The following is a 57,671-nucleotide window of genomic DNA, read 5'->3' on the forward strand; positions in this document are numbered from 1 at the left end:
ACAGCGAGTTGGCGACCGCCACCTCGCGCTGGAGCCGCGCCGTCTCCGCGTCCGCGCCCGGCAGCGCCTTGAGCTTGGCGTTGACGGCCCTGCGCTCGGCCCGCAGTCGCGTCAGCTTCTTGTCCATGGTGCGGACGCTCGGGTGCTTCCGGGTGAAGCGCTCCAGGAGCTCGGTGCGCTGCTGCTCGGCCTGGGAGATGGCGGCGTCGAGCGCCTCGCCCCGGTCCAGGATGGCCCCCGTCTCCTGGTCGGGGTCCACGGTCCCCTTCCCCGCGCGCTGTGCGCCCAGCGCCTGCTCCGCGCGCTCCAGCTCGGCGCGCAGGCCGGGCAACTGGCTGTCGAGGAACGTCAGGGCCGCTTCCGCCTCCTCGCTCCTGCGCGCGACGTTCTGCCGCAGGTAGTGTTTGACGATGGCCTGGAGCGTCACGCTGATTCGCTGCGGGTTCGGCCCCTCCATCGCCACGGTGAGCACGCCAGTCCCCGCCCCCTTCTCGGCCAGCCGCAGCGAGCGCTGGAGGGACTCCACCACCCGGAGGCGGGAGCGCCGAATCACCTGGAACCGCGTCCCCGGGCGGGCCCGGAGCTCGGAGACGAGCAGCTCCACCTTCCGGGGCGTGTCCGCCGGCGTCGTCGCGAGCGTGCCCACGCGCCCCTCGAGCATCGGGGCCGCGTTCGGGTCCAACAGCGTGTACGCACCGCCCTCACCCGCGACGAGCGTGAGCGGGATGTCTTCCAGCTCCGCCGACACCTCCATCTTGTCCACCCGGATGCGCTCGCCTCCCCAGGCGTACCGTCCCAGGCTCGACAACGGGGGCTCGGCGACACCCCGGCCGTCATGGCCTCGCGCGCGCATCGCGCCCAACAGCGGGAAGCGCATCGGCTCGACCGCCACGTCCAGCCGGAGCTCGTCCACCACCCGCCCCAGCAGCTCGCGTGAGCTGAAGACCTCGATTTCCGTGGCGACATGTCCGGAGATGTCTCCGAACAGGTCCTCCAGCCCGCCCTTGCCGGCATCCTTCTGTTCAATCTGCAGGACGGAGGTGGCTCGCCAGGTGGGCGTGGCGAGGGTGGCATAGGCGGCGCCCAGCAGCAGCGTGGCGACGAGCGTGACCAGAATCGACACGCGATGTTCGAGCAGGATGCCCAGGTGGGCCCCGAGGTCGAGCGCGTCGTCTTTCGAGGCACCAGGGCTGGAACGAGCGGGGGCCTTGCGGCCGCTGGAGGGGCCCATCATCTCGGCTCCAAGATGATGGCCCTGTCGCCGATTTGTACCGCCTCCCAGAGTAGACGAACTGTTGGCTCGATTTGACTGATGATGCGGTTCCACCGCGTCAAGTCGTGCGCCGAGACGAACACAACGTCGCGGGGTTGAAGCTGGAACTGGGTGGCGAGCAGGAGTGCGTCCGGTGAGCCGGCATCGAGTTTGAAGATGGAGGGCCGGTCGAAGTTGCCGCGGATGACGTAGACCTTGGAGGGATTGGACGTCAGGGGGTCGAAGCCCTCGCTGTCACCAATGGCCTCCGCGAGCGTCATCCGGCCCTTCACCATGACGCGCGACGAGGGCCTGCGCACCTCGCCGAGGACGAACACCTTGTTCCGACTCCGGTCGGGGACGTGGAGGATGTCGCCGTCCTGCAGGAGCCAGTTCTGGCTGATGTCCCCCTCCTCCTGGAGCGCCTGCAGGTCCAGGGTGAACGTCCTGCCGCCCCGGGTGAGCACGAGGCCGCGCAGGTCGGCCTCCGTGGTGAACCCCCGCACCTGGCTGATGGCGTCCTGCACGCGCAGGGGCACGTCGGTGATGGGGATGGTGCTGGGGGTGGCCACCTCCCCGGTCACCTGGACCTTCTGCCCCCGGAAGCCCGCCACGCGCACGTCGAGCTGGGGCCGCTCAATCACGGGGGACAGCCGCTGGGTGAGGAGCTCGCGAATCTCGGGCAGTGACAGGCCCGCGACCCGGACCACGCCGACGTGGGGGAAGAATATCGTTCCGTCCGCCGCCACCATGTGGCCGGCGGCCTCGGGGGAGCGGAACTCGCCCGCGGGGATGGTGAGCTCGGGGTGGTCATAGACGATGACGCTGAGCACGTCATAGGGGGCCACCCGGTAGGAGTAGTCCGAGGCCACCTTCGTCAACGGGTCCGGCATCCGCGGGGGCAGGGCCTTGCGGCGCGCCTCCAATTGCCTGCTCAACAGCGTTGCGTCGATGGGGACGATTTCGTAGGCGTCATCCGCGCCCGCGTCCGCCTTGCCGGCATACCGCTCCCGGAAGGCATCCTCGTCCATGTGCATGCCAGGCCCCCACGCGCATGCGCTCATGCACAGCATCCCGGCCACCAGGACGACGCGCCACATGGAAGTTCTCCGGGCTGCCGCGGGCCGCCCCAGGGCCCACGTGGTCACGCATCTTGCAAATGGTGCCGGCCGCGGCAATCCCGCGAGAGAGGCCAGTGTCTGGCAGGCAAAAGGGCGTCCGTCCCAGACGACACCCCACCTGCCCTCCAGGGCGAGGCGGGCGGCGCGGCGGCGACGTCCCAGGCTCCCGAAGGCGCCTGGCCCCCCCCGCGCCGCGGCTCACCTCACAGCGTCGCGCTCTCGCGCTTCACCAGGGCGTGGTAGGCCTGACGGCTCCGGTGGAGGAGCATGCGAGGCGTTCCAATCAGGGAGAGCGCCTTGCCGGTGCACGCCGCCAGGTAGCCTACCTGGTGGACGTAGTCGCGCAGGTCCTTGGCCGGCAGCAGCTGCGCGGCCTCGCTCTTGTTGTCGAAGTCGACGATGAGGTGCACGCGGTGGACCTGTGATGCGTTGCGCACGGAGTGCCGATAGCTCGTATCGAGAAACCAGATGTCTCCCTCCGCGAGGTGGCACTCGACTCCGTCGACCCTGAAGATGACCTCCTCGTTCGTGATGAGGGGGAAGTGGAACCGCAGCATGCCCGTGAGCACGGCGCCGTTGATGTCACGGTGCTCCTTGACCCATCCTCCGGGCCCGAGCCTGGCGAGCGCGACCCGCCGGATGTTCGTGCCCAGCGTCCTCGCGAGCGCCCAGAGCCGGCAGTCGGGGCCATAGCTCGGCAGCTTCGGCTTCCCGTTGTTCTCCAGGACGATGGCCGACCAGCTCTCCCCGTTTCCGCCCGCGACCCACTCCTTCCACTCCTTTTCGAGCGCCGCGACCTCGTCGAGATAATCCCGAGGGTCGAAAGCACCGGCCCGTACGCGGTACGCACCGCGATTCCTGCGAAGGGCGTTCATTGTCATTGACCTCCTGACCTCGCACGGCTCCTGCGCCGTCGTCCGGAGGATGGGCAGCGCTCCATTCCTTGTCGAGTCGCCGCGCCGCCGAGCATCTCTGCCTTCCAGACAACACCCTGGTTGAGCGCCGACGCGAGCTCCGAGAGCGGCGGCCCCATCTGTTGGCCCTGGCCACCTTCTCCCCGCCCTCTCGGGCGATGGGAAGGAAACAGGCGGGCCTTAGCTTGAGGTCAGACGAGGGTCTCTCAACGTCCATGTCTTCCCCATTGCTCAAGCGCACAGTTGACGACGTCGTTCCGGCCGGGGTGCTTGTCCAGCATCGCACCCGCGCGGTAGCGGCCCTTCAGAAGGTGCAGGCATGAACACGATTTCGGCAAGAAGGCTCGAGGCGTCGGACCTCCTCCTGCGGTACCAGTGGCTGAACGACCCCTCTGTCCACGGGCAGATGATGGTGTCCCCTCCGATAGGGCTCTCGGAGACGCAGCAGTGGTTCAACAGGACGCTCCTCAACGAGAGCCGCCGGGACTTCGCCTTCACCCTCGACGGAGCAGTCCCCGAGGAAGTCGTCGCCATGGGAGGCCTGACCGAAATCCACCCGAGGCATCGCCGCGCGGAGCTCTACATCTTCGTCCGGCCCGGACTGACGGGAAAGGGCATCGGCTCGCGGGCCATGGTCTGGATGTGTGAGTACGGGTTCTCCGAGCTCGACCTGCACCGCATCTACCTGTACACGACGGACCGCAACGACGCGGCACGCCGGTTCTACGCGCGCCTGGGCTTCCAGGACGAGGGCACGCTCCGAAGCCACGCGTTCCACCAGGGCCGGTTCATCGATAGGCACGTGCAGGGTGTGCTGCGCAGCGAGTGGCGCAAGCCGCGCGAAGAGCGCCAGGTCCCGGGCTGAGGAGCGCTCCCGATGCGATTCGACACACCTCGCGTCTCCCTTCCTCTGAGGCCCACGTCATGGGCAACGTCCTCCTGACCTGCGTCGGCCGCCGCAACTACCTCGTCCGCTTCTTCCAGGAGGCCCTGGACGGACAGGGACACGTGTACGCCGCGGATGCCTCGCAAGACGCGGCGGGCATGCAGGAGGCGGAGCGCGCCTTCCTGCTGCCTCCCATCTCGCATCCCCGGTACATCTCCCATCTGCACACCCTCTGCGCGCGCAACGAAGTCCGGCTGCTCATCTCACTGAACGACCTCGAGCTCGAGCTGCTCTCCCATCACCGCGGCGAGTTCGAGGCGCGGGGCGTGACGGTGGTGGTCTCGCCAACCGAGGTCATCCGCACCTGCTTCGACAAGCTGGAGACCGCGCACCGGCTCACCGAGCTGGGCGTGAAGACGCCGCGGACCTACACCTCGCTGGCAGCCGCGGAGGCGGCGCTCTTCTCCGGAGAGATGTCGTTCCCCGTGGTGGTGAAGCCCCGCTGGGGCAGTGGCTCCATCGGCACCTGCTTTCCCCGCGACATCGAGGAGCTCCGCCTCTCCTTCCCGCTCACACACCGGCTGGTGCGGCGCAGCATCCTGGCGGGGGCGAGCACGTCGGACCAGGAGAACGCCGTCCTCGTCCAGCAGCTCGTCTCCGGACCGGAGATAGGAATGGACATCGTCAACGACTTGCACGGCACGTTCGCCGCGGTCCTCCCGCGCCTCAAGCTGTCCATGCGGGCGGGAGAGACGGACAAGGCGGTGACTCACGAGGACGCGCGTCTCGTCGAGCTGGGCAGGACGCTCAGCCAGGGGCTCCGGCACGTCGGCGGGATGGACTGCGACATCATCGACGCGAGCGACGGCCTGTACGTGCTGGACCTCAACCCGCGCTTCGGGGGCGGCTACCCCTTCTCGCATGCCGCCGGCGCGAACCTCCCCGCCGCGCTGCTCGCATGGGCGCGCGGCCAGCAGCCCCGTCCGGAGTGGCTCCAGCAGCACCCCGGGGTGATGTCCGCCAAGTACGACACGGTGGCCGTCGCCCGCCACACGCCGGTGCCCGTCATCGCGATGGAGGAGTAGCTCAGTGCGGTCCGGCGTCCGCGGCCATGGGCGCCAGCATCCGCACCACCACCGAGCGGCAGCCCGTGCACACCACCCCTGCGCGCTCCCAGTGCACCTGCTCCTCCAGCTCGCGCGCGTCCTCGGGTCCTTCCGCCAGCCTGCGGACGAGCGCCTCGAGGTCCTCTTCCGGGCCGCTGACTCCCGAGGTGTCGAGGACGTCCTGCTCGCCCTCGAGGACGAGCTTGAAGCGGTAGTACACCTCGCGAGCGGCGATGGCCCGCCCGCATGCGGCACAGCGCTTGTCCCGTGGCCCCGTCATGCGCATGACGCCTCCGCGGGCCTCGCTCCGGCCTCGCGCGGTGGATGATGCCGCCAACGGGGCGTGGGGCGTTAGGGGCTACTGTTCGCCTTCGTCCTGAAGGGCCCCGGCGGCGACGGTGGGCCTGCGCAGCACGCGCACCATCCGCCCCACCGAGGGCACCCCGGCGTCATTCACGATGAAGAGCTGGTGGAAGCCCGGAGGTGCCCGGCTGTTGAAGGACGGCGCGGTGACGGTGAGGCTCCCGGTGCCCCGGGTGAACTTCAGGGTATTGAGCCGCTGGTTCATGTCGAACGTGTGCGTCACGGAGTTGAGCGCGATGAGCGTCACCTTGGTGATGCGCGCCGAGTCCGGCGTGGAGACGGTGAAGGTCGTCCCGGGCATCACCGTGTCCGGCGCCGAGGAAATCGACGGGCGCGCGCCCTTGAAGAGGTAGGGCGGCGAGAAGACCTCCGCGGTGTGGTTGTTGCGGCCGCCCGCGCTGAGCACGCGTCCGTCCGGCAACAGCACCGCGGTGGAGTGGTAGCCCCGGTAGAGGGTGTTGCTCGCGAGCCGCCTCCAGGTGTTGGCGGCGGGGTCATACAGCTCGGCGGGGAAGACGGGAGCGCTCGCGTTGTCGAAGCCGCTGCCCGAGCTGCCGCCCGTGACGAGCACCGTGCCGTCGGGGAGCAGCGTGGCGTTGTGCTGGCGCCGGCGGATGGACATGGAGGACACGTAGCGCCACGTGGGAGCGTCCAGGTTGAGGTCGATGACCTCGGCGGTGTTGGTGGGCGGGTCTCCGCCTCCGATGATGTACACCTTGGCGTCGACGTACACGGCGGGCCCGTAGCTGCGGGTGCCGTAGTTGCTGGAGGGCCCCGTGCTCCAGGTGCCCGTGCCCGCCGTGCTCAGCCAGCGGCTGCCCCGGGACGGCCCGGCGAAGAAGAGCCGGCCACTGGGGGCGAGGAACATCTTCGGGTAGAGCGGCAGCGTGAGCCGCGCCGTGGTCATGTTCTTCCAGGTCCGTGTGGCCGCGAGGTAGCGCTGGGGCAGCGTGTTGATGTCGCCGCTGCCGTTCATCTCGCCGGAGAGCACCAGCACGTCGCCGTTGGAGAGCGTGGTGTTGGTGGGGTACCAGCGCCCGGCGTTCATGTCCGGCAGGCGGGTCCACGAGGTGGTGAAGGCGTCATAGAGGCTCGCGTCGTTGAGCCCCACGTCGCTCACCACGTGGCCTCCGGTGAAGAGGAGCTTGCCGTCCGCGAGGTAGGAGTGGCCGGCGCAGAAGATGTTGTAGCCGGGGTGCGGCAGCGAGGTGACGGCGTTGGTGATGGGGTCCCAGCGGCGCGGCGGGAGGTTCCCCTCGTCGAACTCGCCGATGAACATCACCCGGCCGTCGGGTTGCAGGCTCGTGTGGGTGGCGGAGATGGGCCAGGTCATGACGCTGGACCACTGCCCCACGTCCGCCGGTGTCTGGGCCTGGACGGGGAGCGCCGTCAGCGTGACGCCGAGAAGCCAGACCGCGAGCCACCGTGGATGGGGGAAGACGGGTCTCCACGACATGGCGGCCTCCTTGCGGATGGGAGGGCAGAACCTAGATGGCCGGGCGGATGCACCAATGGGCCGCGAGTCCGTGGAAGCGTGGGCTGTGAGATGCGGACCGCCACTGGAGGGCAACTGACAGCGCACCGGTGCACGGGTAGGCGGAGGCTCCACTGTCCGAGCCGAGGAGACCTTCATGAGGCACTGGCGTCAGCTCTTGGTGGTGCTCGCGCTGCTGTCCGGCTGCTCGTCGCACCACGGCGGCAAGCCTCCGGTTCCTCCGCCTCCGGATGGGGATGGGCCGTGGACCCTGTGCGGGCGCACCGCGGCTGGGGCGGGGCCCGCGCCGGTCGAGACGGATACGGGGGGGCTGGAGATGGTGGGCACGGAGCGGACCCTCTTCTTCATCGCGGAGCCACGGGGGCTGTGGACGAGCGAGGGAACCCCAGCAACGGGAACCCACCGGGTGAAGGAGTTCCCACCCGGACCGGGTGGTCAGGGGCCATCGGAAGTGACGCGCGTGGGAGACCGCGTGTTCTTCGCCGCCGAGGACCCGGAGGCCGGGAGGGAGCTCTGGGTGAGCGACGGCACGGAGGGTGGCACGCGAAGGGTGAAGGACCTCTGGCCCGGACCGACGGGCTCCGAGCCCCAATCGCTGGCCGAGTACAACGGACAGCTCTACTTCGCCGCGAGCGACCCGGAGCACGGCCGCGAGCTGTGGCGCAGTGACGGGACACCTGAAGGGACGATGCTCGTCCAGGACCTCGACCCGGGCACCGAGGGCACCTCACCGGATGGACTGACACCCGGAGGCGATGGCGCGCTCTATTTCCTCGCGCACTTCCAGGGGATGCTCACGAAGCTGATGCGCAGTGAGGGAGGGGCCGCAGCCGTCGAGCTGGCGCAGGTTCCCGGTGAGGGCGGCATCCTGGAATCACTGACACCGGTGGGCAGACGTCTGTTCTTCGTCATGGGGCACCTGCACGACCCGATGAAGCACCTGATGGTGACGGAAGGAGGAGGCGCCCCCGTGCTCGTGAGCGAGCTCATGGAGGTGAGCGACCTGGAGGCGCTGGGAGAGAGCCTCTACTTCAGCGCCAACGCGGAAGGGGCGGAGCTGTGGCGCAGCGACGGCACGACGCCGGGGACGCAGCAGGTGAAGGGCGTCCACGTCCCGAGGAACCTCACCGCGATGGGAGCCCGCCTCTTCTTCACCGCGGATGATGGACCGCACGGGCGCGAGCTGTGGGTGAGTGACGGTACGGACGAGGGAACGCGCCTCTTCGCGGACCTCGTGCCGGGAGCCACCAGCGCATCTCCCGAGGAGCTGACGGCCATCCAGGGCAACCTGTTCTTCAGCGCGGAAGGTCCGGAGCGTGGCCGGGAGCCATGGGTGAGCAACGGCACGCCGGAGAGGACGGGCCCGCTCGACGAGCTGGCCCCTGGCGCGCAGGCCTCCGCGCCGAAAGGGTTCGTGCTCGCCGGCTGGGAGGTCTTCTTCACCGCCGCCAACGCCTCTGGCACCCGGAAGCTGTGGAACGTGCCGCTGCGGCCCCAGGGCAAGTGCGACGCAAGCTCGGGTTCGAGCGCGAGGTGAGTGCGGGGGCCTGAGTCGAACCGGAGCCCCCCAACGGCAGGCCCTTCCCGCCCACGTTCGCTTTGATCCGGGTCATCGCTGACCGAAGCGCGTGCGCGAACCTGTAGCACCGAGGCCTGGGACGCGAACCCGCAGGACCGTCCGTCACAGGCCGCCGCTCCCTCGGTGAACCCGTGCTACAGGTCCGTCGGGGCTGGCTTTTTTGCATGCCATTGCGCGATTCTCCGGGTGTAGCGCACGCGGTCCAGCAGGTCCTGAGGGGGACTTGTGGGCCACGGTGGTGACACCTCGGTACCGCGTCGCGCGAAGGCACTTCATCCATGGCACTGACTCCGGACCAGAAGCGCGCGCGGCTCGCTGAGCTGCTGCGCGAGAAGAACCGTCAATTTCAGCGCGCCCCGGCCTCCTTCGCGCAGGAGCGCATGTGGATTCAGGAGCGGCTCGCTCCGGGCAGTGCCACGCTCAACGTCTCCGTCTCCGTCCGGCTCTCCGGAGCGCTGGATGACGAAGCGCTGCGCCGCGCGCTCAACGAGTTGGTGCGCCGCCACGAGTCGCTGCGCACCACCTTCGTCGAGCAGGACGGACGTCCCTTCCAGCAGATTGCCTCGACGCTCGAGCTGCCCCTGCACGTCGTGGAGCTCCGCGAGGACGAAGTCTCCGAGCTTCTGCACGTCGAGGCGCGCCGCCCCTTCGATTTGGAAAAGGGCCCGCTGCTGCACGCCGTCCTCTTCCGCCTCGGCGCCAGCGAGCACGTGCTGCTCCTGAGCCTGCACCACATCGTCACCGATGGCTGGTCCATGGGCGTCATGGTGCGCGAGGTGGCCGAGCTCTACGCGGCCTTCACCGAGGACCGTCCCTCACCCCTGCCCTCGCTCCCGCTCCAGTACGCCCGCTTCGCCGAGTGGCAGCGCGAGTGGCTGCAAGGCGAGTCGCTGGAGACGCAGCTCGGATACTGGCGTCAGCGGTTGGACCCCAACGCCGTGCTCCAGCTCCCGGGTGACAGGCCACGCCCCGCCGCTTCGTCCGCGCGAGGCGCGCGTCACACCGTCTTCCTGCCGCGGGCCCTGGCGCAGTCGCTCAAGGAGCTCGGCGCGAGCGAGGGGCGCACGCTCTTCTCCGTGCTGCTCGCGAGCTTCAACGTCCTGCTCCACCGCTACTGCGGCACGGACGACGTCACCGTGGGCACGCCCATCGCCGGCCGCAACCGCGCGGACCTCGAAGGGCTCATCGGCCTGTTCGTCAACACCCTCGCGGTGCGCAGCGACTTGTCCGGCGACCCGACCTTCCGCGAGCTGGTGGGCCGCGTGCACGAGACGGCCCTGGGCGCCTTCGCCCACCAGGAGCTTCCCTTCGAGAAGCTGGTGGAGGTGCTTCAGCCCACCCGTCACCTCAATGTCCCGCCGCTGTTCCAGGTGATGTTCGTCCTGCAGAACGCGCCGCTGCCTCCCGTGCAGTTGCCCGGCCTGCTGATGCACGCGCAGCCGGTGGACTCCGGCGCGGCCCGCTTCGACCTGACGCTCATCGCCGCTGAGGACGACGCGCGAGGCCTGCGCCTCACCGCTGAGTACAGCACGGACCTCTTCGACGAGAGCACCGTGGCGCGGCTGCTGGGCCACCTGCACACGCTGCTGCAGGGCGCCGTCGCGCGTCCCGAGGCGCGCCTGTCCGAGCTGCCGCTCGTGGACGAGGCCGAGCGGCACCGACTGCTTCAGGAGTGGAACGGCGCCCGCGCTGATTACCCCGCGGACGCCAGCCTCCACACGCTCATCGAAGCGCAGGTGGAGCGCACGCCCGACGCGGTGGCGCTCAGCTTCGAAGGCCAGAGCCTCACGTACCGTCAGTTGGATGAGCGCGCCAACCAGCTCGCGCACCACCTGCGTGGGCTGGGCGTCGGCCCCGAGGTGCGCGTTGGCCTCTTCCTGGAGCGCTCGCTGGAGATGGTGGTGGCACTGCTGGCCACGCTGAAGGCCGGCGGGGCCTACGTGCCATTCGACCCGGCGTACCCGGCTCAGCGCCTCGCGTGGATGTTGGAGGACTCCGCCGCGCCGGTGCTGCTCACGCAGCAGAGACTGTTGCCCGAGCTGCCACCCCACTCTGCTCGCGTGCTGTGCCTGGACTCGGAGTGGCCGGAGGTGGCGCGCCAGCCGGTGTCCCGTCCCGTGCCGCTCGCGGGCCCGGACGCGCTGGCCTACGTCATCTTCACGTCCGGCTCCACGGGCCGGCCCAAGGGCGCGATGAATGCGCACCGGGGCGTCGTCAACCGGCTGTTGTGGATGCAGCAGGAGTACGGCCTGACGTCCGCGGACACGGTGTTGCAGAAGACGCCGTTCAGCTTCGACGTGTCCGTCTGGGAGTTCTTCTGGCCTCTCATGACGGGCGCGCGGTTGGTGGTCGCGAAGCCCGGTGGCCACCAGGACCCCGCGTACCTCGTGAAGCTCATCGCGGAGGAGCGCGTCACCACGCTGCACTTCGTGCCATCCATGCTCCAGGTGTTCCTGGAGGAGCCGGGGCTGGAGCGGTGCACTTCGCTCCAGCGCGTGGTGTGCAGCGGTGAGGCCCTGCCGCTGGAGCTGGCACAGCGCTGCCTGCAGCGGCTGCCCGGTGCCGGGCTGCACAACCTCTACGGCCCCACCGAGGCGGCCGTCGACGTCACGTATTACGCGTGCGTGCGCGAGGAGCCGCACCGCTCGGTGCCCATCGGCCGGCCCGTCGCCAACACGCAGATTCGCCTGCTGGACGCGCACCTGCGGCCGGTGCCCATCGGCGTGCCGGGCGAGCTGTTCATCGGCGGCGTGCAGGTGGGGCGCGGCTACCTGGGCCGGCCGGAGCTGACGGCGGAGCGCTTCATTCCGGATGCCTTCAGCGACACGCCGGGCGCGCGGCTGTACCGCACCGGCGACGTGGCGCGCTGGTTGGCGGACGGCACCGTGGAGTACCTGGGCCGTGCCGACTTCCAGGTGAAGGTGCGCGGCCTGCGCATCGAGCTGGGTGAAATCGAGTCCGCGCTGGAGCAGCAGTCCGCCGTTCAGCAGGCGGTGGTGATGGCGCGAGAGGACCGCGCCGGAGACAAGCGCCTCGTCGCGTACGTCGTCGGTGGCGCGGAAGTCACGGTGGAGGCGCTGCGCGACGCGCTCGCGGCCCGGCTGCCCGAGTACATGGTGCCGTCCGCCTTCGTCGTGCTGGAGGCGTTCCCGCTGACGCCCAGCGGCAAGGTGGACCGCAAGGCCCTGCCCGTCCCGGAAGCGGCCTCCACCACCGAGTATGTGGCGCCTCGCTCTCCCACCGAGGAGAAGCTCGCCGCTCTCTGGTCCGAGGTGCTGCGCCTGCCCCGCGTGGGCGCGAAGGACCACTTCTTCGAAGCGGGCGGCCACTCGCTGCTGGCCACCCAGCTCATCTCCCGCGTGCGCGGGGCCTTCGGCGTGGAGCTGCCGCTGCGCGCCGTGTTCGAGGCCCCCACGCTGGAGGCCTTCGCTCGCCGCATCGAGGCCGCCGCGCCCCAGGACTCCGCGTCCGCCGTGCCGGCCCTGGTGCCCGTGCCTCGCACGGCTCCGCCCCCGCTCTCCTTCGCGCAGCAGCGCCTGTGGCTCCTCGACCAACTGGAGCCCAACAGCCCCGCGTACAACATCCCCTCCGCCCTGCGTGTGACTGGAGCGCTGGACACCGAGGCCCTGCGCCGGAGCTTCGAGGCGCTGGTCCATCGCCACGAGTCGCTGCGCACCACCTTCCGCGAGGAGCCCACCGGCCCCGTCCAGGTCATCGCTCCTCCCGCCGCCGTCCCGCTGGACGTCATCGAGCTGAGCCACCTGCCCGAAGACGCTCGCGAGGCCGAGGCGCGCCGCCTGGCGACCGCCGAGGCGCTGCGTCCCTTCCACCTCTCCACGGGCCCCCTGCTTCGCGCCTCGCTGCTGCGCCTGGGCGCCGAGGCGCACGTGCTGCTGGTGACGATGCACCACATCGTCTCGGACGGCTGGTCCATGGGCGTGCTGGTGCGTGAGCTGGTCGCCTTCTACGGAGCCTTCTCCTCCGGGCGGCCCGCATCGCTGTCCCCGTTGCCGGTGCAGTACGCGGACCATGCCCTCTGGCAGCGCCAGTGGCTGCGGGGCGAGGTCCTGGAGCGGCAGCTCGGCTGGTGGCGCAAGCAGTTGGACGGGGCCCCCGCGGCCCTGGAGCTGCCCACGGACTTCCCCCGCCCGCCGATGCAGTCCTTCCGGGGCGACGCGGTTCCCGTCAACCTGCCGCGCTCGCTCTCCAGGGCCCTGCTGGTCCTGTGTCAGGCCGAGGGCGTTACCCCCTTCATGGCCCTGCTGGCCGGCTTCCAGGCCCTGCTCTCCCGCTACTCGGGCCAGGACGACGTGAGCGTCGGCAGCGCGATGGCGGGCCGCACCCGCGCGGAGACGGAGGGCCTCATCGGCTTCTTCGTCAACACGCTGGTGTACCGCACGCGCCTGCACGGAGACCCCACCTTCCGCGAGCTGCTGGCCCGCGTGCGCGACACCACGCTGGAGGCCCACGCCCACCAGGACCTGCCCTTCGAGAAGCTCGTCGAGGAGCTGAGGCCCGTGCGCGACACGGCGCGCTCCCCGCTGTTCCAGGTGAACTTCACCTTCCAGAACATGCCCACCGGCGCGCTGGAGGTGCCGGGGCTGCGCATCCAGACGCTGCCCATCGAGGGCGGCACGGGACGCTTCGACCTCACGCTGGTGCTGACCAACACGACGCAAGGGCTGTCCGGCACCCTGCAGTACGCCACCGACCTGTTCCGCGCGGAGACGGCCCGCCGCTTCGTCTCGCACCTGCAATTGCTGCTGGAGGGCGCACTGAGCAGGCCCCACCTGCGCCTGTCCGAGCTGCCGCTGCTGACCGACGCGGAGCGCCGCCAGGTGCTGGAGGAGTGGAACGCCACCGCCGCCGACTTCCCGAGCGAGTCGTGCCTGCACACCCTCTTCGAGGCCCAGGCCCGACTCACTCCGGACGCGCTGGCGCTCGTCTTCGAGAGCGAGCGTCTCACGTACCGGCAGCTCGATGAGCGCGCCAACCAGCTCGCGAACCACCTGCGTGGGCTGGGCGTCGGCCCCGAGGTGCTCGTGGGACTGTGCGTGGAGCGCTCGCCGGAGCTGGTGGTGGGCATGCTCGCCATCCTCAAAGCGGGCGGCGCCTTCCTCTGCCTGGACCCGGCTCACCCCACGGCCCGCATCACGCTGATGCTGGAGGACTCCGGCCTCCAGGTGTTGGTGACGCACGAGGCGCTGCTCGACCAGCTCCCCGCGTCCCTCGCCTGCGTGCCTTGCTGCCTCGATGCCGATGAAAGAGCCATTTCCCGGCAGCCCTCCACCGCGCCTGGCGTGGACGTGCTCGCCGCCCAGCTCGCCTACGTCATCTACACCTCGGGCAGCACCGGCCGGCCCAAGGGCACCCTCCTGAGCCACCGAGGCCTGTGCAACTCCGCGCTCGCAGCGGTCCGGGCCCACCGGCTCTCCGCGTCCAGCCGCGCCCTGCAGTTCGCCTCGCCGACGTTCGACGCCGCCATCCTCGAAATCTTCGCGCCCCTGCTCGCGGGTGCCACGCTCGTGATGGCGCCGAGAGAGCGGCTGCTGCCGGACGTGCCGCTGCGCACGCTGCTGAGCGAGGGGGAAGTCACCACGGCGACGCTGACGCCCTCGGTGCTGGCGCAGCTGTCGTCCGATGAGCTGCCCCTGCTGCGCACCGTCATCTCCGCGGGTGAAGCGCTGCCCGCCGAGGTGGCTCGGCGCTGGAGCCAGGGCCGCACCCTCCTCAACGCCTACGGCCCCACCGAGGCCACGGTGTGCGCCTCCATCACCCCGGAGTCCGTCTCTCCCGCCGAGCCCTCCATCGGCAAGCCCTGGCCCAACACGCGGCTGTACGTGCTGGACTCGAACCTGCGGCCGGTGCCCGTGGGCGTGCCGGGTGAGTTGTTCATCGGCGGCGTGGGACTGGCGCGTGGCTACCTGCGCCGTCCGGACCTCACCGCCGAGCGCTTCATTCCCCATCCGTTCAGCACCGAGCCCGGTGCGCGCATGTACCGCACCGGAGACCGCGTGCGCTGGCGGTCCGAGGGCGAAATCGAATACCTGGGGCGGACGGACTCGCAGGTGAAGCTGCGCGGGTTCCGCATCGAGCTGGGCGAGGTGGAAGCCGCGTTGGAGGCACACCCGTCCGTGCGCCAGGCCGTGGCCATGGTGCGTGAGGACGTGCCCGGACTGCGGCGGCTCGTGGCGTACGTGGTGCCGGTGGAAGAGGACGCGGTTGACACGGCCACGCTGCGCAGCTCGCTCCAGCAGCGGTTGCCCGAGTACATGGTGCCCTCCGCCATCGCCGTGCTGGAGGCATTGCCTCTCAGCTCGAGCGGCAAGGTGGACCGCAAGGCCCTGCCTTCGCCGGACGTGGCCACCGCGTCCGCCGAGGTCTACGTCGCCCCGCGCACTCCCACCGAGGAGCGGCTGGCCGCGCTCTGGGCTCAGGTGCTGCACGTGGAGCGAGTGGGCGCGGAGGACCACTTCTTCGAGGTGGGCGGCCACTCCCTGCTGGCCACGCAGCTCATCTCCCGCATTCGCGCCGCCTTTGGCGTGGAGTTGGCGCTGCAGGTCATCTTCGAAGCACCCACGCTCTCGGCGCTCGCCCGCAGGTTGGAGGAGGCACAGCCCGTGGGAGCGCCCCAGGCTCCTCCACTGCTGCCGGTGCCTCGGACGAACGCACTGCCGCTGTCCTTCGCGCAGCAGCGACTGTGGTTCCTGGACCAGCTCGACCCGGCCAGCTCCCTCTACAACATGCCCGCGGTGCTGAGGCTGCGGGGCACGCTGGACGCCGACGCGCTGGAGCGGAGCCTCACCGAGCTGATGCGCCGTCACGAGTCGCTTCGCACCATCTTCCGCGGCGAACCAGAAGGCCCGGTGCAGGTCATCCAGGAGGCCGTGCCGCTGCCGCTGTCCGTGGCGGACCTGTCCGGCCTCCCCGAGGAGCAGCGACAGGCCGAAGCCCGCCGGCGGGTGGGTGAAGAAGTGCTGCGCCCGTTCAGCCTGTCCGAGGGCCCGCTGGTGCGCGCCGCGCTGCTGAAGCTGGCCTCCGACGAGCACGTGCTGTCGCTCACCCTCCACCACTCCGTCTCGGATGGTTGGTCCATGGGCGTGCTGGTGCGTGAGCTGGCGGCGCTCTATCCCGCCCTTGCCGCGGGCCAGCCCTCGCCCCTGGCAGAGCCCTCGGTGCAGTACGCCGACTTCGCCGTCTGGCAGCGCGGGTGGCTGCGAGGGGACGTGCTGGAAGAGCAGTTGGGCTGGTGGCGCGAAGCATTGTCCGGAGCGCCGCGCTCGCTGGAGCTGCCCACCGACAAGACCCGTCCCGCGGTGCAGTCCTCGCGTGGCGCCCTGCTGCGCGTCGAGCTCTCCGCTCCCGCGTCCGAGGCGCTGGAGGCGCTGTGCCACCGCGAGGGCGTCACGCCCTTCATGGCACTGCTCGCCGTCTGGCAGGTCCTGCTGAGCCGCTATTCGGGTCAGGAGGACTTCGTCATCGGCTCGCCCATCGCCGGCCGCAACCGCACGGAGCTCGAGGGCCTCGTCGGCTTCTTCGTCAACACGCTGCCGCTTCGCGCGCGGCTCTCGTCACGGGAGTCCTTCTCCGCCCTGTTGGCGCGCGTGCGAGATACCACCCTGGGGGCCTTTGCCCACCAGGACGTGCCCTTCGAGCAGGTCATCGACGCGTTGCAGGTGGAGCGGGACCTGAGCCGTCCGCCCCTGGCGCAGGTGCTGTTCGCCCTGCAGAACGCGCCCATGCCGGCGCTGGAGCTGCCCGGTCTGTCCCTGGAGACCGTGGAGTTGGAGGGAACCACCGCGCGGTTCGAGCTGGAGCTCAACCTGTGGCGCCTGCCCCGGGGCTACTCCGGGCAGCTCAGCTACAACACGGACCTGTTCGAGGCGGGCACTGCGGCGCGCATGGCGGAGCACTTCCGCACGCTGGTGGAAGCGCTGCTCGCTCAGCCTGATGCGCCCATGGGGCTCATCCCCATGCTCACGGCGGAGGAGCGCCGGCAGGTGCTCGTGGAGTGGAATGCCACGGCCACCGAGTACCCGCGTGGCTCCACCCTGCCCGAAGTGTTCGCGCAGGTCGTGGCTCGCCATGGCGACAAGGTCGCTGTCGAGTTCGGCGAGGAGAAGCTCACCTACCGCCAGCTCGATGAGCGTGCCAACCAGCTCGCGTGGCACCTTCGCGCCCTGGGTGTGTCCACCGACTCGCGCGTGGCGCTGGCCGCCGAGCGTTCGCTGGAGCTGATTGTCTCGCTCGTCGCCATCCTCAAGGCCGGTGGCGCCTACGTCCCGCTGGACTCCTCGTACCCGCGTGAGCGCCTCGCCGCCATGGTGGAGGACGCGCGTCCCACAGTGCTCGTCACCACGCGCGAGCTCTTGGAGAAGCTCCCCGCCGAAGGCCTGTCCACCGTCGTCCTGGGAGAAGTGTCTCTAGAGGGGCAGCCCACGCATGCGCTGCCTCCGGCCGCGCTCCCGCAGAGCCTCGCGTACATCGACTTCACCTCCGGCTCCACGGGCCGGCCCAAGGGCGTCGGTACTCCGCAGTCCGCAGTGCTGCGCACCGTCTTCGGCAACGACTACGCGCACCTCGGGCCGGATGAGACGTTCCTCCTCATCGCGCCTGTCTCCTTCGACGCCTCCACCCTTGAACTCTGGGGCCCGTTGCTCCACGGCGCAAGGCTCGTCGTCTTCCCGCCCCACTCGCCTTCCGACTTGAAGGAACTGGAGTCGGTGTTGGTGAAGCACGGCGTGACGACGCTGCACCTCACCTCGGGTCTCTTCACCCAAATGGTGGAGAACAACCTCTCCGGGTTGAAGAGCGTGAAGCAACTGCTCACCGGTGGCGACGTGGTGAGCGCGCCGCATGTGCGCCGCGTGATTGAAGAGCTGCGTATCCCGGTGACGGCCTGCTACGGCCCGACGGAGACCACTCTCTTCGCCTCCACCCACCGCATGACGGCGGTGGAGCACGTCGGCACGTCCGTTCCCATCGGCAAGCCCATGGGCAACACGCAGGTGTACCTGCTGGACGCCTCCGGCCAGCCCGTGCCCTCCGGCGTCACCGGCGAGCTGTTCATCGGCGGTGACGGCGTGGCCCGCGGCTACGTCGGCCAGCCCGCCCTCACCGCCGAGCGCTTCGTCCCCGACTCCTTCTCCGGCGTCCCCGGCGCGCGGCTCTACCGCACCGGAGACCTGGCTCGCTGGCGCAAGGACGGCGTGCTGGAGTTCCTCGGCCGCGCCGATGCCCAGGTGAAGGTGCGCGGCTACCGCATCGAGCTCGCGGAAGTCGAAGCCGCGCTTCTCGCCTTCCCCGACGTCGCCCAGGCCGTGGCCCTGGTGCGCGAGGACGTCCCCGGTGACAAGCGCCTCGTCGGCTACGTCGCCGCGCCCGAGTCGCTCGACGTCTCCGCCCTGCGCTCCACCCTCAAGCAGCGGCTGCCCGAGTACATGGTGCCCTCCGCCCTCGTGCGCCTGGACGCCCTGCCTCTCACGGCCAACGCCAAGGTGGACCGCAAGGCCCTTCCCGCTCCGGAGTCCCTGGCTTCCTCCTCCGCCGACTCCTACGTCGCCCCGCGCACTCCCACCGAGGAGTTGCTCGCAGGCCTCTTCGCCCAGGTGCTGCGCCTGCCTCGCGTCGGCGTCCACGACAACTTCTTCGAGCTTGGCGGCCACTCCCTGCTCGCCACCCAGCTCATCTCCCGCGTGCGCTCCACCTTCGGTGCGGAGCTGCCGCTGCGCGCTCTCTTCGAAGCGCCCACCATCGAAGGACTCGCCGCCAGCCTCGCCTCCGCGTCCGCAAGTCAGGCGCCCACCATCCTCTCCGTGCCGCGCACCGGCGCGCTGCCTCTGTCCTTCGCTCAGCAGCGCCTGTGGTTCCTCGACCAGCTCGAGCCCAACAGCCCCGCCTACAACATCCCCTCCGCCCTCCGCGTGTCCGGAGCGCTGGACACCGAGGCCCTGCGAAAGAGCCTCGAAGCGCTGGTGCAGCGCCACGAGTCGCTGCGCACCACCTTCCGCGAGGAGCCCTCGGGCCCTGTCCAGGTCATCGCTCCGTCCGCGGCCCTGCCACTGGACGTCGTCGACCTGAGCCACCTGCCCGAAGACACGCGCCAGTCCGAAGCACTCCGGCTGGCCACCGCCGAGGCCCTTCGTCCCTTCGACCTCGCTTCCGGTCCGCTGCTGCGCGTCTCGCTGCTGCGCCTCGCCTCGCATGAGCACGTGCTGCTGCTGACCCTGCACCACATCGTCTCGGACGGCTGGTCCATGGGCGTGCTGGTGCGCGAGCTGGTCTCCTTCTACGAGGTCTTCTCCTCCGGCCGCTCGCCGGAGCTGGCTCCCCTTCCCGTTCAGTACGCGGACTTCGCTTCGTGGCAGCGCTCCTGGCTGCAGGGCGATGTCCTCCAGGCGCAGCTCGATTACTGGAAGCAGCAGCTCTCCGGTGCACCTGCGCTGCTGGAGCTGCCCACCGACAGGCCTCGCCCCGCCGTCCAGTCCCAGCGCGGCGCCCTGCTACCCGTTCACCTGCCATTGCCGGTGTCCGAAGCGCTCTCTGCCTTCTGCCAGCGCGAGGGCGTCACGCCCTTCATGGCCCTGCTCGCCGTCTGGCAGGTGCTCCTGGCGCGCTACTCCGGCCAGGACGACGTCACTGTCGGCTCTCCCATCGCCGGCCGCACCCGCGCGGAGACCGAAGGCCTCATCGGCTTCTTCATCAACACCCTCGTACTGCGCTCTCGCGTGGCTCCTGAAGCCACCTTCCGCCAGCTGCTCGCCCAGGTGCGCTCCACCACCCTGAGCGCCTACGAGCACCAGCACCTGCCCTTCGAGAAGCTCGTCGAGGAGCTGCAGCCCCAGCGCAGCCTCAGCCACTCGCCTCTCTTCCAGGTCATGCTCGTCCTGCAGAACGCGCCGGCCGCCGCGCTGACTGTCCCGGGCCTGTCCTTCCTGCCGCTGGAGCGTGAAGCCGAAGCCACCAAGTTCGACCTGACGCTCTCCCTGACCCAGACGTCCCAGGGCCTCACAGGTACCCTGGGCTACCGCACGGACCTGTTCGACGTCTCCACCGTCTCCCGCATGGTGGAGCACCTGCGTACCCTGCTGGAGGCCGCGCTCGCTTCCCCCGATGCACGCGTGGGCGAGCTGCCTCTGCTGCCCACCTCCGAACGCCAGCAGGTGCTCGCGCGGTGGAACGACACGCAGCGGGAACTGCCCTGGGAAGGAGCCCTCCACGAGCGCTTCGAGGCCCAGGCCACGAAGACGCCGGACGCCCTCGCGGTCCTCGACGACTCGGACTCGCTCTCCTTCAGCGTCCTCAATCGCCGCACGAATCAACTCGCCCACTGGCTGCGCTCGCGCGGCGTCGGGCCCGAGGTGCGCGTCGCGCTCTGCATGGAGCGTAGCGTGGACATGGTGGTGGCCGTGCTCGCCATCCTCAAGGCGGGTGGTGCCTACGTCCCCATGGACCCAGCCTACCCGCGTGAGCGCCTGGCCTTCATGCTCCAGGACTGCGGCGCTCGACTGGCTCTCACCCAGCGCCACCTCTCCGAGCGGATGGAGGGCTCCGGCGCTGAACCCGTCTATCTGGACGACGAGGCCGTGCGTGCGGAGCTCGTGCGCGAGTCCGACACCAACCCGTCTCGCGTCACCGAGCCCGAGCACCTCGCCTACGTCATCTACACGTCGGGCAGCACCGGCCGTCCCAAGGGCGTCATGGTGCAGCACGCCTCCGTGATGAACCTGCGCGCCGCGCTCGCCTCCGCTGTGTACGCCGGTGCGGAAGGTTCGCTGCGCGTCAGCCTCAACGCGCCGCTCGCCTTCGACGCCTCCGTGAAGCAGCTCATCCAGGTCGCGGACGGCCATGCGCTGTGCGTGGTGCCGCAGGCTGCCCGCGAAGACGTGGCGCTGCTCAAGGCGTGGGTGGAGAAGCACCAGCTCGACGTCCTCGACTGCTCGCCCTCGCACCTGCGACTGCTGCTCGAAGAAGGCCTGGCTGCGTCCCGGCCTCTGCGCGTGCTGGTGGGTGGCGAAGCCGTGGACGAAGCGTTGTGGGCGAAGCTCTCCGCTCACCCCTTCATCCAGTGCTTCAACGTCTACGGCCCCACCGAGTGCACCGTGGACACAACCGCTCGCGCCATTCGCGGTGTGACTCGTCCGACGCTGGGCGGACCGCTGGCCAACGTCCAGGTGTACGTCCTCGACGAGCACATGCAGCCGGTGCCCACCGGCGTCCCCGGTGAGCTCTTCATCGGCGGCGCGGGCGTGGCTCGCGGCTACCTCGGCAGGCCTGAGCTGTCCGCCGAGAAGTTCGTCCCGGACCTGTTCGGAACCACGCCGGGCGGCCGTCTCTACCGCACGGGCGACAAGGTGCGGTGGCTGGCCAACGGTGAGCTGGACTACCTCGGCCGCATCGACTTCCAGGTGAAGCTGCGCGGCTTCCGCATCGAGCTGGGCGAAATCGAGTCCGCGCTCGAAGACGTAGAGGGAATCCGCCGAGCCGTGGTGCTCGCGCGAGAGGACGTGCCCGGCAACCCGCGTCTGGTGGCGTACCTCGTCACCGGTGAAGGGCAGGAGGCGGACACCGCCGCGCTGCGCACCACGCTGCTGCGGAAGCTGCCCGAGTACATGGTGCCCTCGGCCTTCGTTCCGCTGGAGGCACTGCCGCTCAACACCCACGGCAAGGTGGACCGCAAGGCCCTGCCCGCTCCCGACACGGAGACCAGCGCCAGCGCGGCCTTCGTGGCCCCGCGGACGCCTACCGAGGAGACGCTGGCCGCCCTCTGGGCCGAAGTGCTGCGCCTTCCCAGGGTGAGCGTGCAGGAGGACTTCTTCGCGCTGGGTGGTCACTCCCTGCTGGCCACCCAGGTGGTCTCTCGTGTGCGAAGGGCCTTCTCGGTGGAGCTGCCCGTGCGCGCCCTTTTCGAGGCGCCCACCATCGCCGCCCTCGCCCAGCGCATCGACACCACCCAGCGAGACAACGCACCCCAGGCCCCGCCGCTGGTGCCGGTGCCTCGCACTGGCGCACTGCCGCTGTCCTTCGCGCAGCAGCGCCTGTGGTTCCTCGACCAGCTCCAGCCCGGCGGCACCGCCTACAACATGCCCGCCTCCGTCCGGATGGTGGGCACGTTGAATCGGGAAGCCCTCCAGCTCAGCCTGTCTGCGCTGGTGCAGCGGCACGAGTCGCTGCGCACTTCCTTCCGCGAGGAGTCCTCGGGCCCCGTCCAGCTCATCGCTCCGACCGCCACTGTGCCGCTGGGTGTGGTCGACCTGCGCCACCTGCCTGAAGACGCGCGCCAGGCCGAAGCACTCCGTCTGGCGACCGCCGAGGCTCTTCGTCCCTTCAATCTCGCTTCCGGTCCGCTGGTTCGCATGTCCCTGCTGGTGCTCGATGAGCGCGAGCACGTGCTGCTGCTGACCCTGCACCACATCGTCTCGGACGGCTGGTCCATGGGCGTGTTGGTGCGCGAGCTGGTCTCCTTCTACGAGGCCTTCTCCTCCGGCCGCGCGCCGGAGCTGGCTCCCCTGCCAGTCCAGTACGCGGACTTCGCTTCGTGGCAGCGCTCGTGGCTGCAGGGCGATGTCCTCCAGGCGCAGCTCGACTACTGGAAGCACCAGCTCTCCGGTGCACCTGCGCTGCTGGAGCTGCCCACCGACAGGCCTCGCCCCGCTGTCCAGTCCCAGCGCGGCGCCCTGCTACCCGTTCACCTGCCATTGCCGGTGTCCGAAGCACTCTCCGCCTTCTGCCAGCGCGAAGGCATCACGCCCTTCATGGCCCTGCTCGCCGTCTGGCAGGTGCTCCTGGCGCGCTACTCCGGCCAGGACGACGTCACTGTCGGCTCTCCCATCGCCGGCCGCACCCGCGCGGAGACCGAAGGCCTCATCGGCTTCTTCATCAACACCCTCGTGCTGCGCTCTCGCGTGGCTCCTGAAGCCACCTTCCGCCAGCTGCTCGCCCAGGTGCGCTCCACCACCCTGAGTGCCTACGAGCACCAGCACCTGCCCTTCGAGAAGCTCGTCGAGGAGCTGCAGCCCCAGCGCAGCCTCAGCCACTCGCCTCTCTTCCAGGTCATGCTCGTCCTGCAGAACGCGCCGGCCGCCGCGCTGACTGTCCCGGGCCTGTCCTTCCTGCCCCTGGAGAGCGAGGCCGAAGCCACCAAGTTCGACCTGACGCTCTCGCTGGCCCAGACGCCCCGTGGCCTGTCGGGCGCGCTCCGCTACCGCACCGACTTGTTCGACGCCTCCACCATCTCCCGCATGGTGGAGCACCTGCGCACCCTGCTGGAGGCCGCGCTCGCTTCCCCCGACACACGCGTGGGTGAGTTGCCCCTCCTGGCAGCTTCCGAGCGCACACAACTGCTCGAGTCCTTCAACACCGCGACGGAGCAAGTCCCGTCCGTCGTGCCCGTGCACACGCTCATCGAGGCGCAGGCTGCGCGCCGGCCGACGCAGCCCGCAGTGGCTTGCGAGGGAGAAGTCCTCACCTATGCGGAGCTGAATGCCCGGGCCAACCAGCTTGCGTGGCACCTGCGCTCGTTGGGCGTGGGCCCCGACACGTGCGTGGCCCTGTGCCTGGAGCGCTCCGTCGACACGGTGGTGGCGCTGCTCGGCGTCTGGAAGGCCGGCGCCGCGTACGTCCCGCTCGACCCGGCTCAGCCCGCGCTGCGCCTGCAAGCCCTGGTGGAAGAGGTCGCCGCTCCCGTCGTGGTGACGGTGTCCCGCTACGCCGCTTCCTTCGCCTCCGCTTGCGTGCGGATGGATGAGGACGCGGAGCTGCTCGCGCGCCAGCGCACGGATGCGCCGACGAGTGGCGTGTCCGTGGACAACGTGGCCTACGTCCTCTTCACCTCCGGCAGCACCGGCAGGCCCAAGGGCGTCGCCGTCTCTCACGGCCAGCTCGCCCACTACGTCCACGCTGCCACCCAGCGCCTGGGCCTTGCCGACTGCACCAGCTTCGCCCTCGTCTCCACCTTCGTCGCCGACCTCGGCAACACCGTCCTCTTCCCCGCCCTGTGCACTGGCGGCCTGCTGCACGTCCTCTCCCACGAGCGCGCCAGCAACCCCGCCGGCGTCGCCGAGTACTTCCAGCGCCACGCCGTCGACTGCGTGAAGCTCGTTCCCTCTCACCTGTCCGCGCTTCTCACCGCGGCCCAGCCCCGTCACGTCCTGCCTCGCAAGAAGCTGGTGCTCGGTGGTGAGTCCTCCACGTGGGCACTCATGGAGCAGGTGCGCGCGCTCGCGCCCGACTGCGAGGTCTTCAACCACTACGGCCCTACCGAGACGACGGTGGGCGTGCTCGCAGGCCGCGTCCAGTGGCCCACCGAGGGCTCCTCTCCGGCCACCGTCCCGCTGGGACGGCCCCTGGCCCAGTCGCGCCTCTACGTCCTCGACGAGCACCTGCAGCCCGCCCCCATTGGCGTGCCCGGGGAGCTGTACATCGGCGGCTCTCAGGTGACGCGTGGCTACCTCGGCCGTCCGGAGCTGACGGCGGAGAGGTACCTGCCGGACCTCTACAGCCCGACTCCGGGCGCACGCATGTACCGCAGCGGCGACAAGGTGCGCTGGCTGGCGGACGGGCGCGTGGAGTTCATCGGCCGCGCTGACTTCCAGGTGAAGGTGCGTGGCTTCCGCGTGGAGCCCGGTGAAATCGCCACCGTGCTGCGCGAGCACCCCGCCGTGCGCGAGGCCCTCGTCGTGGCTCGCGAGGATGTCCCCGGCGACAAGCGCCTCGTCGCCTACGTCGTCTCCTCCGAGCCAGTGCCCACCGAAGCCCTGCGCACCTTCCTCCAGGAGCGACTGCCGGCCTACATGGTGCCCTCGGCCTTCGTCGCACTGGAGGCCATGCCGCTGACGCCCAACGGCAAGGTGGACCGCAAGGCCCTGCCGATACCGGAGCTCACTTCCAGCACGGCCACCTACGTCGCCCCGCGCACGCCCACCGAGGAAATCCTCGCCTCCCTCTGGGCCGGCCTGCTGCGCGTCCAGCACGTCAGCGTCGACGACGACTTCTTCTCACTCGGTGGACACTCCCTGCTCGCCACCCAGTTGGTCTCGCGCGTCCGCTCCGCTCTCGGAGTCGAGCTGCCCCTGCGCGCTCTCTTCGAGGCACCCACCGTCGCCGCGCTCTCCTCCCGCATCGAGTCGGCCCGTCTGTCCGCTTCGGGGCCCCAGGCGCCCGCCATCCTCCCCGTCCCCCGCTCCGGGCCCCTGCCTCTGTCCTTCGCCCAGCAGCGCCTGTGGTTCATCGACCAGCTCCAGCCCGGCGGCTCCTCCTACAGCATGCCCCGCTTCGTGCGCATGGAGGGCCCTCTCGACGTCGCCGCCCTGCGCCGGGCCTTCGCGGAGTTGGTGCAGCGCCATGAAGCGCTGCGCACCACCTTCATCCAGCACGAGGGCCAGCCCCTCCAACTCATCGCCCCTCACGCTGAGCTTCCACTCGACGTCGTGGACCTCAGTGGCCTGGAGCCCCAGGCCGCCCAGGCGGAGCTGGAGCGGCAACTGCGCGAAGCCACGCTGAAGCCCTTCAACCTCTCCACCGGCCCGCTGGTGCGCGCCGGCCTCTGGAAGCTGGGCCCCACCGAGCACGTGCTCTCGCTCAACATGCACCACATCGTCTCGGACGGTTGGTCCATGGGCGTCCTGGTGCGTGAAGTCGCCGCGCTCTACAACGCCTTTGCTCACGGCAGGCCCTCGCCTCTCACCCCGCTGTCCCTCCAGTACGCCGACTACGCCGTCTGGCAGCGCGATTGGCTCCAGGGCGAAGTGCTCGACGCTCAGCTTGCGTATTGGAGCCGGCACCTCGCGGGAGTCGCCCCGCTACAACTGCCCATCGACAAGCCCCGCCCGGCCGTGCAGACCTTCCGAGGCGCCCAGGTCCCCGTCGAGCTGTCGCTCACCACTTCCGGCAAGCTCAAGGCCCTGTGTCAGCAAGAGGGCACCACGCCCTTCATGCTGCTGCTTGCAGCATTCCAGGTGCTGCTGTCGCGCTACTCCGGCCAGGAGGACATCGCCGTCGGCACGCCTATCGCCGGCCGTCAGCGCGGCGAGCTCGAAAACCTCATCGGCTTCTTCGTCAACTCGCTGGTGATGCGCGCACAGGTGGACTCGAGTCTCTCCTTCCGCGACCTGCTGCGGCAGGTGAGGGAGTCGGCGCTGGGAGCGTACGCGCACCAGGACGTGCCCTTCGAGCGGCTGGTGGAGGAGCTGCAGCCCACGCGCGACCTGAGCCGCAGCCCGCTGTTCCAGGTGTTCTTCGCCCTGCAGAACGTCCCCGCGGCCACGCTGCGGAATGAGGAACTGACGTTGAGCCCGATGGAGGTGGAAAACCCCTCCATCAAGTTCGAGCTGCAGCTGAGCCTGGCGGACTCGCCCGAGGGCTACCAGGGCGTGCTGGGCTACAACACGGACCTGTTCGAGGCGGGCACTGCGGCGCGCATGGCGGAGCACTTCCGCACGCTGGTGGAAGCGCTGCTCGCTCAGCCTGATGCGCCCATGGGGCTCATCCCCATGCTCACGGCGGAGGAGCGCCGGCAGGTGCTCGTGGAGTGGAATGCCACGGCCACCGAGTACCCGCGTGGCTCCACCCTGCCCGAAGTGTTCGCGCAGGTCGTGGCTCGCCATGGCGACAAGGTCGCTGTCGAGTTCGGCGAGGAGAAGCTCACCTACCGCCAGCTCGATGAGCGTGCCAACCAGCTCGCGTGGCACCTTCGCGCCCTGGGTGTGTCCACCGACTCGCGCGTGGCGCTGGCCGCCGAGCGTTCGCTGGAGCTGATTGTCTCGCTCGTCGCCATCCTCAAGGCCGGTGGCGCCTACGTCCCGCTGGACTCCTCGTACCCGCGTGAGCGCCTCGCCGCCATGGTGGAGGACGCGCGTCCCACAGTGCTCGTCACCACGCGCGAGCTCTTGGAGAAGCTCCCCGCCGAAGGCCTGTCCACCGTCGTCCTGGGAGAAGTGTCTCTAGAGGGGCAGCCCACGCATGCGCTGCCTCCGGCCGCGCTCCCGCAGAGCCTCGCGTACATCGACTTCACCTCCGGCTCCACGGGCCGGCCCAAGGGCGTCGGTACTCCGCAGTCCGCCGTGCTGCGCACCGTCTTCGGCAACGACTACGCGCACCTCGGGCCGGATGAGACGTTCCTCCTCATCGCGCCTGTCTCCTTCGACGCCTCCACCCTTGAACTCTGGGGCCCGTTGCTCCACGGCGCAAGGCTCGTCGTCTTCCCGCCCCACTCGCCTTCCGACTTGAAGGAACTGGAGTCCGTCCTCACGAAGCATGGCGTGACGACGCTGCACCTCACCGCCGGCCTCTTCACCCAGGTGGTGGACCACAACCTCTCGTCCCTGCTCGGGGTGAAGCAACTGCTCACCGGTGGCGACGTGGTGAGTGCTCCTCACGTGCGCCGTGTGATTGAAGAGCTGCGCATTCCCGTCACGGCCTGCTACGGCCCAACGGAGACCACCCTCTTCGCCTCCACCCACCGCATGACGGCGGTGGAGCACGTCGGCACGTCCGTTCCCATCGGCAAGCCCATGGGCAACACGCAGGTGTACCTGCTGGACGCCTCCGGCCAGCCCGTGCCCTCCGGCGTCACCGGCGAGCTGTTCATCGGCGGTGACGGCGTGGCCCGCGGCTACGTCGGCCAGCCCGCCCTCACCGCCGAGCGCTTCGTCCCCGACTCCTTCTCCGGCGTCCCCGGCGCGCGGCTCTACCGCACCGGAGACCTGGCTCGCTGGCGCAAGGACGGCGTGCTGGAGTTCCTCGGCCGCGCCGATGCCCAGGTGAAGGTGCGCGGCTACCGCATCGAGCTCGCGGAAGTCGAAGCCGCGCTTCTCGCCTTCCCCGACGTCGCCCAGGCCGTGGCCCTGGTGCGCGAGGACGTCCCCGGTGACAAGCGCCTCGTCGGCTACGTCGCCGCGCCCGAGTCGCTCGACGTCTCCGCCCTGCGCTCCACCCTCAAGCAGCGGCTGCCCGAGTACATGGTGCCCTCCGCCCTCGTGCGCCTGGACGCCCTGCCTCTCACGGCCAACGCCAAGGTGGACCGCAAGGCCCTTCCCGCTCCGGAGTCCCTGGCTTCCTCCTCCGCCGACTCCTACGTCGCCCCGCGCACCCCCACCGAGGAGTTGCTCGCCGGTCTCTTCGCCCAGGTGCTTCGCCTGCCCCGCGTCGGCGTCCACGACAACTTCTTCGAGCTCGGCGGCCACTCCCTGCTGGCCACCCAGCTCATCTCCCGCGTCCGCTCCACCTTCGGTGCGGAGCTGCCGCTGCGCGCTCTCTTCGAAGCGCCCACCATCGAAGGACTCGCCGCGAGCCTCGCCTCCGCATCCGCAAGCCAGGCGCCCTCCATCCTCTCCGTGCCTCGCGCCGGCGCGCTGCCTCTGTCCTTCGCACAGCAGCGCTTGTGGTTCCTCGACCAGCTCGAGCCCAACAGCCCCGCCTACAACATGCCCGCCTTCGTGCGGCTGGAGGGACCACTCGATGCTGAGGTGCTGCGGCGCAGCCTTGCCGCGTTGGTGCAGCGCCATGAAGCGCTGCGCACCCACTTCATCCAGCAGGAGGATCAGCCGCTCCAGCTCATCGTTCCTGACATCGAGTTGCCGCTCACCCAGGTGGATCTGAGCGGCCTCGCGCCCGAAGCCGCCCAGGAGACGCTGCGAGACCAACTGCGTGAAGACAGCCAGCGGCCGTTCAACCTCGCCACCGGACCGTTGGTGCGCGCGAGCCTGTGGAAGCTGGGCCCCGCCGAGCACGTGCTGTCGCTCAACATGCACCACATCGTCTCGGACGGCTGGTCCATGGGCGTGCTGGTGCGCGAAGTCGCCGCGCTCTACGAAGCCTTCGCGGCCGGCCAGCCCTCGCCCTTGGCGCCTCTGCCCATCCAGTACGCCGACTACGCTGTCTGGCAGCGCAACTGGCTCCAGGGCGAAGTGCTCGATGCGCAGCTCGCCTTCTGGCGTCAGCAGCTCTCCGGAAACACGCCCCTGGAGCTGCCCACGGACAAGCCCCGTCCGCCCATGCAGACCTTCCGAGGCGACCGGATTCCTGTCTCCCTGACGCTCGCCGCTTCCGAGAAGCTCAAGGCCCTGGGCCAGCAGGAGGGCGCCACGCCCTTCATGCTGTTGCTGGCCGCCTTCCAGGTGCTGCTGTCGCGGTACTCCGGTCAGCAGGACATCTCTGTCGGCTCGCCCATCGCGGGCCGCCAGCGCGGTGAGCTCGAAGGCCTCATCGGATTCTTCGCCAACACCCTGGTGTTCCGCGCCCACGTGGAGGGCCGTGACTCGTTCCGGCACCTGCTGCGTCAGGTGAGGGAGTCGGCGCTGGGGGCGTACGCGCACCAGGACGTGCCCTTCGAGCGTCTGGTGGAAGAGCTGCAGCCCACGCGTGACCTGAGCCGCAGCCCGCTGTTCCAGGTGCTCTTCAGCGTGCAGAACGCGCCCACGCCCGAGTCCACGCCGCGGAAGCACGCGCTGTCGCTACAGCCGCTGAAGGTGGAGAGCTCCACGGCCAAGTTCGAACTGCAGTTCAACCTGACCGACACGACAGAGGGCTACCAGGGCTCGCTGGGCTACAACACGGACCTGTTCGAGGCGGGCACTGCGGCGCGCATGGCGGAGCACTTCCGCACGCTGGTGGAAGCGCTGCTCGCTCAGCCTGATGCGCCCATGGGGCTCATCCCCATGCTCACGGCGGAGGAGCGCCGGCAGGTGCTCGTGGAGTGGAATGCCACGGCCACCGAGTACCCGCGTGGCTCCACCCTGCCCGAAGTGTTCGCGCAGGTCGTGGCTCGCCATGGCGACAAGGTCGCTGTCGAGTTCGGCGAGGAGAAGCTCACCTACCGCCAGCTCGATGAGCGTGCCAACCAGCTCGCGTGGCACCTTCGCGCCCTGGGTGTGTCCACCGACTCGCGCGTGGCGCTGGCCGCCGAGCGTTCGCTGGAGCTGATTGTCTCGCTCGTCGCCATCCTCAAGGCCGGTGGCGCCTACGTCCCGCTGGACTCCTCGTACCCGCGTGAGCGCCTCGCCGCCATGGTGGAGGACGCGCGTCCCACAGTGCTCGTCACCACGCGCGAGCTCTTGGAGAAGCTCCCCGCCGAAGGCCTGTCCACCGTCGTCCTGGGAGAAGTGTCTCTAGAGGGGCAGCCCACGCATGCGCTGCCTCCGGCCGCGCTCCCGCAGAGCCTCGCGTACATCGACTTCACCTCCGGCTCCACGGGCCGGCCCAAGGGCGTCGGTACTCCGCAGTCCGCAGTGCTGCGCACCGTCTTCGGCAACGACTACGCGCACCTCGGGCCGGATGAGACGTTCCTCCTCATCGCGCCTGTCTCCTTCGACGCCTCCACCCTTGAACTCTGGGGCCCGTTGCTCCACGGCGCAAGGCTCGTCGTCTTCCCGCCCCACTCGCCTTCCGACTTGAAGGAACTGGAGTCGGTGTTGGTGAAGCACGGCGTGACGACGCTGCACCTCACCTCGGGTCTCTTCACCCAAATGGTGGAGAACAACCTCTCCGGGTTGAAGAGCGTGAAGCAACTGCTCACCGGTGGCGACGTGGTGAGCGCGCCGCATGTGCGCCGCGTGATTGAAGAGCTGCGTATCCCGGTGACGGCCTGCTACGGCCCGACGGAGACCACTCTCTTCGCCTCCACCCACCGCATGACGGCGGTGGAGCACGTCGGCACGTCCGTTCCCATCGGCAAGCCCATGGGCAACACGCAGGTGTACCTGCTGGACGCCTCCGGCCAGCCCGTGCCCTCCGGCGTCACCGGCGAGCTGTTCATCGGCGGTGACGGCGTGGCCCGCGGCTACGTCGGCCAGCCCGCCCTCACCGCCGAGCGCTTCGTCCCCGACTCCTTCTCCGGCGTCCCCGGCGCGCGGCTCTACCGCACCGGAGACCTGGCTCGCTGGCGCAAGGACGGAGTGCTGGAGTTCCTTGGCCGCGCTGATGCCCAGGTGAAGGTGCGCGGCTATCGCATCGAGCTCGCGGAAGTCGAAGCCGCCCTGCTGGCCTTCCCAGACGTGGCCCAGGCCGTGGCCCTGGTGCGCGAGGACGTCCCCGGTGACAAGCGCCTCGTCGGCTACGTCGCCGCTCCTGAGTCACTCGACATGGCCGCCCTGCGCTCCGCCCTCAAGCAGCGGCTGCCCGAGTACATGGTGCCCTCCGCCCTCGTGCGCCTGGACGCCCTGCCTCTCACGGCCAACGCCAAGGTGGACCGCAAGGCCCTTCCCGCTCCGGAGTCCCTGGCTTCCTCCTCCGCCGACTCCTACGTCGCCCCGCGCACTCCCACCGAGGAGTTGCTCGCAGGCCTCTTCGCCCAGGTGCTTCGCCTGCCTCGCGTCGGCGTCCACGACAACTTCTTCGAGCTTGGCGGCCACTCCCTGCTCGCCACCCAGCTCATCTCCCGCGTGCGCTCCACCTTCGGTGCCGAGCTGCCGCTGCGTGCCCTCTTCGAAGCGCCCACCCTGGAAGCACTGGCCCGGCACGTGGACCAGGCCTCGCGAAACACCGGCCTGCCCGAGCTGACCGCGACGCCCGTGGGCCCGCGGGCGCCACTGTCCTTCGCTCAGCAGCGTCTGTGGTTCATCGACCAGCTCCAGCCCGGCACGGCGACCTACAGCGTGCCGCACCTCCTGCGCCTGCAGGGACCGCTGGACGCCTCCGCGCTGGAGCGCGCGTTCTCCGAGCTGGTCCGCCGCCACGAATCCCTGCGCACCACCTTCCACCAAGAGGCCGGTGAGCCCTTCCAGCTCATCTCCCCGCACTCGCCCTTCGTCCTCTCCGTCGTCGACATGTCCTCCCATGAGGACCGGGAGGCCGAAGCCCGCCGCCTCGCCACGGAAGAGGCGCGGCGCCCCTTCGACCTGGCCTCCGGCCCGCTGCTGCGCGCGCTGCTGCTGATCCTGGACTCGCGTGAGCACCTGCTGCTGCTGAACCTGCACCACATCGTCTCGGACGGCTGGTCCATGGGCGTGCTGGTGCGTGAGCTCAGCACCCTCTACCGAGCCTTCGCCGCCGGCCAGCCTTCGCCGCTCCCCGAGCTGCCCGTGCAGTACGCCCACTACGCCGTCTGGCAGCGCTCATGGCTGCACGGCGACAGCCTCGAACAGCAGCTCTCCTGGTGGCGCCAGCACCTGGAGGGCGCGCCGCACGCGCTGGAGCTGCCTACCGACTTCCCACGCCCGCCCGCGCAGTCCTTCGCCGGCGCCAGCGTCCACTTCCAACTGCCCGAGCCGCTGAGCCACTCGCTCCAGTCGCTCTCGAATCAGCACGGCGCCACCCTCTTCATGACGCTGCTGGCGTCCACGCACGCGCTGCTGTCGCGCTACAGCGGCCAGGACGACATCGTCGTCGGCTCCCCCATCGCGGGCCGCCGCTTCGCCCAGCTCGAAGGCCTCATCGGCTTCTTCGTCAACACGCTCGCGCTGCGCTCGCGTCTGCACGACGACCCGTCCTTCTCCCAGCTCCTGGCCCGCGTCCGAGAGACGACGCTGGGGGCCTACGCCCACCAGGACGTCCCCTTCGAGAAGCTGGTGGAGGAGCTGCAGCCCCAGAGGGACCTGAGCCGCTCTCCGCTCTTCCAGGTCATGCTCGTGCTCCAGAACGCGCCCCGGCCCGCCGCTGCGGCGCAGCCCGAGGCGCTGTCCGTGCTCCCCGTGGAGACGGAGAGCCTGGGCGGAGCGAAGTTCGACCTCACCTTCACGTTCACACAGTCGCCCCAGGGGCTGGTGGGCTCAATCACGTACAGCACCGCGCTGTTCCGTGAAGACACCGTGCGCCGGCTCGTCACCCACCTGCGCATGCTGTTGGAAGGGGCGGTGAGCCGGCCCGAAGCTCGCCTGTCCGAGCTGCCGCTCATGGACGCCGCCGAGCGTCAGCAGGTGCTGCTCGACTGGAACGCCACGCGCTCCGACTACCCGCGCGACGCCACCATCCACGAGCTGTTCCAGGCCCAGGCCCGGCTCACTCCCGATGCGGTGGCCCTCGTTGCCGGCGGAGAGCACCTCACCTACCGCCAGCTCGACGAGCGCGCCAACCAGCTCGCCTGGTACCTGCGCTCGCTGGGCGTCTCTCCCGGCACTCCCGTCGCGCTGGGCCTGGAGCGCTCCTTCGAGCTCATCATCTGCCTGCTCGGCATCCTCAAGGCGGGCGGAGCCTACGTGCCGCTGGAGACGGCGTACCCCCGCGAGCGGCTCGCGCTGCTGCTGGAGGACTCGGGCGCCGCGCTGCTGCTCACGCACTCGCATCTCGCCAGCAGCCTGCCGCCCTTCTCCGGTCGCACCGTGCTGCTGGACTCGGAGTCCGACCTCCTCGCCCGCCAGCCCACCCACGCTCCCACGTCCGAGATGCAGGCCATGGGGCTGGCCTACGTGATGTTCACCTCCGGCTCCACCGGCCGGCCCAAGGGCGTCATGGTGACGCACCGGGGCGTGGTGCGTCTGGTGTGCGGCACGTCCTTCCTCCAGTTCGGCTCGGAGCACGTGTTCCTCCAGATGGCGCCCGTCGCCTTCGACGCTTCCACGCTGGAGATCTGGGGCGCGCTGCTCCATGGCGCCCGCCTCGTCATCGCGCCGCCGCACGTGCTCTCGCTGGAGGAGCTTGGCGCCGTGCTGCGCCAGCACGAGCCCACCACGCTCTGGATCACCACCGCCCTCTTCGCGCAGATGGTCCTGCACCAGGGCGAGGTCCTGGCCCGCGTGCCCCGAGTGCTGGCCGGTGGCGAGGTGATGCCCACCCAGCGCATGCGTGAGCACCTCGCGCGCATGGCGTCGGGTGCACTGTTCGTCCACGCCTACGGCCCCACCGAGAACACCACCTTCTCCACCACCCACACCCTCCGCCCGCATTCGGCGGTGGGCCACTCCGTTTCGATCGGGCGGCCCATCTCGCAGTCGACCATCTACGTGCTGGACGCCTCACTCAGGCCGGTGCCGGTGGGCGTGCCTGGAGAGCTGTACGTGGGCGGAGACGGCCTGGCCTGGGGCTACCTGGGCCGGCCGGAGCTGACGGCCGAGCGCTTCATCCCCGATGGCTTCAGCGACACCCCGGGCGCGCGCCTCTACCGCACCGGCGACGTGGCGCGCTGGCTGGCGGACGGAACGCTCGAGTTCATGGGCCGCACCGACTTCCAGGTGAAGGTGCGTGGCTTCCGCATCGAGCCCGGCGAGGTGGAGGCCGTGCTGCGCCTGCAGCCCGGCGTGCGCGATGCGCTCGTACTGGCGCGAGAGTACAGCGCCGGCGACAAGCGCCTGGTGGCCTATGTCGTGGGCGGCGCGGACCTCTCCAGCGAAGTGCTGCGCGAGGCCCTCGCGTCGCGCCTGCCCGATTACATGGTGCCCTCGGCCTTCGTGCTGCTGGAGGCCTTCCCGCTGACGGCCAACGGCAAGGTGGACCGCAGGGCGCTGCCCGCCCCGGACACCTCGGCCTCCGCTGCCGAGTACGTCGCGCCACGCACTCGCACCGAGGAGCAGTTGGCGACGCTCTGGGCCGAAGTGCTGCGCCTGCCCCGCGTGGGCCTGCATGACAACTTCTTCGAAGCGGGCGGCCACTCGCTGCTGGCCACCCAGCTCGTCTCCCGCATCCGCGCCAGCTTCGGCGTGGAGTTGCCCCTGCGCGCCGTCTTCGAAGCCGCCACGCTGGAGGCCCTTGCTCGTCGAATCGAGGCCGCGGCGCCCCAGGACTCCGCGCCGCCCCTGGTGCCGGTGCCGCGCACGACGCCGCCCCCGCTCTCCTTCGCGCAGCAGCGGCTGTGGGTCCTCGAACAGCTCCAGCCCGGTGGCTCCGCCTACAACATCCCCACCGCGGTGCGCATGTCCGGCCGGTTGGACGTCGAAGCCCTGCGCCAGAGCTTCGAAGCGCTGGTGCAGCGCCACGAGTCGCTGCGCACCACCTTCCGCGAGGAGTCCTCGGGCCCTGTCCAGGTCATCTCTCCGCCGGCCGCCCTGCCGCTGGCTGTCGTCGACCTGAGCCACCTGCCCGAAGACACGCGTCTGGCCGAAGTGCGCCGTCTGGCGGCTGCCGAGGCCATTCGTCCCTTCGACCTCGCTTCCGGCCCGTTGCTGCGTGCCTCGCTACTGCGCCTTGATTCCGAGCACCACGTGCTGCTGGTGACGATGCATCACATCGTCTCGGACGGCTGGTCCATGGGCGTGCTGGTGCGCGAGCTGGTCTCCTTCTACGAGGCCTTCTCCTCCGGCCGCTCGTCGGAGCTGGCTCCCCTGCCAGTCCAGTACGCGGACTTCGCTGCATGGCAGCGGTCCTGGCTGCGGGGCGATGTCCTCCAGGCGCAGCTCGACTACTGGAAGCACCAGCTCTCCGGTGCACCTGCGCTGCTGGAGCTGCCCACCGACAGGCCTCGCCCCGCTGTCCAGTCCCAGCGCGGCGCCCTGCTACCCGTTCACCTGCCATTGCCGGTGTCCGAAGCACTCTCCGCCTTCTGCCAGCGCGAAGGCATCACGCCCTTCATGGCCCTGCTCGCCGTCTGGCAGGTGCTCCTGGCGCGCTACTCCGGCCAGGACGACGTCACTGTCGGCTCTCCCATCGCCGGCCGCACCCGCGCGGAGACCGAAGGCCTCATCGGCTTCTTCATCAACACCCTCGTGCTGCGCTCTCGCGTGGCTCCTGAAGCCACCTTCCGCCAGCTGCTCGCCCAGGTGCGCTCCACCACCCTGAGTGCCTACGAGCACCAGCACCTGCCCTTCGAGAAGCTCGTCGAGGAGCTGCAGCCCCAGCGCAGCCTCAGCCACTCGCCTCTCTTCCAGGTCATGCTCGTCCTGCAGAACGCGCCGGCCGCCGCGCTGACTGTCCCGGGCCTGTCCTTCCTGCCCCTGGAGAGCGAGGCCGAAGCCACCAAGTTCGACCTGACGCTCTCGCTGGCCCAGACGCCCCGTGGCCTGTCGGGCGCGCTCCGCTACCGCACCGACTTGTTCGACGCCTCCACCATCTCCCGCATGGTGGAGCACCTGCGCACCCTGCTGGAGGCCGCGCTCGCTTCCCCCGACACACGCGTGGGTGAGTTGCCCCTCCTGGCAGCTTCCGAGCGCACACAACTGCTCGAGTCCTTCAACACCGCGACGGAGCAAGTCCCGTCCGTCGTGCCCGTGCACACGCTCATCGAGGCGCAGGCTGCGCGTCGTCCGACGCAGCCCGCGGTGGCTTGCGAGGGAGAAGTCCTCACCTACGCGGAGCTGAACGCCCGGGCCAACCAGCTTGCGTGGCACCTGCGCTCGCTGGGCGTGGGCCCCGACACGTGCGTGGCCCTGTGCCTGGAACGCTCCGTCGACACGGTGGTGGCGCTGCTCGGCGTCTGGAAGGCCGGTGCCGCCTACGTCCCGCTGGACCCGGCTCAGCCCGCGCTGCGCCTGCAGTCCCTGGTGGAAGAAGTCGCCGCGCCCGTCGTGGTGACGGTGTCCCGCTACGCCGCTTCCTTCACTTCCGCTTGCGTTCGGATGGATGAGGACGCGGAGCTACTCGCGAGCCAGCGCACGGATGCGCCGACAAGCGGTGTGTCCGCGGACAACGTGGCCTACGTCCTCTTCACCTCCGGCAGCACCGGCAGGCCCAAGGGCGTCGCCGTCTCCCACGGCCAGCTCGCCCACTACGTCCACGCCGCTACCGAGCGCCTGGGGCTCGCCGACTGCGCCAGCTTCGCCCTCGTCTCCACCTTCGTCGCCGACCTCGGCAACACCGTCCTCTTCCCCGCCCTGTGCACTGGCGGCCTGCTGCACGTCCTCACCCACGAGCGCGCCAGCAACCCCGCCGGCGTCGCCGAGTACTTCCAGCGCCACGCCGTCGACTGCGTGAAGCTCGTTCCCTCTCACCTGTCCGCGCTTCTCACCGCGGCAGAGCCCCGTCACGTCCTGCCTCGCAAGAAGCTGGTGCTCGGTGGTGAGTCCTCCACCTGGGCCCTCATGGAGCAGGTGCGCGCCCTCGCGCCCGACTGCGAGGTCTTCAACCACTACGGCCCCACCGAGACGACGGTGGGCGTGCTCGCAGGCCGCGTCCAGTGGCCCACCGAGGGCTCCTCTCCGGCCACCGTCCCGCTGGGACGGCCCCTGGCCCAGTCGCGCCTCTACGTCCTCGACGAGCACCTTCAGCCCGCCCCCATCGGCGTCCCCGGGGAGCTGTACATCGGCGGCTCTCAGGTGACGCGCGGCTACCTCGCCCGTCCGGAGCTGACGGCGGAGCGGTACCTGCCCGACCTCTACAGCCCGACTCCGGGCGCGCGCATGTACCGCAGCGGCGACAAGGTGCGCTGGCTGGCGGACGGGCGCGTGGAGTTCATCGGCCGCGCTGACTTCCAGGTGAAGGTGCGTGGCTTCCGCGTGGAGCCCGGTGAAATCGCCACCGTGCTGCGCGAGCACCCCGCCGTGCGCGAGGCCCTCGTCGTGGCTCGCGAGGATGTCCCCGGGGACAAGCGCCTCGTCGCCTACGTCGTGGGCGCAGCGGAGCTCTCCGCGGACGTGCTGCGCGAGGCCCTCAGGGCCCGGCTACCCGAGTACATGGTGCCCTCGGCCTTCGTCGCACTGGAGGCCATGCCGCTGACTCCCAACGGCAAGGTGGACCGCAAGGCTCTGCCCGCACCGGACACCTCGTCCTCTGTTGCCGAGTACGTTGCCCCGCGCACGCCCACCGAGGAAATCCTCGCCTCTCTCTGGGCGAGCCTCCTTCGCGTCCAGCACGTCAGCGTCGACGCCGACTTCTTCGCTCTCGGCGGCCACTCCCTGCTCACCACCCAGGTGGTGTCGCGCGTCCGCTCCGCCCTCGGAGTCGAGCTGCCCCTGCGCGCCCTCTTCGAGGCACCCACCGTCGCTGCGCTCGCCTCACGCATTGAGTCGGCCCGTCTGTCCGCTTCGGGCCCCCAGGCGCCCGCCATCCTCCCCGTCCCCCGCTCCGGGCCCCTGCCTCTTTCCTTCGCCCAGCAGCGCCTGTGGTTCATCGACCAGCTCCAGCCCGGCGGCTCCTCCTACAGCATGCCCCGCTTCGTGCGCATGGAGGGCCCTCTCGACGTCGCCGCCCTGCGCCGGGCCTTCGCGGAGTTGGTGCAGCGCCATGAAGCGCTGCGCACCACCTTCATCCAGCACGAGGGCCAGCCCCTCCAACTCATCGCCCCTCACGCAGAGCTTCCACTCGACGTCGTGGACCTCAATGGCCTGGAGCCTCAGGCCGCCCGGGCGGAGCTGGAGCGGCAACTGCGCGAAGCCACGCTGAAGCCCTTCAACCTCTCCACCGGCCCGCTGGTGCGCGCCGGCCTCTGGAAGCTGGGCCCCACCGAGCACGTGCTCTCGCTCAACATGCACCACATCGTCTCGGACGGTTGGTCCATGGGCGTCCTGGTGCGTGAAGTCGCCGCGCTCTACAACGCCTTCGCTCACGGCAGGCCTTCGCCTCTCACCCCGCTATCCCTCCAGTACGCCGACTACGCCGTCTGGCAGCGCAACTGGCTTCAGGGCGAAGTGCTCGACGCCGAGCTCGCCTGGTGGCGTCAGCAGCTCTCCGGGAACTCGCCCCTGGAGCTGCCCACCGACAAGCCCCGCCCGGCCGTGCAGACCTTCCGGGGCGCTCACGTACCCGTCCGTCTCTCACCCCAGCTCTCCGAGGCAGTGAAGGCGCTGTGCCAGAAGGAAGGCCTGACACCCTTCATGGTGTTGCTGGCCGCCTTCCAGGTGCTGCTGTCGCGCTACTCCGGCCAGGAGGACATCGCCGTCGGCACGCCCATCGCCGGCCGTCAGCGCGGTGAGCTCGAGAACCTCATCGGCTTCTTCGTCAACACCCTGGTCATGCAGTCCAGGGTGGATGGCAGCACTTCGTTCCTCCATCTGCTGCGGCAGGTGAAGGAGACGGCGCTGGGCGCGTACACCCATCAGAACGTGCCCTTCGAGCGGCTGGTGGAGGAGCTCCAGCCCAACAGGGACATGAGCCGCAGCCCGCTCTTCCAGGTCATCTTCGCCCTGCAGAACACGCCCAACGCCCCTCTGCAGAGGCAGGAGCTGACGCTGCGCCCGATGGAGGTGGACAACCCCTCCGCGAAGTTCGAGCTGGAGCTCAGCCTGTCGGAGTCGCCCGCCGGCTTCCGCGGCGCGCTGGGCTACAACACGGACCTGTTCGAGGCGGGTACCGCCACGCGAATGGCGGACCACTTCCTCACGCTGGTGCAGGCCCTCGTGTCCCAGCCCGAGGCAACCCTGTCCTCCGTGTCCCTGCTGTCCGAGGAGGAGCGCCACGAAGTGCTCGTGCGCTGGAACGACACCAGCGCCTCCTTCCCGCACGAAGCCTGCGCCCACCAGCTCTTCGAGTCCTGGGCCGCGCGCACTCCGAACGCAACCGCCCTTCGCTTCGAGGGTCAGGAGCTCACCTACGCCCAGCTCGACACCCGCGCCAACCAGCTCGCGCACCACCTGCGCGCGCTCGGCGTGCGTGCCGAGGTGCCGGTGGCTCTGTGCGTGGAGCGCTCGCTGGAGACGGTCATCGCGCTCCTCGCCATCCTCAAGGCCGGTGGCGCCTACGTGCCGCTGGATCCCAGCTATCCCGTGGAGCGCCTGACGTACACGCTGCACGACTGCGCCGCTCCGCTCCTCATCACCACGGCACCGCTCGCCGCCAGGCTCCCGCTCGGTGCCGCGCAGCGCGTCCTGCTGGATGCCGAGGCCGAGCTCATCTCGTCGCGGCCCACCTCCGCGCCGCCATGCACGGTGGATGCGCAGAGCCTCGCGTACATCATCTACACCTCGGGCAGCACCGGCCGTCCCAAGGGGACGCTGCTGCAACACCGGGGTCTGTGCAACACGGCGCTCACCGCCGGACGCGTCCATGGATACCGGCCCGGCAGCCGCGTCCTTCAGTACGCCGCCTTCGGCTTCGACGCCTCGGTGGCCGAAATCTTCGGCACGCTGCTCGCTGGCGCCACCCTGGTGCTGGCCCCCCGCGAGCGACTGATGCCCGGCGCCCCGCTGCGCACGCTGCTGCGCGACGAGGCCCTTACCGCCGTCACCCTCACGCCCTCCGTGCTCGCGCAGATGGAGCCCGAGGACTTCCCCGCCCTGGAGAGCATCATCTCCGCCGGTGAAGCCTGCACGCCCGAGCTGGTGGAGCGCTGGGGAGGCCGCGTGCGGCTGCTCAATGCCTATGGCCCCACGGAAGCCACCGTGTGCGCCACCATCTCCGAGCCGCTGGTGCCCGGCGCGCGCCTCACCATCGGCCGTCCCTGGGACAACGTGCGCGTGTACGTGCTGGACGCGACGCTTCGCCCCGTCCCCGTGGGCGTGCCCGGTGAGCTGTGCGTGGGCGGCGTGGGCCTCGCCCGCGGCTACATCGGCCAGCCGGGCCTCACCGCCGAGCGCTTCGTGCCCGATGCCTTCAGCGCCGAAGCGGGCGCACGCCTCTACCGCACCGGAGACAAGGCGCGGTGGCTGGCCGACGGCACGCTGGAGTACCTGGGCCGCATCGACTCGCAGGTGAAGCTGCGCGGCTTCCGCATCGAGCTCGGTGAAGTCGAAGCCGCCCTGCTCGCCCGCTCCGAGGTGCGCGAAGCAGTGGCAGCGGTGCGCGAGGACGCTCCCGGCGCCAGGAGACTGGTCGCGTACGTGGTGGCTCGCGAGGGCACCACGGTGGACGCCGCCGCGCTGCGAGCCGCCCTCCAGCAGCAGCTGCCCGAGTACATGGTGCCCTCGGCCATCACCGTGCTGCCAGCCCTGCCGCTGACGTCGCATGGCAAGGTGGACCGCAGGGCGCTGCCCGCTCCGGACGCGGCGTTGTCGGCCCGGGAGTACGTGGCGCCTCGCAGCCCCGTCGAGGCGCGGCTGGCCGCCCTCTGGGCGGAGCTGCTGCACGTGGAGCGTGTCGGCGTGTACGACAGCTTCTTCGAGCTGGGCGGCCACTCGCTGCTGGCCACGCAGCTCATCTCCCGCGTGCGCACCACCCTGGACGTGGAGCTACCGCTGCGCGCTCTCTTCGAGGCGCCCACCCTCCAGGGGCTCGCCGCGCGCATCGACGCCGCTCGTGAGTCCGGCATCGGGAGCCGCGCGCCCGCCATCGTCCCCGTGTCCCGCGCGGAGGCACTGCCGCTCTCCTTCGCCCAGCAGCGGCTGTGGTTCCTCGACCAGCTCGAGCCCGGCAGCCCCGCCTTCAACATCCCCTCCGCCCTGCGCCTGTCCGGCGTGCTGGACGCGGAGGCCCTCCGTCGCGCCCTCGAAGCGCTGGTGCACCGGCACGAAGCCCTGCGCACCACCTTCCGCGACGAGCCCGCCGGCTCCGTCCAGGTCATCTCCCCGCCCGCGCCCCTGCGCATGGACGTCATCGACCTGCGCTCGCTGCCTCCCGAGCAGCGCCAGGCCGAGGCCTGGCGGATGTCCGAGGAAGAGGCCCTGCGCCCCTTCAACCTGAGCACGGGGCCGCTGCTGCGCGCGTCCCTGCTGGTGCTCGACGAGCAGGAGCATGTGCTGCTGCTCACGGTCCATCACATCGTCTCCGATGGCTGGTCCATGGGCGTCCTGATGCGCGAGGTGGCGCAGCTCTATGCCGCCTTCGCGTCCGGCCGTCCTTCGCCGCTGGCGCCGCTGCCGCTCCAGTACGCGGACTTCGCCGCCTGGCAGCGTCAGTGGCTCCAGGGCGACGAGCTCGAGACGCAGCTCGACTGGTGGCGGCGTCAGCTCGAAGGAGCGCCGCAGGAGCTGGAGCTGCCCACGGACAGGCCGCGCACGCAGCGCACCATGCCTCGGGCGGCCCATGTCCCCGTCGTGCTCCCGCGTGAGCTCTCGGAGGCCGTGGACGCGCTGTGCCTCCGCGAGGGCCTCACGCCCTTCATGTTCCTGCTGTCCGCGTTCCAGGTGCTGCTGTCGCGCTACTCCGGCCAGGAAGACATCTGCGTCGGCACGCCGGTGGCCGGACGCGACCGCGCCGAGCTGGAAGGCCTGGTCGGCTTCTTCCTCAACACGCTGGTGCTGCGCACCCGCCTGGACGGAGACCCCACCGGACGCGAGCTGCTGGCCCGCGTGCGGGACATGTCCCTGGGCGCCTTCGCCCACCAGCTCATCCCCTTCGAGCAGCTCCAGCCGATGCGCGGCTTGCGCCAGGCGCCGCTGTTCCAGGTGATGTTCATGTTGCAGAACCTCCCCTCGACGGAGCTGTCCGTTCCGGGGCTGACCTTCCGCACCCTGAGCACGCAGAGCCGCGTCGCCAAGTTCGACATGACGCTGGTCCTGTCACGCAGTGGGGACGGCTTCCACGGTGGGCTGGAGTACGCCGCCGACCTGTTCGACGCGTCCACCGCCGAGCGCATGGCCCGGCACTTCCGCGTGCTGGTGGAGGCGCTCGTGGCCGAGCCCGAGCGCCGGCTGTCGAGCGTCAAGCTGCTGGCCGGTGACGAGCGCCGCCAGGTGCTGGTGGACTGGAACGCCACCCACGCCGCCTTCCCCGAGGCGTGCATCCACTCGCTCTTCGAGGCCCAGGTCCGCCGCGCACCGGACGCGCCTGCCGCGTCCTTCGAGGGACAGCACCTCACCTACGCGCAGCTCGACGCGAAGGCCAACCAGCTCGCGCACGCACTGCGCCGCCGTGGCGTGGGGCCGGAGGTGCGCGTGGCGCTCAGTGTGGAGCGCTCGCTGGACATCGTCGTGGGCCTGCTCGGCATCCTCAAGGCCGGTGGCGCCTGGGTGCCCATGGATCCGCTGCTGCCGCGTGAGCGCCTGGCGTTCATGCTGGAGGACAGCGGAGCCACGGTACTCGTGACGCAGGCCGCGCTGCTGGAGCGCTACCCCGAGGGACACCGTGCCCGTGCGCTCTGCCTCGACTCCGAGAAGGACTCGCTGTCGCGTGAGAGCACCGAGGCGCCGGTGACGGGCGTGGCCCCGAACCATCTTGCGTACCTGCTCTACACGTCCGGAAGCACCGGCATGCCCAAGGGCACCGCCGTGGAGCACCGCGGTGTCGCCAACCTGGTGACGCACGAGGCGGTGGCCTACGGCATCGGCCCTGGTAGCCGAGTGCTTCAGTTCGCGAATCTCTCCTTCGACCTGTCGGTGGAGGAGATCTTCACCACGCTGTGCTCCGGAGGCGCGCTGATGCTGGCGCCGCTGGAGAAGCTGATGCCCGGCGCGCCACTGCAGACGCTGTTGCGCGAGGAGTCCCTCACCGTCATCAGCCTCACCCCGGCGGCCCTCGCGGCCACGCCGGCGGATGACCTGCCAGCGCTGCGCACGGTCATCTCCGGCGGCGAAGCCCTGCCCACCGAGGTGGTGGCGCGCTGGGCTCCGGGCCGGCGCTTCCTGAACACCTACGGCCCGACGGAGGCCACGGTGGTCGCCACGCTCACCGAGTGCGTGGCGGACGGCCGCGTGCCTCCCATCGGCCGGCCGCTGGCCAACGTGCGGGTGTACGTGCTCGACACGCGCGGCGAGCCCGTGCCCGTGGGCGTGAAGGGCGAGCTGTACCTCGGAGGCGTGGGCGTGGCGCGTGGCTACCCGGGCCGCCCCGCGCTCACCGCCGAGCGCTTCGTGCCGGACGCGTTCTCCGGCGAGGCGGGTGCGCGCTTGTACCGCACGGGCGACGTGGTGCGCTGGCGCGAGGACGGCACACTGGACTTCGTCGGCCGCGCGGACGCGCAGGTGAAGGTGCGCGGCTTCCGCATCGAGCTGGGCGAGGTGGAATCCGCCCTCTCGAAGCTGCCGGTCGTGAGCGAAGCCGTGGTGGTGGCGCGCGAGGACGGGCCCGGCGGCAAGCGGCTCGTGGGCTACGTCGTGGCGCGAGAAGGCGCGGAGACGGACGGCGCGACACTCCGGGCCGCCCTGAAGGAAACGCTCCCCGAGTACATGGTGCCCTCGGCCATCGTGGTGCTGCCGACGATGCCGCTCACTCCGAATGGCAAGGTGGACCGCAAGGCCCTGCCTGCTCCGGACTTCGCGAGCGAGGCAGGGACGCACGTCACGCCGCGCACTCCCACCGAGGAGCGCGTCGCGGAGCTCTGGATCCAGCTCCTCAACGTCGAGCGCGTGGGCGCCACCGACAACTTCTTCGACCTGGGCGGCCACTCGCTGTTGGCCACACAGGCCATCAGTCGCATCCGCGCCGCCTTCGGCGTGGAGTTGCCCCTGCGCGGCCTGTTCGAGTCGCCCACCGTCGAAGGCGTGGCGCGCCTGATCGACGCCGCCCTCGAAGGCAAGGGCACACCGGCCAACCGCAAGCAGCGAGACACCCTCGAGCTGTCGCTGCCCGTCATCCCCCTGGAAGACGTGGCAGAGCGCGAGCAGGCGAAGTCCCGCCCCGTGGAGCAGCACGGCGATTCCGCCGAGGCCCGGGGCCTCACTCCCGAAGAGCGCCAGCAGGTACTGGTGGATTGGAACGCCACGGCTGCCGACTACCCGCGCGCCTCCACCCTGCCCGAGGTCTTCGCGCAGGTGGTGGCCCGCTTCCCCGACAAGGTCGCCGTCGAGCTCGGTGAAGCAAAGCTCACCTACCGCCAGCTCGACGCGCGCGCCAACCAACTGGCCTGGCACCTGCGCTCCCTCGGCGTGTCCACCGACTCGCGCGTCGCACTCGCCGTGGAGCGCTCGCTGGAGCTCATCGTCTCCCTCGTCGCCATCCTCAAGGCCGGCGGCGCCTACGTGCCGCTCGACCCTGCGTACCCGCGCGAGCGCCTCGCCGCCATGGTGGAGGACGCGCGTCCCACCGTCCTCATCACCACGCGCGAGCTGCTCCCGAAGCTGCCCTCCAAGGGCCTCCTCACGCTGGTGCTCGGCGACGTGCCCGTCGAAAGCCAGCCCACGTACGCGCCTCCTTCCTCCGCTCTGCCCCAAAGCCTCGCGTACATCGACTTCACGTCGGGAAGTACCGGCAGGCCCAAGGGCGTCGGCACTCCTCACTCCGCCGTCCTGCGCACCCTCTTCGGCAACGACTACGCCCGCTTCGGGCCCGATGAGACGTTCCTTCTGCTGGCCCCCGTCTCCTTCGACGCCTCCACCCTGGAGCTCTGGGGCGCGCTGCTGCACGGCGCCCGCCTCGTGGTGATGCCGCCCCAGACTCCTTCTCTCGAAGAGCTGGGCCAGGTGCTGCAGCGCACCGGCGTGACGACGCTGTGGCTCACCTCCGGCCTCTTCACCCAGATGGTGGATGGCAACCTCGAGGGCCTGCGCACGCTGAAGCAGGTGCTCACCGGCGGTGACGTGGTGAGTGCGCCGCATGCGCGCCGCGTGCTGCAAGCGCTGCACGTGCCCGTCACCAACGGCTATGGCCCCACCGAGAGCACCGTCTTCGCCACCAGCTTCCGCATGACGGACGTGGCCCAGGTGGGCGCCACCGTCCCCATCGGCAGGCCGCTGGCCAACACGTGCGTGTACGTGCTGGACGCTTCGGGCCAGCCAGTGCCCGTGGGAGTACCCGGTGAGCTCTTCATCGGCGGCGACGGCCTGGCCCGCGGCTACGTCGGCCAGCCCGCCCTCACCGCCGAGCGCTTCGTGCCCGACGCCTTCTCCGGCGTGCCCGGTGCCCGCCTCTACCGCACCGGTGACCTGGTGCGCTGGCGCGCGGACGGCGCCCTGGACTTCCTCGGCCGCGCCGATGACCAGGTGAAGGTGCGTGGCTACCGCATCGAGCTGGCTGAAATCGAAGCCGCGCTGCTGGCCCTGCCCGAGGTGCGCGAAGCCGTCGTCGTGCTGCGCGAGGACCGTCCGGGCGACAAGCGCCTCGTCGGCTACGTCGCCGCGCCGGAGTCGCTGGACATGGCGGCCCTGCGCGTCGCCCTCAAGCAGCGGCTGCCCGAGTACATGGTGCCCGCCGCACTGGTGCGCCTGGACGCGTTGCCGCTCACCGCCAACGGCAAGGTGGACCGCAAGGCGCTCCCGGCTCCCTCGGCGTTCCAGGACCGCGTCACCACCCGCGCGCCCCGCACCGACTGCGAGCGCGAATTGGCGGCGCTCTGGTCGCGCATCCTCCAGGTGGACAATCCCGGCGCGGAGGACGACTTCTTCGAGCTGGGCGGCAACTCGCTGAGCGCCACGCAGGTCATCTCCCGCGTCCGCAAGCACTTCGGCGTGGAGCTCTCGTTCGCCGACTTCTTCTCCCTGCCCACCATCGAAGCCCTGGCCCGGCGCATCGAGGAGCTGTCCGCGAGCCGGCCCGCCTCGCTCCAGCCCATGCTGCGGCCCCGGGCGGGAAGCGGCCATCCGCCCTTGTCCTTCGCGCAGCAGCGCCTGTGGTTCTTCTCGAAGCTGGAGCCCGACGGCGCCACGTACAACCTTCCCTTCGCGGTACGCCTCGACGGCACGCTCGATGTGCCCGCGCTCGCAAGGACCCTGCGAGACCTGCTCCAGCGCCACGAGTCCCTGCGCACCACGCTCCAGGAGCACGACCACCAGCCCGTCCAGGTCATCGCGGAGCGGCCCGCGCTCCCCGCGGGCTGGATGGACCTCGAAGCCCTCCCCGAGCCCGAGCGCGACGCCGCGCTCCAGCGCCTCATCGAGCACGAGTCCCAGCAGCCATTCAATCTGGAGACGGGCCCGCTCTGGCGGGTCCTCCTGGTGCGCCGCTCGGAGCAGCAGCACGTGTTGTTGCTCACCCTGCACCACGTCATCGCGGACGGCTGGTCGATGGGCGTCCTCACCGAGGAGCTGAGCACGCTGTACACGGCGCACGTCGAGGGCCGTCCCGCGAACCTCGAGCCGCTGCCGGTGCAGTACCCGGACTTCGCTCTCTGGCAGCGCTCCTGGCTCCGCGACGAGGTGCTGGATGCCGAGCTCGGCTGGTGGCGCCAGCAACTCCAGGGTGCACCGCGCGCACTGGAGCTGCCCACCGACAGGCCACGCCCGGCGACGCAGAGCTTCCGCGGCGCCGCGCATCAGTTCCATTTCCCGCGCGAGCTGTCGGACGCACTCGAAGCGCTCTGCCGCCAGGAGGGAACCACGCCCTCCATGGTGGTGCTCGCCGCATTCCAGGCGCTGCTGTCCCGCTACTCCGGCCAGGACGACGTCAGCGTCGGCACGCCCATCGCGGGCCGGACGCACGCGGACCTGGAGGGCCTCATCGGCTTCTTCGTCAACACGCTGGTGCTGCGCACGAAGCTGGACGGAGACCCGAGCTTCCGCGCGCTGCTCGCCCGCGTGCGCGACGTGATGCTCGGTGCCTACGCGCACCAGGACGTCCCCTTCGAGAAGCTGGTGGAGACGCTGCGGCCCGAGCGCGCTCCTGGCCGCACCCCGCTCTTCCAGGTGATGCTCGCGTACCAGAACGCGCCGCTACCGGAGCTGATGGGGCCGGGGCTGAAGATGGGCGGCATGAAGGTCGAGAGCCGCTCGGCGAAGTTCGACCTCATCCTGGCCATCTCCGACCGGGGCCATGGACTGAGGGGACAGCTCGAGTACAGCACCGACCTCTTCGACGCCTCGACGGCGGCGAGGCTGGTGAACCACCTGCACGTGCTGCTGGAAGCGGCGCTCGCGAGCCCGGACCGGCCGCTGTCCACCCTGCCCATGCTCACGGCCGAGGAGCGGCACCTGCTGTTCCACGCGTGGCGCGAGCCGTCCGCCGCCACGGTGGGAGACGCCAGCCTGTACCGGCTCTTCCAGGCACAGGCCCGGCTCACGCCGAGCGCAGTGGCCGCGGAGCACGAAGGCCAGACGCTCACCTGGAGTGAGCTGTACCAGCGTGCGCGCCAGGTGCACCGCTCGCTGCTCGTGCGTGGGCTGGTGGAGCTGCCCGAGCCGCCTCCGCTGATGCCGGTGCCGCGCACGGACGCGCTGCCGTTGTCCTTCGCGCAGCAGCGGCTGTGGTTCCTCGACCAGCTCGAACCCGGAGGCCCCACCTACAACATCCCCACCGCCGTGCGGCTGGAAGGTGAGCTGGATGTCGAAGCCCTCCAGCGCGCACTCAACGAACTGGTTCGCCGCCACGAGGCACTGCGCACCACGTTCCACGAGCGGCAGGGCGAGCCCGTCCAGCGCATCGCGCCCCAGGGCGAGCTGCCGTTGGAAGCGGTGGACCTGAGCGGCCTGGGCGAGTCCGCGCTCGACGAGGCCCGACGTCTGCTGGCCCGGGAAAGCCTCCGTGGCTTCAACATGGCCACGGGTCCCCTGCTGCGCGCGGTGCTGCTGAAGCTCACGCCGGCCGAGCACGTGCTGATGCTCAACATGCACCACGTCATCTCGGACGGCTGGTCGCTGGGTGTGCTGGTGCGCGAAGTGGCCATCCTCTACGCCGCCTTCAGCCAGGGGAAGCCTTCGCCGCTGCCCGAGCTGCCGCTGCAGTACGCCGACTACGCCGTCTGGCAGCGCCAGTGGCTCCAGGCCGAAGTGCTCGAAGCGCAGCTCGCGTATTGGAGCCGTCAGCTCTCGGGCGCCGCCCCGCTGCAGCTGCCCATCGACAAGCCGCGCCCGCCGGTGCAGACGTTCCACGGCGCGTTCGTCCCCGTCCACCTGCCGGCGGCACTGGCCCAGGCCCTCAAGGCCCTGTGTCAGCGTGAAGCCGTCACCCCCTTCATGGTGCTGCTCGCCGCATGGCAGGCCCTGCTGGCCCGCTACTGCAACCAGCAGGACATCTCCATCGGCTCCCCCATCGCCGGACGCCAGCGCCAGGAGACGGAGGGCCTCATCGGCTTCTTCGTCAACACGCTGGTGCTGCGCTCCCACGTGAACGGCGCTGGCTCCTTCCGCCAACTGCTCCAGCAGGTGAAGGAGACGGCACTGGGCGCCTATGCCCACCAGGACGTGCCCTTCGAGCGGCTCGTCGAAGAGCTGCGGCCCGAGCGCGACCTCAGCCGCAGCCCCCTCTTCCAGGTCCTCTTCGCCCTCCAGAACGTCGCGGCCACGGGTCCTGCCCAGCAACAGCCCGGCATGGCCATGCGCCCGATGGAGGTGGAGCTGCGCGCCACCAAGTTCGAGCTGGAGCTGGGCCTGTCCGAGACCGCTCAGGGCTTCACGGGCATGCTGGGCTACAACACGGACCTCTTCGAGGACTCGACGGCCCGGCGCATCGCGGAGCACTTCCGGGTGCTCACAGAGGCACTGGTGGCCCGCCCCGAAGCTCCGCTGGCTTCCGTGTCCATGCTGTCCGTGGAGGAGCGCCAGCAGGTGCTCGTGGAGTGGAACGCCACGGCTGCTGACTACCCGCGCGCGTCCACCCTGCCCGAGGTCTTCGCGCAGGTGGTGGCCCGCTTCCCCGACAAGGTCGCCGTCGAATTCGGGGACGCGAAGCTCACGTATCGGCAGTTGGATGAGCGTGCGAATCAGCTCGCGCACCACCTGCGTGGCCTGGGTGTGTCCACCGACTCGCGCGTGGCCATTGCCCTGGAGCGCTCACTGGAGTTGGTGGTCTCCCTGGTCGCCATCCTCAAGGCCGGCGGTGCCTACGTGCCGCTCGACCCGGCGTACCCGCGCGAGCGCCTCGCCGCCATGGTGGAGGATGCGCGTCCGCGCGTGCTCGTCACCACGCGCGCGCTGCTGGAGAAGCTCCCCACGGACACCCTGTCCACCGTGGTGCTGGACGACACGCAGCTCTCCGGGCTGCCCACTCATGCGCTGCCCCCGGCCGCGCTGCCCGAGAGCCTCGCGTATATCGACTTCACCTCCGGCTCCACGGGCCGTCCCAAGGGCGTGGGCACCACCCAGGCCGCGGTGCTGCGCACCGTCTTCGGCGTCGACTACGCGCACCTGGGCCCGGACGAGACGTTCCTCCTCATCGCGCCCGTGTCCTTCGATGCCTCCACCCTGGAGCTGTGGGGCCCGCTCCTTCACGGCGCGCGGCTCGTCGTCTTCCCGCCGCACTCGCCTTCCGACCTGAAGGAGCTGGAGTCCGTGCTGGTGAGGCATGGCGTCACCACGCTGCACCTCACCTCCGGCCTCTTCTCGCAGATGGTGGACCACAACCTGTCCGGGCTGCTCACGGTGAAGCAGTTGCTCACGGGTGGCGACGTCGTCTCCGCGCCCCATGTCCGCCGCGTGCTGGAAGAGCTGCGCATCCCGGTGACGGCCTGCTACGGCCCTACCGAGGGCACCCTCTTCACCTCCACCCACCGCATGACGGACGTGGCCCACGTGGGCACCGCCGTTCCCATTGGCCGGCCGCTGGCCAACACCCAGGTGTACCTGCTCGATGCCGCCGGCCAGCCGGTGCCTCCGGGTGTCACCGGCGAGCTGTTCATCGGCGGCGATGGCCTGGCCCGGGGCTACGTGGAGCAGCCCGCCCTCACCGCCGAGCGCTTCGTCCCCAATCCCTTCTCCGCCACGCCCGGTGCCCGCCTCTACCGCACCGGTGACCTGGCGCGCTGGCGCACGGACGGAGTGCTGGAGTTCCTCGGCCGAGCCGACGCCCAGGTGAAGGTGCGCGGCTACCGCGTCGAGCTGGCCGAGGTCGAAGCCGCCCTGCTCGCCCTGCCCGAGGTGCGCGAGGCGGTCGTCCTCGTCCGAGAGGACACGCCGGGCAACAAGCGCCTCGTCGGCTACGTCGTGGCGCCCGAGTCGCTGAGCACCTCCACCCTGCGCGCGAAGCTCCAGCAACGGCTGCCCGAGTACATGGTGCCCAGCGCACTGGTGCGGCTGAACGCAATGCCTCTCACCGCCAACGCCAAGGTGGACAGGAAGGCCCTGCCCGTCCCCGAGTCGGCACTGGCGAGCCGTGACACGGCCTATGTGGCTCCGCGTACGCCGACCGAAGAGCTGTTGGCGTCCCTCTTCGCCCAGGTGCTGCATTTGGAGCGAGTCGGCATCGAGGACCACTTCTTCGAGCTGGGTGGACACTCCCTGCTGGCCACGCAGCTCATCTCCCGAGTGCGCACGGCCTTCGCCGTGGAGCTGCCGCTGCGTGCGCTCTTCGAGGCCCCCACCGTTGCCGCCCTCGCCGCACGCATCGAGGCGGCGCGGCGCGAAGGCTCCGCCCTGGCTCCGCCGCTGGTGTCGGTGCCGCGCACGGGTGCACTGCCGTTGTCCTTCGCGCAGCAGCGACTGTGGTTCCTCGACCAACTGGAGCCAGGCAACTCCCTCTACAACATGCCGTTCGCCGTGCGGCTGGAGGGTGAGCTGCACATCGAAGCCATGCAGCGCAGCCTCACCGAGCTGGTGCGCCGCCACGAGGCACTGCGCACCACCTTCCACGCACAGCAGGGCCAACCCATCCAGGTCATCGCTCCCGCCACCGAGATACCGCTGCACATGGTGGACCTGAGCGGCCTGGGCGAGGCCGCGCCCCAGGAAGCCCGACGCCTGCTGGCCCAGGAGGGCACGCATGGCTTCGACCTGGCCGCGGGCCCCCTGCTGCGCGCGGTGCTGCTGAAGCTCGCCCCGTTCGAGCACGTGCTGGTGCTCAACATGCACCACATCATCTCGGACGGCTGGTCCATGGGCGTGCTCGTGCGAGAAGTGACCGCCCTCTACGCCGCCTTCAGCCAGGGGAAGCCTTCACCGCTTCCCGAGCTGCCGCTGCAGTACGCCGACTACGCCGTCTGGCAGCGCCAGTGGCTGCAAGGGGCCGTGCTCGACGAGCAGCTGAGCTGGTGGCGCCAGAAGCTTGGCGGCAATGTCCCGCTGCAGCTGCCCATCGACAAGCCGCGCCCGCCGGTGCAGACCTTCCGCGGCGCGTTCGTCCCCGTCCACCTGCCGGCGACACTGGCCCAGACACTCAAGGCCCTGTGTCAGCGTGAGGCCGTCACGCCCTTCATGGTGCTGCTCGCCGCATGGCAGGCCCTGCTGGCCCGCTACTGCAACCAACAGGACATCTCCATCGGCTCACCCATCGCCGGACGCCAGCGCCAGGAGACGGAAGGCCTCATCGGCTTCTTCGTCAACACGCTGGTGCTGCGCTCTCACGTGGACGGTGCTGGCTCCTTCCGTCAGTTGCTCCAGCAGGTGAAGGAGACAGCACTGGGCGCCTACGCCCACCAGGACGTGCCCTTCGAACGGCTCGTCGAAGAGCTGCGGCCCGAGCGCGACCTCAGCCGCAGCCCCCTCTTCCAGGTCCTCTTCGCCCTGCAGACGACTTCCGCTGTCTCCTCCGCCTCCGCCATGCAGACTCCCGGCTCGGCGCTGCACCCGATGGAAGAGGAGAGCCGCTCGACGAAGTTCGAGTTGGAGCTGAACCTGTCGGAGACGGCCCAGGGCTTCACGGGGGCGCTGGGCTACAACACCGACCTCTTCGAGCCCGCCACGGCCCGGCGCATCGCGGAGCACTTCCGAGTGCTCACCGAAGCACTGGTGGCACGGCCTGAGTCGCCCTTGGCGTCCGCGTCCATGCTGTCCGAGGAGGAGCGGCAGCAGGTGCTGGTGGAGTGGAACGCCACCGCGGCCGACTACCCGCGCGCCTCCACCCTGCCCGAGGTCTTCGCGCAGGTGGTGGCCCGCTTCCCCGACAAGGTCGCCGTCGAGCTCGGTGAAGCAAAGCTCACCTACCGCCAGCTCGACGCGCGCGCCAACCAACTGGCCTGGCACCTGCGCTCCCTCGGCGTGTCCACCGACTCTCGCGTCGCACTCGCCGTGGAGCGCTCGCTGGAGCTCATCGTCTCCCTCGTCGCCATCCTCAAGGCCGGCGGTGCCTACGTCCCCCTCGACTCCTCCTACCCGCGCGAGCGCCTCGCCGCCATGGTGGAGGATGCGCGTCCCACCGTCCTCATCACCACGCGCGAGCTGCTCCCGAAGCTGCCCTCCAAGGGCCTCCTCACGCTGGTGCTCGGCGACGTGCCCGTCGAAAGCCAGCCCACGTACGCGCCTCCTTCCTCCGCTCTGCCCCAAAGCCTCGCGTACATCGACTTCACCTCGGGAAGTACCGGCAGGCCCAAGGGCGTCGGCACTCCTCACTCCGCCGTCCTTCGCACCGTCTTCGGCAACGACTACGCGCACCTCGGCCCGGATGAGACCTTCCTCCTCATCGCGCCTGTCTCCTTCGACGCCTCCACCCTGGAGCTCTGGGGCCCGTTGCTCCATGGCGCGCGGTTGGTGGTGTTCCCGCCGCACTCGCCTTCCGACATGCAGGAACTGGAGACCGTGCTGACGAAGTCCGGTGTGACGACGCTGCACCTCACCGCCGGCCTCTTCACCCAGGTCGTGGACCACAACTTCACCGCCCTCCGGTGCGTGAAGCAGCTGCTCACCGGTGGTGACGTCGTCAGCGCTCCTCACGTGCGCCGCGTGATTGAAGAGCTGCGCATCCCGGTGACGGCCTGCTACGGCCCCACCGAGACGACGCTCTTCGCCTCCACCCACCGCATGACGAGCCCCGCGCAGGTCGGCTCGTCCGTGCCCATCGGAAAGCCCCTCGGCAACACGCAGGTCTACCTGCTGGACGCCTCCGGTCAGCCCGTGCCCGTGGGGGTTGTCGGCGAGTTGTTCATCGGTGGCGACGGCATGGCTCGCGGCTACGTCGGCCAGCCCTCCCTCACCGCTGAGCGCTTCGTCCCTGACACCTTCTCCGGCATCCCCGGAGCGCGCCTCTACCGCACCGGAGACCTCGCCCGCTGGCGCAACGACGGCGTGCTGGAGTTCCTCGGCCGCGCGGACGCGCAGGTGAAGGTGCGCGGCTACCGTATCGAGCTCGCCGAAATCGAAGCCGCGCTGCTGGCCTTCCCCGAGGCGCGCGAGGCCGTCGTCGTGCTGCGCGAGGACCGTGTCGGCGACAAGCGCCTCGTCGGCTACGTCGCCGCGCCGGAGTCGCTGGACATGGCGGCCTTGCGCGCCGCCCTCAAGCAGCGACTGCCCGAGTTCATGGTGCCCGCGGCACTGGTGCGCCTGGACGCGCTGCCGCTCACCGCCAATGCCAAGGTGGACCGCAAGGCCCTGCCCGCGCCGGATGTCTCGACGGCTCGCGCGGAGTACGTCGCTCCCCGCACCCCGCTGGAAGAGCAGCTCGCGCAGACATTCGCCGAGGTGCTGAACGTGGAGCGTGTCGGCGTGGAGGACGACTTCTTCGCCCTGGGCGGCCACTCCCTGCTCGCGGTGCGCCTCATGGCCCTGATTCGTGAGCGCACCGGACTGGCGCTGCCCCTGTCAGCGCTCTTCCAGGGCTCCACCGTCGGGCAGCTCGCGGCCGTGGCGCGGACGCATCAGGACCCACGCACGCGCAAGCCCAATCTGGCGCGGCTCGACACGGGCACGTCCCAGCGCCGGCCGTTGTTCATCGTCCACGGCGGCGGAGGAGCGCTGCTCAGCTACACCGACCTCGTCCACCACCTTGGTGAAGAGAGACCCATCCACGGCCTCTTCGCCCCCGGCCTGGAAGGCGGAGAGCTGCCTCCCGCGTCCATGGAGGCCCTGGCCCGCCTCTATGTGGAGCAGGTGCGCGAAGAGCAGCCCCTCGGCCCCTACCTGCTCGCGGGCTGGTCCCTGGGCGGAGTGGTGGCGTACGAGATGGCGCGGCAGCTCGAGTCCCTGGGCGAGCAGGTGGAGCTGCTGGCGCTGATCGACAGCCTCGCGCCCAGCGGGCAGGTCCATCCGCTGCCACCGCCGCTGAAGCGGCTGGCCGCCTTCGCACAGATGGTGGGACTCCCGCTGCACGACCTCCCGCCAGTGGAGCTGGAGCAACTGAATGGGCTGGAGGGCGAGGAGCTGATGAAGCGGGTGGTGGAAGGGCTGAGGGGCCTGCCCGCCGCCGAAGCCCTGGCGCCGGAACAGACCAGCCGCCTCTTCGCCGTGCACGAGCGGCTCACCGCGGTGAACTACGGCTACGTGCCCGCTGGCACCTTCACGGGGACGGCCGAGTTCCTCCGGGCTTCGGTGCGTCCGGAGTCTCCCCTGGCCGAGGATGGTGGCTGGTCGCAGTGGGTCTCGGGTGGCGTCAGGACGAGCGACGTGCCGGGTGACCACCTCTCCCTGATGCAGCCCCCCAACGTCGCCGCCCTGGCGGAGAAGCTCAACGCGCTCCTGCGAGCCCTGGAGCCTGGGGACTCATGACGCGCTGACCTGGGGAGGCGGTGGGGGTGGGCGTGCGGCCTCCGCCGTGCGCCCCCCATGGGGTGGCGCCATCACCGGCGGCGCCTCGCTCGAGGCCTCGTCCTGGCCTGAGCTGGGGTGTGCACGAGCCGGGGATCGAACCCGGACGGCCCTTGCGGGCCAGCGGATTTTAAGTCCGCTGCGTCTGCCAGTTCCGCCACTCGTGCGAGTTATTTTCGGTACTTACCGGCTCGCGTTGGCCCCCTAAAGTAGGGAGGGAGTAGGGGCGACGCCCTCCACTACGCGGCGCGGGCTTCACTTCTACCATACCCCGACCAAGCTCCCATCTCCCACGCCTCGAGGCACTGGCGCCTGGCTAGCGAGGGGGCCCTCTCGCCTTGAGCGCCTCACGCGCGAGCCTTCCCAGAGCGGCCCCCTCACTGATGCCCTCCCGCCGCGCGAAGACCTCGATCTCGACCCAGAGCTGACCGAGTTCCGACCGCGCGTCATGTGCCTGGTCGAGCAGCCGGACAAGGCCCTTGCTCCGGTCGCGGTCCAGTGCCGTCGCTGCCTCGACGAGCTCCTTCGGACACCGGAAGCCGATGTGCTCGGTGGGGTGCCCGCGTTCGCGCGGTCGCGTGCGGTCGGTCGCCATGCCGCCGAGTCTCAGCGGAAATTACCCACCTTGCAACATTGTTAAACATTGTTCTACAAATCTCCCGGAGGCGCCAACGGATGCACTCACGCGCCTGGGCGGGAGGCCCCATGCAAGTCACCGGCTGCAGCAACACCCCCAACTACGTTCGCGCCACGGACCTTATCCTCGACGAGGGGCTCGTCCTCGCCCTCCCAGGCGACGTCGGCGAAGCGCTCGATGCAGGGACCGACGAAGTCGAAGGAGCGCGGTGGGTGATGGTGCAGTTCCCCAACGTGCCGCGAGCGACGACGTGCTTCCTCGGCGACAACGTCGAGCCGATGCTCATGCTCGTCACGCCGGGCATGACGGTGACACCGCCGCCAACACCGGAGCCGGTGCGTCCCCTCCCCCGCCGACGACTGCGCCGGGGCGTCCTCGCTGCGGCGGTGGCCGTCCTCCTAGGGGGCGTGGTGTGGTGCGCGGCCGGTGGCCAGCCAGCGCCGGAGTCGGTCGCTGACGCCGGCACTCCGGTTGAAGCCCAGGCGCCCGGGAACCTTTCTCTGTTCCTCGCGGACCTAGACAGCGGCACGGACGGCCACGCCTTCAGCGGCCAGCAGCTCCCGGCCCCGGACGACACGCCCAGCGACTGGCGCCGCGAGCCGTGCCCGAAAGACCCGCGCGTCCGCACCGTCAACGGGCTGTGCTTGCTGGCGTACGGGAAGCCCCCGTGTGGTGTCGGCTACGAGCACAACGGCGAGTGCCTGATTCCCATCTCCAAGGGGAAGCCGCTCCCCGCCGCAATACGCCGCGAATAGCAGCAAGCCAGGAACGCAGCATGCTGGGGGCTCGGCGCCGCAAGGTTCCGGGCCCTTCACTTCTCCGGGAGGATGACCTTATTCGGCCTTCAACTCGAAGCTGTGGACCCACCCTTTCCGCTTCGGCTTGATGGCCGTCTCCACCTCGTAGCGCACACCGACCTTGCCGAAGTCCTCATACCCGACCACGACCACCGGGACGCCGGGCTTCAGCTCCGCCAAGATGTCCTCTTCGAGCCACTGGTTTGCCTTGCGCGACAGACTGATGGTGTCTGAGAAATCGGATGAAAGGACGAGGGTGGCGCGCGTCCCCTTGGCGAGATACGTCCGCTGCTCGAAGTAGTGCTCCTCGAAGCTGACCTTCGCCTGCCAGTCGGATAGCGGGACGGCCGGATCGGCTGCACTCCACTGGCCGTGGGGGGCGAACTCGCCGAGCGCCGCGTCGGCTCCCATGCTCATCTTCTCCGACGCGTAAGCGGCAACGCTGACAGCACCGAACCTCACGGGGCCGGACGCGTAGAAGTGCAGGAGCGCGTGCCGGACGTTCTGCTCAAGTTCCTCCCGAGATAGCCCACGAGGCACGCGCACCCTCACGACCAGGCGCGGCGCCCCTGCAATGTCGGGGCGATCCATGTTTATGAGCTCGTAGCGAGGTGTGAAGTCGGGCTTGACGCCCAGCACCTCCGCGGCCGTGGGCTGCTTCGCGAGTTCCTTCGGCGTCGGCTCGCTGCAGGCTACAATTAGGACCGCAACAGCCAAGATCAGCAGTCGGAGAGCGCGCATAGCAGGCAACCTAGCGGCGCTCCGAGCGCCCGGGGAATCCCCCTGGGGAGGGAGGCAGAGCTGGTGGTCGCGATTGGCCTGCTCTTTCGCCCGCACCTTGAGCACCGCCACCATGACCACGCTTTCCGATGTCCTGCGGTCCCGCGCTGGACGCGGGCTGGCCCGCAGCGACGAATACGGCCCTCATGCACGCCGCGCCCGAGCAGGTGGCGCGCAGGAGCAGCAACACCGCGAAGAAGGGCATCTGGAACTCGCTCACGTCCGCCGCAGGCGACGCGCTCCGTGGCTTGGCGCGCGGTGCCGCGGACACCGCCGTGGGCCTCGTGTGCAACGGCGTTGAGGCTGCGGACGCTGGCGGGCGGCCGCGGGAATCTCGTCACCGGTCGCATCGGCGAGGGGCTCGCGCAGCTCGGCCGGGGCATCATCAAGGTGGTGCAGACGCCGCTCGACGCGCTGCTCATGACGGGCGGGCGGACCATCGGCGCCGTGCAGACGCTGCTGGGCGTGGAGCCGGTGGGCCGGAAGCTGACGGACTCGGAGCTGGCCGCGCTCCGGAGCGTCTAAGGCGACTCCATCGACTTCTCGCGCATTCGCATCAAGGAGGGCGACGCGGGCCTACTCACGCTGTCCGGCCACTGAGGCATCCCCTCATTTCTGATTCCCCCTCGGGGCTCGCTTGGTCGGCTGCTCATGGCGTCTCCGAGGGGAAACTTCGAATGAGGGGATAGCTCAGGTCCGGCCGGCCCTTCACCCTCGGGGACACCATCCACGTGCCCCGCAAGCACTGCCCCTCACCGAGGCGTTGCACGTCCACGAGTCGGCCCATGTCTGGCAGCACCAGAACGGCGGCATCGATTACATGAGCGACTCCCTCGCCGGGCAATGCCTGGGCGACGGCTACGGCTTCGCCAAGGCCCTGC

Annotated in this window: 14 protein-coding genes and 1 tRNA gene (2 of these 15 running past the window's edge); 7 read left to right on the forward strand and 8 right to left on the reverse strand. The window is 70.1% G+C overall.

Annotated elements, in window-relative coordinates; genetic code table 11:
* The 3 genes from ACVTJA_RS35240 to ACVTJA_RS35250 form a co-directional block, all read right to left on the reverse strand.
* Nucleotides 1-1,234: the 5' portion of a polysaccharide biosynthesis tyrosine autokinase gene (locus ACVTJA_RS35240; RefSeq protein WP_465826285.1), read on the reverse strand. 977 nt of this gene lie to the left of the window's left edge; the window shows 1,234 of its 2,211 coding nt (coding positions 1-1,234); the start codon lies at nucleotides 1,232-1,234; its stop codon lies off the left edge, out of view.
* Complete coding sequence (locus ACVTJA_RS35245) at nucleotides 1,231-2,352, reverse strand: polysaccharide biosynthesis/export family protein (protein ID WP_465826287.1); 1,122 nt, start codon at nucleotides 2,350-2,352, stop codon at nucleotides 1,231-1,233. The genes ACVTJA_RS35240 and ACVTJA_RS35245 overlap by 4 nt, the downstream gene beginning before the upstream one ends.
* A gap of 224 nt (nucleotides 2,353-2,576) precedes the next feature.
* Nucleotides 2,577-3,248, reverse strand: a complete 672-nt coding sequence (locus ACVTJA_RS35250; protein WP_465826291.1) for an aspartyl/asparaginyl beta-hydroxylase domain-containing protein — start codon at nucleotides 3,246-3,248, stop codon at nucleotides 2,577-2,579.
* 358 nt (nucleotides 3,249-3,606) lie between these two features.
* Here ACVTJA_RS35250 and ACVTJA_RS35255 point away from each other — a divergent pair, with 358 nt between their 5' ends.
* Both ACVTJA_RS35255 and ACVTJA_RS35260 read left to right on the forward strand, forming a co-directional pair.
* Nucleotides 3,607-4,152 carry a GNAT family N-acetyltransferase gene (locus tag ACVTJA_RS35255; RefSeq protein WP_465826293.1) on the forward strand — a complete coding sequence of 182 codons (546 nt, stop codon included), beginning with the start codon at nucleotides 3,607-3,609 and terminating at the stop codon, nucleotides 4,150-4,152.
* Between the two features lie 59 nt (nucleotides 4,153-4,211).
* Entirely contained in the window at nucleotides 4,212-5,258 is a 1,047-nt protein-coding gene (locus ACVTJA_RS35260) for an ATP-grasp domain-containing protein (RefSeq protein ID WP_465826294.1), read from the forward strand.
* Between the two features lies 1 nt (nucleotide 5,259).
* Here the strand turns inward: ACVTJA_RS35260 and ACVTJA_RS35265 are convergent, their stop codons facing one another.
* Nucleotides 5,260-5,559, reverse strand: coding sequence for a hypothetical protein (locus ACVTJA_RS35265; protein WP_465826296.1), 300 nt, complete (start codon nucleotides 5,557-5,559; stop codon nucleotides 5,260-5,262).
* A 78-nt stretch (nucleotides 5,560-5,637) separates the two neighbouring features.
* Nucleotides 5,638-7,098 carry a galactose oxidase-like domain-containing protein gene (locus ACVTJA_RS35270; RefSeq protein WP_465826298.1) on the reverse strand — a complete coding sequence of 487 codons (1,461 nt, stop codon included), beginning with the start codon at nucleotides 7,096-7,098 and terminating at the stop codon, nucleotides 5,638-5,640.
* Between the two features lie 175 nt (nucleotides 7,099-7,273).
* On the opposite strand from ACVTJA_RS35270, the gene ACVTJA_RS35275 reads away from it, so the two are divergent.
* Both ACVTJA_RS35275 and ACVTJA_RS35280 read left to right on the forward strand, forming a co-directional pair.
* Entirely contained in the window at nucleotides 7,274-8,674 is a 1,401-nt protein-coding gene (locus tag ACVTJA_RS35275) for an ELWxxDGT repeat protein (protein ID WP_465826300.1), read from the forward strand.
* Between the two features lie 320 nt (nucleotides 8,675-8,994).
* Nucleotides 8,995-54,537, forward strand: coding sequence for a non-ribosomal peptide synthase/polyketide synthase (locus ACVTJA_RS35280; protein ID WP_465826301.1), 45,543 nt, complete (start codon nucleotides 8,995-8,997; stop codon nucleotides 54,535-54,537).
* Nucleotides 54,538-54,657: 120 nt separating this feature from the next.
* Here ACVTJA_RS35280 and ACVTJA_RS35285 read toward each other — a convergent pair.
* Both ACVTJA_RS35285 and ACVTJA_RS35290 read right to left on the reverse strand, forming a co-directional pair.
* A tRNA-Leu gene (locus ACVTJA_RS35285) sits at nucleotides 54,658-54,743 on the reverse strand.
* 149 nt (nucleotides 54,744-54,892) lie between these two features.
* Nucleotides 54,893-55,171 carry a hypothetical protein gene (locus tag ACVTJA_RS35290; RefSeq protein ID WP_465826304.1) on the reverse strand — a complete coding sequence of 93 codons (279 nt, stop codon included), beginning with the start codon at nucleotides 55,169-55,171 and terminating at the stop codon, nucleotides 54,893-54,895.
* A gap of 110 nt (nucleotides 55,172-55,281) precedes the next feature.
* Here ACVTJA_RS35290 and ACVTJA_RS35295 point away from each other — a divergent pair, with 110 nt between their 5' ends.
* The gene (locus tag ACVTJA_RS35295) at nucleotides 55,282-55,968 is read left to right on the forward strand and encodes a hypothetical protein (protein WP_465826306.1); all 687 of its coding nucleotides are present in this window, start codon (nucleotides 55,282-55,284) and stop codon (nucleotides 55,966-55,968) included.
* 78 nt (nucleotides 55,969-56,046) lie between these two features.
* On the opposite strand, the gene ACVTJA_RS35300 is transcribed toward ACVTJA_RS35295, so the two are convergent.
* Nucleotides 56,047-56,865 carry a hypothetical protein gene (locus ACVTJA_RS35300; RefSeq protein ID WP_465826308.1) on the reverse strand — a complete coding sequence of 273 codons (819 nt, stop codon included), beginning with the start codon at nucleotides 56,863-56,865 and terminating at the stop codon, nucleotides 56,047-56,049.
* Nucleotides 56,866-57,087: 222 nt separating this feature from the next.
* On the opposite strand from ACVTJA_RS35300, the gene ACVTJA_RS35305 reads away from it, so the two are divergent.
* A complete protein-coding gene (locus tag ACVTJA_RS35305) occupies nucleotides 57,088-57,315 on the forward strand; it encodes a hypothetical protein (protein ID WP_465826310.1) in 228 nt (75 codons plus the stop codon).
* A 295-nt stretch (nucleotides 57,316-57,610) separates the two neighbouring features.
* Nucleotides 57,611-57,671, forward strand: the 5' end (the start) of a protein-coding gene (locus ACVTJA_RS35310; protein WP_465826312.1) for a hypothetical protein. It continues 179 nt past the right edge of the window; the window shows 61 of its 240 coding nt (coding positions 1-61); the start codon lies at nucleotides 57,611-57,613; the stop codon falls past the right edge of the window.

Source organism: Pyxidicoccus sp. M6, from assembly GCF_055568925.1.

Bases quoted from the DNA above. Each gene is read 5' to 3' on its own strand.
- ACVTJA_RS35245 (WP_465826287.1), bottom strand. From the start codon at position 2,352: ATGTGGCGCGTCGTCCTGGTGGCCGGGATGCTGTGCATGAGCGCATGC.
- ACVTJA_RS35250 (WP_465826291.1), bottom strand. From the start codon at position 3,248: ATGAACGCCCTTCGCAGGAATCGCGGTGCGTACCGCGTACGGGCCGGT.
- ACVTJA_RS35255 (WP_465826293.1), top strand. From the start codon at position 3,607: ATGAACACGATTTCGGCAAGAAGGCTCGAGGCGTCGGACCTCCTCCTG.
- ACVTJA_RS35260 (WP_465826294.1), top strand. From the start codon at position 4,212: ATGGGCAACGTCCTCCTGACCTGCGTCGGCCGCCGCAACTACCTCGTC.
- ACVTJA_RS35265 (WP_465826296.1), bottom strand. From the start codon at position 5,559: ATGACGGGGCCACGGGACAAGCGCTGTGCCGCATGCGGGCGGGCCATC.
- ACVTJA_RS35270 (WP_465826298.1), bottom strand. From the start codon at position 7,098: ATGTCGTGGAGACCCGTCTTCCCCCATCCACGGTGGCTCGCGGTCTGG.
- ACVTJA_RS35275 (WP_465826300.1), top strand. From the start codon at position 7,274: ATGAGGCACTGGCGTCAGCTCTTGGTGGTGCTCGCGCTGCTGTCCGGC.
- ACVTJA_RS35280 (WP_465826301.1), top strand. From the start codon at position 8,995: ATGGCACTGACTCCGGACCAGAAGCGCGCGCGGCTCGCTGAGCTGCTG.
- ACVTJA_RS35290 (WP_465826304.1), bottom strand. From the start codon at position 55,171: ATGGCGACCGACCGCACGCGACCGCGCGAACGCGGGCACCCCACCGAG.
- ACVTJA_RS35295 (WP_465826306.1), top strand. From the start codon at position 55,282: ATGCAAGTCACCGGCTGCAGCAACACCCCCAACTACGTTCGCGCCACG.
- ACVTJA_RS35300 (WP_465826308.1), bottom strand. From the start codon at position 56,865: ATGGTGGCGGTGCTCAAGGTGCGGGCGAAAGAGCAGGCCAATCGCGAC.